The sequence below is a fragment of the Achromobacter sp. ACRQX genome, assembly GCF_022346505.1.
Lineage (GTDB): Bacteria > Pseudomonadota > Gammaproteobacteria > Burkholderiales > Burkholderiaceae_B > Achromobacter > Achromobacter animicus.
Genome location: NZ_JAKRML010000001.1, coordinates 57,672 through 115,342, shown reverse-complemented (window position 1 = coordinate 115,342; position 57,671 = coordinate 57,672). Strand labels below are relative to the sequence as shown.

Annotated in this window: 45 protein-coding genes (2 of these 45 cut by a window edge); 26 read left to right on the top strand and 19 right to left on the bottom strand. The window is 67.1% G+C overall.

All coding sequences use genetic code 11. The features are described from left to right. Positions 1-376, bottom strand: partial view of a LysR substrate-binding domain-containing protein gene (locus MHZ91_RS00490; RefSeq protein WP_175137857.1) — the start only. 527 nt of this gene lie to the left of the window's left edge; 376 of the gene's 903 nt are visible here — the first part of the coding sequence; its start codon is at positions 374-376; its stop codon lies off the left edge, out of view. A 161-nt stretch (positions 377-537) separates the two neighbouring features. Further along, a complete protein-coding gene (locus MHZ91_RS00485) occupies positions 538-4,074 on the bottom strand; it encodes an indolepyruvate ferredoxin oxidoreductase family protein (RefSeq protein ID WP_239211323.1) in 3,537 nt (1,178 codons plus the stop codon). 113 nt (positions 4,075-4,187) lie between these two features. On the opposite strand from MHZ91_RS00485, the gene MHZ91_RS00480 reads away from it, so the two are divergent. After that, positions 4,188-5,093 (top strand): LysR family transcriptional regulator, encoded by a 906-nt coding sequence (locus MHZ91_RS00480; protein ID WP_175122428.1) that lies wholly within the window; start codon positions 4,188-4,190, stop codon positions 5,091-5,093. Positions 5,094-5,126: 33 nt separating this feature from the next. Here MHZ91_RS00480 and MHZ91_RS00475 read toward each other — a convergent pair whose 3' ends face one another. Then, on the bottom strand, positions 5,127-6,035 hold the full coding sequence (locus tag MHZ91_RS00475) for a LysR family transcriptional regulator (protein ID WP_239211320.1): 909 nt from the start codon (positions 6,033-6,035) through the stop codon (positions 5,127-5,129). A gap of 123 nt (positions 6,036-6,158) precedes the next feature. On the opposite strand from MHZ91_RS00475, the gene MHZ91_RS00470 reads away from it, so the two are divergent. The 9 genes from MHZ91_RS00470 to MHZ91_RS00430 all read left to right on the top strand — a co-directional run bounded on the left by MHZ91_RS00470 (position 6,159) and on the right by MHZ91_RS00430 (position 19,755). Continuing rightward, positions 6,159-6,761, top strand: coding sequence for an amino acid synthesis family protein (locus MHZ91_RS00470; protein WP_175122426.1), 603 nt, complete (start codon positions 6,159-6,161; stop codon positions 6,759-6,761). Further along, entirely contained in the window at positions 6,758-7,642 is an 885-nt protein-coding gene (locus tag MHZ91_RS00465) for an alpha/beta fold hydrolase (RefSeq protein WP_239211319.1), read from the top strand. The genes MHZ91_RS00470 and MHZ91_RS00465 overlap by 4 nt, the downstream gene beginning before the upstream one ends. 104 nt (positions 7,643-7,746) lie before the next feature. After that, entirely contained in the window at positions 7,747-8,718 is a 972-nt protein-coding gene (locus MHZ91_RS00460) for a tripartite tricarboxylate transporter substrate binding protein (protein ID WP_239211317.1), read from the top strand. Between the two features lie 243 nt (positions 8,719-8,961). After that, positions 8,962-10,860 carry a sigma-54-dependent Fis family transcriptional regulator gene (locus MHZ91_RS00455; RefSeq protein WP_239211314.1) on the top strand — a complete coding sequence of 633 codons (1,899 nt, stop codon included), beginning with the start codon at positions 8,962-8,964 and terminating at the stop codon, positions 10,858-10,860. A 281-nt stretch (positions 10,861-11,141) separates the two neighbouring features. After that, entirely contained in the window at positions 11,142-12,947 is a 1,806-nt protein-coding gene (locus tag MHZ91_RS00450; protein WP_239211311.1) for an NAD(P)/FAD-dependent oxidoreductase, read from the top strand. A 140-nt stretch (positions 12,948-13,087) separates the two neighbouring features. Continuing rightward, positions 13,088-13,798, top strand: a complete 711-nt coding sequence (locus tag MHZ91_RS00445) for a GntR family transcriptional regulator (protein ID WP_175122421.1) — start codon at positions 13,088-13,090, stop codon at positions 13,796-13,798. Further along, entirely contained in the window at positions 13,798-16,413 is a 2,616-nt protein-coding gene (gene acnD / locus MHZ91_RS00440; RefSeq protein WP_239211946.1) for a Fe/S-dependent 2-methylisocitrate dehydratase AcnD, read from the top strand. Before MHZ91_RS00445 ends, acnD begins: the two co-directional genes overlap by 1 nt. 84 nt (positions 16,414-16,497) lie before the next feature. Beyond that, positions 16,498-17,682: a 2-methylaconitate cis-trans isomerase PrpF gene (gene prpF / locus MHZ91_RS00435; protein ID WP_175122419.1), complete on the top strand. Its 1,185-nt coding sequence runs from the start codon at positions 16,498-16,500 to the stop codon at positions 17,680-17,682. 225 nt (positions 17,683-17,907) lie between these two features. Further along, positions 17,908-19,755 carry a methyl-accepting chemotaxis protein gene (locus tag MHZ91_RS00430; protein ID WP_239211308.1) on the top strand — a complete coding sequence of 616 codons (1,848 nt, stop codon included), beginning with the start codon at positions 17,908-17,910 and terminating at the stop codon, positions 19,753-19,755. A 21-nt stretch (positions 19,756-19,776) separates the two neighbouring features. Here MHZ91_RS00430 and MHZ91_RS00425 read toward each other — a convergent pair whose 3' ends face one another. Next, positions 19,777-20,274 carry a PaaI family thioesterase gene (locus MHZ91_RS00425; RefSeq protein ID WP_239211305.1) on the bottom strand — a complete coding sequence of 166 codons (498 nt, stop codon included), beginning with the start codon at positions 20,272-20,274 and terminating at the stop codon, positions 19,777-19,779. A 4-nt stretch (positions 20,275-20,278) separates the two neighbouring features. Next, positions 20,279-21,079: an IclR family transcriptional regulator gene (locus MHZ91_RS00420; RefSeq protein ID WP_175137867.1), complete on the bottom strand. Its 801-nt coding sequence runs from the start codon at positions 21,077-21,079 to the stop codon at positions 20,279-20,281. A 169-nt stretch (positions 21,080-21,248) separates the two neighbouring features. Between MHZ91_RS00420 and MHZ91_RS00415 the strand changes: the two genes are divergently transcribed. The 4 genes from MHZ91_RS00415 to MHZ91_RS00400 are packed head-to-tail and all read left to right on the top strand — an operon-like array spanning position 21,249 to position 26,296. Continuing rightward, positions 21,249-22,826, top strand: a complete 1,578-nt coding sequence (locus tag MHZ91_RS00415) for an acyl-CoA synthetase (protein ID WP_239211303.1) — start codon at positions 21,249-21,251, stop codon at positions 22,824-22,826. Between the two features lie 41 nt (positions 22,827-22,867). Beyond that, entirely contained in the window at positions 22,868-24,013 is a 1,146-nt protein-coding gene (locus tag MHZ91_RS00410; RefSeq protein WP_175122412.1) for a MaoC family dehydratase N-terminal domain-containing protein, read from the top strand. A 30-nt stretch (positions 24,014-24,043) separates the two neighbouring features. Beyond that, a complete protein-coding gene (locus tag MHZ91_RS00405) occupies positions 24,044-25,288 on the top strand; it encodes a CaiB/BaiF CoA-transferase family protein (protein ID WP_239211299.1) in 1,245 nt (414 codons plus the stop codon). A 42-nt stretch (positions 25,289-25,330) separates the two neighbouring features. Further along, the gene (locus tag MHZ91_RS00400) at positions 25,331-26,296 is read left to right on the top strand and encodes a tripartite tricarboxylate transporter substrate binding protein (RefSeq protein WP_175184727.1); all 966 of its coding nucleotides are present in this window, start codon (positions 25,331-25,333) and stop codon (positions 26,294-26,296) included. Between the two features lie 94 nt (positions 26,297-26,390). Here MHZ91_RS00400 and MHZ91_RS00395 read toward each other — a convergent pair whose 3' ends face one another. After that, positions 26,391-27,809, bottom strand: coding sequence for an MFS transporter (locus MHZ91_RS00395; protein ID WP_239211298.1), 1,419 nt, complete (start codon positions 27,807-27,809; stop codon positions 26,391-26,393). Between the two features lie 144 nt (positions 27,810-27,953). Between MHZ91_RS00395 and MHZ91_RS00390 the strand changes: the two genes are divergently transcribed. After that, positions 27,954-28,856: a LysR family transcriptional regulator gene (locus MHZ91_RS00390; protein ID WP_239211297.1), complete on the top strand. Its 903-nt coding sequence runs from the start codon at positions 27,954-27,956 to the stop codon at positions 28,854-28,856. Positions 28,857-28,909: 53 nt separating this feature from the next. Here the strand turns inward: MHZ91_RS00390 and MHZ91_RS00385 are convergent, their stop codons facing one another. The 3 genes from MHZ91_RS00385 to MHZ91_RS00375 form a co-directional block, all read right to left on the bottom strand. After that, entirely contained in the window at positions 28,910-30,424 is a 1,515-nt protein-coding gene (locus MHZ91_RS00385) for an argininosuccinate lyase (RefSeq protein ID WP_239211296.1), read from the bottom strand. A gap of 176 nt (positions 30,425-30,600) precedes the next feature. Further along, positions 30,601-33,621 (bottom strand): autotransporter domain-containing protein, encoded by a 3,021-nt coding sequence (locus MHZ91_RS00380; RefSeq protein ID WP_239211295.1) that lies wholly within the window; start codon positions 33,619-33,621, stop codon positions 30,601-30,603. Positions 33,622-33,910: 289 nt separating this feature from the next. Then, positions 33,911-35,950, bottom strand: a complete 2,040-nt coding sequence (locus MHZ91_RS00375; protein WP_239211294.1) for a sensor histidine kinase — start codon at positions 35,948-35,950, stop codon at positions 33,911-33,913. Between the two features lie 78 nt (positions 35,951-36,028). Between MHZ91_RS00375 and MHZ91_RS00370 the strand changes: the two genes are divergently transcribed. Beyond that, the gene (locus MHZ91_RS00370) at positions 36,029-36,727 is read left to right on the top strand and encodes a response regulator transcription factor (RefSeq protein WP_239211293.1); all 699 of its coding nucleotides are present in this window, start codon (positions 36,029-36,031) and stop codon (positions 36,725-36,727) included. Positions 36,728-36,745: 18 nt separating this feature from the next. Here MHZ91_RS00370 and MHZ91_RS00365 read toward each other — a convergent pair whose 3' ends face one another. After that, positions 36,746-37,480, bottom strand: a complete 735-nt coding sequence (locus MHZ91_RS00365; RefSeq protein WP_239211290.1) for a DUF1971 domain-containing protein — start codon at positions 37,478-37,480, stop codon at positions 36,746-36,748. 118 nt (positions 37,481-37,598) lie between these two features. Beyond that, positions 37,599-38,312, bottom strand: coding sequence for a Crp/Fnr family transcriptional regulator (locus tag MHZ91_RS00360; RefSeq protein WP_239211287.1), 714 nt, complete (start codon positions 38,310-38,312; stop codon positions 37,599-37,601). Positions 38,313-38,369: 57 nt separating this feature from the next. Between MHZ91_RS00360 and MHZ91_RS00355 the strand changes: the two genes are divergently transcribed. The 5 genes from MHZ91_RS00355 to MHZ91_RS00335 are packed head-to-tail and all read left to right on the top strand — an operon-like array spanning position 38,370 to position 43,413. Continuing rightward, positions 38,370-39,374, top strand: coding sequence for an ABC transporter substrate-binding protein (locus MHZ91_RS00355; RefSeq protein ID WP_239211285.1), 1,005 nt, complete (start codon positions 38,370-38,372; stop codon positions 39,372-39,374). Beyond that, entirely contained in the window at positions 39,371-40,150 is a 780-nt protein-coding gene (locus MHZ91_RS00350; protein ID WP_105240696.1) for an ABC transporter permease, read from the top strand. The genes MHZ91_RS00355 and MHZ91_RS00350 overlap by 4 nt, the downstream gene beginning before the upstream one ends. Then, complete coding sequence (locus tag MHZ91_RS00345) at positions 40,143-40,841, top strand: ATP-binding cassette domain-containing protein (protein ID WP_239211282.1); 699 nt, start codon at positions 40,143-40,145, stop codon at positions 40,839-40,841. The genes MHZ91_RS00350 and MHZ91_RS00345 overlap by 8 nt, the downstream gene beginning before the upstream one ends. Continuing rightward, positions 40,838-41,278, top strand: coding sequence for a CopD family copper resistance protein (locus MHZ91_RS00340; RefSeq protein ID WP_239211279.1), 441 nt, complete (start codon positions 40,838-40,840; stop codon positions 41,276-41,278). Before MHZ91_RS00345 ends, MHZ91_RS00340 begins: the two co-directional genes overlap by 4 nt. Before the next feature lie 32 nt (positions 41,279-41,310). Beyond that, positions 41,311-43,413, top strand: a complete 2,103-nt coding sequence (locus tag MHZ91_RS00335; RefSeq protein WP_239211276.1) for a TonB-dependent receptor domain-containing protein — start codon at positions 41,311-41,313, stop codon at positions 43,411-43,413. A 16-nt stretch (positions 43,414-43,429) separates the two neighbouring features. Here the strand turns inward: MHZ91_RS00335 and MHZ91_RS00330 are convergent, their stop codons facing one another. The 3 genes from MHZ91_RS00330 to MHZ91_RS00320 all read right to left on the bottom strand — a co-directional run bounded on the left by MHZ91_RS00330 (position 43,430) and on the right by MHZ91_RS00320 (position 47,608). Further along, positions 43,430-45,898, bottom strand: a complete 2,469-nt coding sequence (locus tag MHZ91_RS00330) for a TonB-dependent siderophore receptor (RefSeq protein ID WP_370647762.1) — start codon at positions 45,896-45,898, stop codon at positions 43,430-43,432. A gap of 139 nt (positions 45,899-46,037) precedes the next feature. Beyond that, a complete protein-coding gene (locus tag MHZ91_RS00325) occupies positions 46,038-47,030 on the bottom strand; it encodes a FecR family protein (protein WP_175184740.1) in 993 nt (330 codons plus the stop codon). Beyond that, positions 47,027-47,608 (bottom strand): sigma-70 family RNA polymerase sigma factor, encoded by a 582-nt coding sequence (locus MHZ91_RS00320; protein ID WP_175122396.1) that lies wholly within the window; start codon positions 47,606-47,608, stop codon positions 47,027-47,029. The genes MHZ91_RS00325 and MHZ91_RS00320 overlap by 4 nt, the downstream gene beginning before the upstream one ends. A gap of 171 nt (positions 47,609-47,779) precedes the next feature. Between MHZ91_RS00320 and MHZ91_RS00315 the strand changes: the two genes are divergently transcribed. After that, on the top strand, positions 47,780-48,655 hold the full coding sequence (locus tag MHZ91_RS00315) for a LysR family transcriptional regulator (protein ID WP_175137885.1): 876 nt from the start codon (positions 47,780-47,782) through the stop codon (positions 48,653-48,655). A gap of 222 nt (positions 48,656-48,877) precedes the next feature. Continuing rightward, entirely contained in the window at positions 48,878-50,137 is a 1,260-nt protein-coding gene (locus MHZ91_RS00310) for a YbfB/YjiJ family MFS transporter (protein WP_239211273.1), read from the top strand. 38 nt (positions 50,138-50,175) lie between these two features. Here MHZ91_RS00310 and MHZ91_RS00305 read toward each other — a convergent pair whose 3' ends face one another. From MHZ91_RS00305 to MHZ91_RS00295, 3 genes are all read right to left on the bottom strand, one after another. Then, positions 50,176-50,952, bottom strand: coding sequence for an SDR family oxidoreductase (locus MHZ91_RS00305; protein WP_239211272.1), 777 nt, complete (start codon positions 50,950-50,952; stop codon positions 50,176-50,178). 63 nt (positions 50,953-51,015) lie between these two features. Next, complete coding sequence (locus MHZ91_RS00300; RefSeq protein WP_175137888.1) at positions 51,016-51,930, bottom strand: 3-keto-5-aminohexanoate cleavage protein; 915 nt, start codon at positions 51,928-51,930, stop codon at positions 51,016-51,018. A 10-nt stretch (positions 51,931-51,940) separates the two neighbouring features. Continuing rightward, positions 51,941-53,158: an ABC transporter substrate-binding protein gene (locus MHZ91_RS00295; RefSeq protein ID WP_239211942.1), complete on the bottom strand. Its 1,218-nt coding sequence runs from the start codon at positions 53,156-53,158 to the stop codon at positions 51,941-51,943. A gap of 147 nt (positions 53,159-53,305) precedes the next feature. Between MHZ91_RS00295 and MHZ91_RS00290 the strand changes: the two genes are divergently transcribed. Continuing rightward, positions 53,306-54,058: a Crp/Fnr family transcriptional regulator gene (locus tag MHZ91_RS00290; protein ID WP_239211271.1), complete on the top strand. Its 753-nt coding sequence runs from the start codon at positions 53,306-53,308 to the stop codon at positions 54,056-54,058. A 259-nt stretch (positions 54,059-54,317) separates the two neighbouring features. Then, positions 54,318-55,280 carry a tripartite tricarboxylate transporter substrate binding protein gene (locus tag MHZ91_RS00285; protein WP_239211270.1) on the top strand — a complete coding sequence of 321 codons (963 nt, stop codon included), beginning with the start codon at positions 54,318-54,320 and terminating at the stop codon, positions 55,278-55,280. Between the two features lie 72 nt (positions 55,281-55,352). Here the strand turns inward: MHZ91_RS00285 and MHZ91_RS00280 are convergent, their stop codons facing one another. Then, the gene (locus tag MHZ91_RS00280) at positions 55,353-56,150 is read right to left on the bottom strand and encodes a flavin reductase family protein (RefSeq protein ID WP_175137890.1); all 798 of its coding nucleotides are present in this window, start codon (positions 56,148-56,150) and stop codon (positions 55,353-55,355) included. An 11-nt stretch (positions 56,151-56,161) separates the two neighbouring features. Beyond that, positions 56,162-57,226 (bottom strand): LLM class flavin-dependent oxidoreductase, encoded by a 1,065-nt coding sequence (locus MHZ91_RS00275; protein WP_175122389.1) that lies wholly within the window; start codon positions 57,224-57,226, stop codon positions 56,162-56,164. A 108-nt stretch (positions 57,227-57,334) separates the two neighbouring features. On the opposite strand from MHZ91_RS00275, the gene MHZ91_RS00270 reads away from it, so the two are divergent. Further along, positions 57,335-57,671, top strand: partial view of a LysR family transcriptional regulator gene (locus MHZ91_RS00270; RefSeq protein ID WP_175184912.1) — the 5' portion only. The gene runs 605 nt beyond the window's last position; the window shows 337 of its 942 coding nt (coding positions 1-337); it begins with the start codon at positions 57,335-57,337; its stop codon lies off the right edge, out of view.

Here is a 57,671-nt window from a genome sequence, read left to right as displayed (position 1 = left end):
CGGGAAACAGGCGCTGAAACGCCGCCACGTCCTCGGGCAGGAACTGCACGATGGCCGACAGGTTGGCCACCACCCGCACGTGCCCTTTCACGCCCTCGTAGAAGCGCGACAGCTCCGCCCCCATCGCCTCGACGTCGCCGATGATCTGCCGCGCATGGCGCAGGACGGTCTGCCCGGCCGGCGTCACGGACACGCCGCGGGTGTGCCGGGCGATCAGCGGCAGGCCGATCAGCGCTTCCATGTCGGCGATGCGCCGGCTGACGGCGGAAGGCGCGATGAACTCGCGCTCGGCCGCCCGCGCGATGCTGTTCTCCTGGCAGACCGCCACAAAGAGGCGCAGCGAAGTCAGGTCGAGTTTGCGGAGGATGCTTTCCATGGCGGATCCAGCGGGCGGCGGGGACGGGCCCCCGCATTGACGGGGGATCGTACACCACGCTCCCGCAGCGCCAGCATGGCCGGGCGGCTCACGGCGCGGGGCCAGGTCGTCTCGCCAGCGCGGTCAGGCCGCAGCTGCGCGCGGTCGACCCGTCCGCCAGCTCAGGCCGCCAACCGCGCTTTGCCTGCGCGATACCGCTCCCACAGCGCCGCCTGTTTGCTGCGCGCCTGCTCCACGCTCTTTTCCTTCACATGCCCATACCCGCGGATCGCATCCGGCACGTTGGCCAGTTCCAGCGCCGCGTCGCGGTTGCCGTCGTCCAGCGTGCGGGCGAACTCCTCGGCCAGCGCCAGATAATCCGCCGCAAGTTGGCGCTCCATGCGGCGCTCGGCCGTCCTGCCGAATACGTCCAGCCACGTGCCGCGCACGCGCTTCATCGGCGCGAGCAATCGGAACGCCGTTTCCATCCACGCCCCATACGCGCGCTTCTGCGGACGGCCCCGCGCGTCGCGGCGCGCCAACGCCGGCGGCGCCAGGTAGTAGCGCAGCGTGTAGTCGCGGCCCGGCTCGCCTTCGAACTGCGCGCGCAGCCGGTCCTTGAACGCGGGGTCGGCATGCAGGCGCGCCACCTCGTACTCGTCCTTGTAGGTCATGAGCTTGGCCAGATTGCGGGCCACGGCGCGCGTGACCTCGTGACGCTTGTCGCCCAGCGCGGCTTCACGGGTGCGCACCGCCGCCACGGCCGCCAGATAGCGCTGCGCGTACGCGTCGTCCTGGTAATCGCGCACGTGCGCCGCCAGCCGGTTGACCAGCGCATCCAGGGTTTCAGGCAGCGCCACCACCCGCTCGGCCGCCGCCGGGCGCAGCGCGTCGGCGCCGCGATGCGCGGCCTGACGGCCCAGTTCGAAGGCGGCCAGGTTCTTGTCCACCGACACGCCGTTGATCTCGATCGCGCGGCGCAGGCTGTCCAGCGACAGCGGCAGGCCGCCCTTCTGCCACGCATAGCCCAACAGCAGCAGATTGGCGTAGATGCTGTCGCCCAGCAGGGCCTCGGCCAGCGGGCCGGCCTCCAGGAAGTCGACATGTCCGCCGGTGCTCTGCGTCAGCGCGGCCTGCGCCTGCGCCCCCGGAAAGCGCCAGGCCGGCTGCGACAGGAACGCGGCCGTCGGCGCGGCGCTGCTGTTGACCACCGCGCGGCCATGATCCGGCCGCAGGCGCGACAGCACCTCGGGCGACGCCGACACCAGCGCATCGCAGCCGATGACCAGATCCGCCTCGCCCAGCGCGACGCGCGTAGCGTGCAGATCCTCGGGCCGGTTGGCCAGCTGCACGTGGCTGAGCACCGCGCCGCCCTTCTGCGCCAGCCCGGCCATGTCCAGCACGGTCACGCCCTTGCCCTCGATGTGCGCGGCCGCGCCGATCAGCGCGCCAACCGTCACCACACCCGTGCCGCCCACGCCCGCGACCACCACGCGATACGCGGCGCCCGGCGCGATATCGGCGCGCTCGGGCAGCGGGGCCTCGGGCAGCGCGGGCGCGCCGCCCTGCTTGCCGGGCTTGCTCGGCACCGCGCCTTCGGCCGTCACGAAGCTGGGGCAAAAGCCCTCGACACACGAGAAGTCCTTGTTGCACGACGACTGGTTGATGCGCCGCTTCGTGCCCAGCGGCGTATCCAGCGGTTCGACCGACAGGCAGTTTGACTGCACCGAGCAATCGCCGCAGCCTTCGCAGACCGCTTCGTTGATGAAGGCGCGCTTGGCCGGGTCGGGATAATCCCCGCGCTTGCGGCGGCGGCGTTTCTCGGTGGCGCAGGTCTGGTCGTAGATCAGCACGGTGGCGCCGTCGATGTCGCGCAGCGCGCGCTGCACCTCGTCCAGCGCCTTGCGGTGGTGGACCTCGATGCCGGCCGGCAAGGTCAACGCGCCGGTGTATTTATCGGGCTCGTCCGTCACCACCACCGTCTTGACGATGCCTTCGGCCAGCATCTGCGCCGCAATCTGCGGCACGGTCAGCACGCCGTCCACGGGCTGCCCGCCCGTCATGGCGACGGCGTCGTTGTAGAGAATCTTGTAGGTGATGCGCGCACGCGCCGCGATAGCCGCGCGGATGGCGAGCAGGCCCGAATGAAAATACGTGCCGTCGCCCAGGTTGGCGAAGATGTGGCGCTCGGACGTGAAGTCCTTCTGACCCAGCCACGCCACGCCCTCCCCGCCCATCTGGCTGAAGGTGTCGGTATTGCGGTCCATCCACATCGCCATGTAGTGGCAGCCGATGCCGGCGACCGCGCGCGACCCTTCCGGCACGCGGGTCGAGGTGTTGTGCGGACAGCCGGAACAGAACCAGGGCTTGCGCTCTTCGACCAGCGTGGGGCGGCTGGCCTCGCGTTCTTTCGCGTCGATCACGGCCAGGCGCGCCGCGATGCGGGCGCGCAGTGCGTCGGACAGATCGGCTTTTTCGAGGCGCGCGGCGATGGCGCGGGCGATCAGCGCGGGCGACAGCTCGTAGCGCGCCGGCAGCAGCCATCCGCCGCGCGGCGTGGACCATTCGCCGCCGCCGTTCTCGCGTTCGTCGAACTTGCCGAACACGCGCGGGCGCACGTCGTCGCGCCAGTTGTAGAGTTCTTCCTTCAGCGCGTATTCCAGGATCTGGCGCTTTTCCTCGACAACCAGAATTTCCTTCAGCCCGGTGGCGAACTCGCGCGCGTCCTGCGCGTCCAGCGGCCAGATGCAGCCCACCTTCAGCACGCGGATGCCGGCCTGCGCACAGGCCGCCTCGTCCAGCCCCAGGTCGTTCAGCGCCTGCCGCACGTCCAGATACGCCTTGCCGGCCGTCATGATGCCGAAGTGGGCATTGGGCGAATCCAGCACCACGCGGTTCAGCTTGTTGGCGCGCACATAGGCCAGCGCCGCGTACCACTTGTGGTCCAGCAGGCGCGCTTCCTGCGCCAGCGGCGAATCGGGCCAGCGGATGTTCAAACCGCCCGGCGGCATGCCGTCTTCGGGCAGCACGATCTGCACGCGCGACGGGTCCACGTCGACCGAGGCGCTGGATTCCACCACATCCGTCACGCACTTCATTGCCACCCACAGACCGGTGTGCCGGCTCATGGCCCAGCCGTGCAGGCCGTAGTCCAGGTACTCCTGCACGTTGGAGGGGTACAGCACCGGAATGCCGCTGGCGATCAGCACGTGTTCCGACTGGTGTGCCACCGACGACGACTTGGCGGCGTGGTCGTCGCCCGCCAGCATCAGCACCCCGCCGTGCGCGGACGTGCCGGCCGAATTGGCGTGCTTGAGCACGTCCACCGACCTGTCCACACCCGGCCCCTTGCCGTACCACATGCCAAAGACGCCATCGCGCTGCGCGCCGGGAAAAAGATTGAGCTGCTGCGATCCCCAGACTGCAGTTGCCGCCAGGTCTTCGTTCAGGCCGGGCTGAAACACCACGTCGTTCGCCTTCAGATGGCGCTTGGCCTTCCACAGCGCCTGGTCCAGACCGCCCAGCGGCGAGCCCCGGTAACCGGACACATAGCCCGCCGTGTTCAGGCCGGCCTGCTGGTCGCGCTGCTTCTGCATCAGCGGCAGGCGCACCAGCGCCTGCGTGCCGCTCAGGTAGACGCGGCCGGTGGGCTGCGCGTATTTGTCGTCCAGCGACAGGCCATGGGTATCGGCCACGCCAGGGGGTAGAGGGGCGTTCATCGGGGTTGTCTCCTGCAATCTGCGGTGCGGGCATTTACGTGTTTTCCGCAGTGTAGGAAGGCGCGCTGCCATCGTATATTCATATATTCGACTAGCTGGTATGTGAAAAACACATGGCTAATGAAGTCACGCTCCGCCAACTCCGGTACTTCGCCGCCGCCGCCCGCACCGGGCGGTTTTCCATGGCGGCGGCCGACGAACATGTGTCCCAATCGGCGGTGACCAACGCCGTGCTGGCGCTGGAGGCGCAACTGGGCGTGCGCCTGTTCGACCGCCATGCGCACGGGGTGACGCTGACGCCCGAGGGCCACAACTTCCACCAGCGCGCGCGCGACGTGCTCGATTCGCTGGATGACGCACTGCGCGAGCCGGGGTTTCAGCGCTATGCGCTGCGCGGCTCGGTGCGCATCGCGGCCTCATATACGGTGCTGGGGTACTTTCTGCCCGATTTACTGGCGCGCTTTCGGCGGCGCTATCCCGACGTGGTGCTGGACCTGGTCGACCTGGACCGCCCCGAGATCGAACAGGCCGTGGCCAGCGGCGACGTGGAATTGGGCGTGGCGCTGCTGTCCAACGTCGACAAGCGCGAGCGCTTCGGCCATCACGTGCTGGTGCGATCGCGGCGTCAGTTGTGGACGGCGGCGGGCCATCCCCTAACGCAGGCGGCCGCGCCCGCGCTGGCCGACATTGCGCGCTATCCGTACATCCTGCTGGAAATGGACGAAGGCGAACGTTCCACGCTGGGCTATTGGCGCAGCCACGGCCTGCAGCCGGACATTGCCTTCAGGACGCGGTCGATGGAAGCGCTGCGGGGGCTGGTCGCGCATGGCTTTGGCATCACGATGCTGTCGGACATGGTCTACCGCCCCTGGTCGCTTGAAGGCCGCAAGATCGAAGCGGTGCCCATCACCGACGCCGTGCCGCCGATGGAAGCCGGTCTGTTGTGGCATCCGCGCGCGGCCATGGCCAAGCCGGCCGAGGCCTTCCGGCAATTCATGATCTATGCGTGCGGAGGGTGACGCCGGCCCGCAGCCTGGCTGACCGCTTTCCGCCTACACCAGCACCGCGCCCTTGCGGCGCGTGAACTGCGCCAGCGACCGCAGCGCCAGCGCGTGCATCGCAGCCACCGACGGCAGCAGCGTCTCTTCCTTGCGTGTCAGCACGCCGACGATGCGCTCGACCACGGGCTCCACCAGCGGCACGAAAGCCAGCCCGCTGCCCGCCGCGGGCCGCGCCAGCACCGGCAGCACCGTCACGCCCAGGCCGCCTACCACGCTGGCCAACAGCGACGCGCGGTTGGACACCACGATCGCCGGGTCGTCGATGCCGCTGCCGAGTTGACGGTTCTTCAGCGTTTCGAAGGTGGCGTTGCCGATCAGGCGTTCATCCGCCAGCGCCGCCCACGACACGGGTCCCCGCCGCCGCGCGAGCGGGTGGCTCTTCTTGCAGACCAGCCCAAAGGCGTCGCGCGCCACCGGGGTGAAGGCCACCTCGGCCGTGCGAGGGGATTGTCCAGCCACGCCCACCTGCACCTCTCCCGACAGCACCAGCCGGTGCACCTCGGGCGACGTTTCGTCCAGTGCGCGGATGCGGACATCGGGATGGCTGCGCGCATAGCGTTCCAGCAGACGGGGCAGCCATTCGTCGGCCAGCGACGGCATGACGGCCAGCGCCACGGGCCCCTGGCTGCCCATGCCGAACTGCCGCGCCGCATCCAGCACGCGGTCATGTGTGGCCAGCAGCTCGCGGAACAGCGGCGCCACCGCCTGGCCCAGCGCGGTCAGCTCGGCACGCTTGCCGGGTTCGAAGAGCGGCGCGCCCAGCTGTTGCTCCAAGTCCTGCATGGCGGCGGACACGGCCGCCTGCGACCGGAACGTACCCTGCGCGGCGACCCGAAAACTGCCGTGGTCGGCAGCCATCAGGAACTGGCGCAGGTGCTGGATTTTCAGGGGAGTGGGCATGACGGGCGCCGGGCCAAATTCGGATTTTCTGAAGTTAGCTCACGTTAATTTGGATTGTCAAAAACGCGCTTCGAGCCGAACAATGGACTCGTCATTCATCCCCCAGCTTTCGGAGCAGCGCGTATGTCACTGCAAGTGCGCAAGGTAGTCAGTTACGTCGAAAAAACCCTCATCGAAGGCGGCCGCGCAGCCGAACGCCCGCTGGTGATGATCGTGGCCGCCGCCGTGATCCGCAATCCGTGGGCCGGCCTGCCGTTCCAGGAAGACCTGCGGCCCGGCATCCTGGAAGCCGCGCCGCCGCTGGGCGAACTCTTGGTCAGCGAGATCCTGCGCCAGGCCGGATCGGCGGACAACATCGAGGCCTACGGCAAGGCCGCCGTGGTGGGCACTGCCGGCGAGGTCGAACACGCGTCCGCGCTGATTCACACGCTGCGTTTCGGCAACTTCTACCGCAACGCGGTGGGCGGCACCAGCTATCTCAGCTTCACCAACATGCGCGGCGGTCCCGGCTGCGTGATCTCGGTGCCGCTGATGCACAAGCTGGACGAAGGCCTGCGCTCGCACTACCTGACGGTGCAGACCACCATCAACGACGCACCGGCGCCGGACGAGATCGTGATCGCGTTGGGCGCGGCCACCTCGGGCCGTCCGCATCACCGCATCGGCAACCGCTATTCGGACCTGAAGGAACTGGAACAGGAAGCGCAGGAGGCGCGCGCAAAATGAATACCCAACGGCGGCGCGCCGGCCGCGGCGAACCTTTGGTCCTGCTGCACGGCGTCGGCCTGGACCACACGCTGTGGGACGATCTGGCGCCTTTGCTGGAGCCGGATTTCGACGTGCTGCGCTATGACCTGCTGGGCCACGGCGCCGCGCCCGCGTTGCGCGGCCAGGCGGACATTCAGGACTTCATTGCGCAACTGGACGCGGAACTGGACGCCGTGGGCTGGCAACAGGCGACCGTGCTGGGTTATTCCATGGGCGGCCTCATCGCGGGCGCCTATGCGGCGGCCCGCCCCGATCGCGTCAGCCGGCTGGTGCTGCTGAGCACCGTGTTTCGCCGCACGCAAGAAGAAGCCGCAGCGGTGCGCGCCCGGCTGGCGTCTGCCGCCACGCAGGACCCGCAGGAGGCCGCCAAGGTGTCCTTGACGCGCTGGTTCACCCCGGCATTTCAGGCGGCGCGGCCCGCGCGCGTGGCGCAGATCGAACAGCGCCTGCTGGACAACGACCGCGAGAGCTTCCTGTCCGCGTACGCGCTCTTCGCGCTGGGCGATCCGCTGCTGGCGCAGGCCGCGCCGGACATCGAATGTCCTGTGCTGGTCATGACGGGCGAGAACGATGTCGGCTCCAACCCGCGCATGACGCGGGAGCTGGCGCGCGCGCTGCCTCGGGCGTGCGCTCGCGTGGCGCCCGAACAGCGTCATATGCTGCCGGTAGAGGAACCCGGCACGGTGGCGGCCGCGCTGCGCAGCTTTGTGTCGGCGCATCCGGCGCAGACGCAATCCACGCAGACGCAAACCACGCTGACGAATTCAACGCAGGCGGATTCAACGCAGGCGAACTCGGCGCAACCGGGTTCAGCGCCGACGCATTCCGCAAAGGCGTAGCTGACGACACCGCATCAACCGCAATCCCCAGAACCCGAAATCGTCCGCCCTGACAGAGACGATGCGCGACACCTCGCCACGATGCGGGGACGGAGACAAAACACATGGACCGCAGAACCCTCATCAAGACCCTCGCGGCAATGTCGCTGGCCCCGCTGGGCGCCACCGCCACCCGCCTGGCCGTCGCGCGCGAACAGCCCCTGCGCGTGATCGTGCCCTTCCCGCCGGGCGGCGGCACCGACGTGCTGGGCCGCGTCATCGCGGCGTCGCTGGAAGGCGCGCTGGAGCGCTCGGTCATCGTCGAGAACAAACCCGGCGCAAGCGGCATGCTGGGCGCGGACTACACGGCCAATGGCGCCAAGGACGGCAGCATGCTGCTGTTTGCCGGCCTGGTCCCGTCGGTGCGCTACTACGCCCGGCCGCCCGAAGATGTGCTGAAACAGTTGGCCCCCGTCTGCCCCATCGCGCGGTCGCCTTACATGGTGGCGGTCAACAGCGACCTGCCGGCCAGGACGATCGCCGAACTGGTGGCGCAGGCGCGGCGCGAGCCCAAGGGGCTGACCTTCGGCACCCCGGGCAACGCGACGCCTCAGCACCTGGCCACCGAACTGCTGCAGGCCGCGTGCGGCATCGAGATGCTGCACGTGCCGTATCGCGGCACCGGCCCGATGATGACCGACCTGCTGGGCGGCCAGATCCAGGTGGTGGTGGCCACCGTCGCCGCGGTCGAGCCTTACCTGAAGAGCGGCCGCCTGCGCGTGCTGGCCGTGACCAGCCCGCAGCGCCTGCCCAAATACCCGGACATTCCCACTGTTGCCGAAAGCGGCTTTGCGGGATTCTCGGCGCAGATCCAGTTCGGCACTTACTGCGCGGCGGGAACGCCCGAGGCGACGGTTGCGGCCTTGAACCAGGGCATCAACCGCGCCCTGAAGACCGAGTCCGTGCACGCCAAGCTGGCTGAGCAAGGTTTCGAGCCTACCGGTGGCACGCCCGCGCAGTTGCAGGACGCGCTGCTGGCAGAGATCCGGGATGTCGCCGGGCTGGTGCAGTCGGGCAAGGTGCGGGTGGATCTGTAGGCCGTAGCAAGCCGACTTAAGGGGGATTCGGGACCGGAACGCGGGGCCAGATTGCTGGGCCAGATTGCTGGGCCGGATTGCTGGGCCGGATTGCTGGGCCGGATTGCTGGGCCGGATTTGGAACCCCGGGATGCCGGCTGCCAGGGCCGCGCGACTGCTGGATAACCAGCATTTACAGCGGCGTCTCCGCTTGGGCATGCTGACCGTTGATCCGGCGCAGATCGGGCGAACCCTGGAGACGACATGCCCAGTCAGGAATCCCTGCACTCCGCCCATATCCGCGAAATCGAACAGGTCGGCCAGGGCCTGCCCACGCAGCGAGACGCGCATGTCGTGCGCAGCTGGTTGCGCTGCCTGGATCAGTACCGCCTCGACCCGGCCCACGCCTGCGAGGCCTACATCGTCCCGGACGGCCGCCTGCGGGAACACCGCCAGCAATCCGAAGCCCTGATCGCCATCGCCCGCAGCGGGCTGGATCACCTGTTCCGGCAGGTGGCCGGCCAGAACTACGTGCTGCTGCTGGCCGACCGGCAAGGCGTCACCGTGGAATTCCTGGGCGATGCCCAGCAGACCGCCCAACTGCGCAAGGCCGGGCTGTATCTGGGGTCGGAATGGTCCGAGCAGCGCGCCGGCACCTGCGCCGTCGGCGCCTGCCTGGAAACGGGCGAAGCGCTCACCATTCACCAGACCGATCACTTCGACAACACGCACACGCCGCTGTCCTGCACCGCCGCGCCCATTTACAGCGCCGACGGCGAGCTGGCCGCCGTGCTGGACATCTCGCTACTCAGTTCGCCCAGCCTGAAGGCCAGCCAGAATCTGGCGCTGCATCTGGTCAACAGCACCACGCGGCGCATCGAGCTGGCCAACCTGATGGCGCGCACGCGCAACGAATGGGTGCTGCGCTTTGCCCGCTCGCCAGAATTCCTGGATGTGGATCCGGAAGCCGCGATTTCGCTGGACGGGGCCGGCCGCGTGCTCGGCATGACGCATAGCGGCGCCAAGCTGCTGGCGCGCGCCGCGGGGCTGGACTGGCGCAATCCGCATGACCTGATCGGCCTGCCGGTGACGCGCTTTTTCGACGTGCAGCTGGACGATCTGCCGCAGTACACGCGCGGCCGCGCGCCGCAGGACCGGCTGATCGTCGCGCGTGACGGCGACGCCCTCTTTGCCCACGCCATCGAACCCAACCGCCGCCCGCGCGGCGCCACCGTGGCGGTGCGCGAGGCGCCCTCGGCGCTGCGCGGCCTGGACGGCGGCGACGAGCGCATGGCCGCGCTGCTGGTGCGCGCCGCCAAGCTGGCGCGGCAGGGCCTGCCCATGCTGCTGCAGGGCGAAACCGGCGTCGGCAAGGAGTACCTTGCGCGCGCCATCCACGATGAAAGCCGCCGCGCTGGCCGCTTCGTCGCCGTCAATTGCGCCGCCATCCCCGAATCGCTGATCGAAAGCGAGTTGTTCGGTTACCTGCCGGGCGCCTACACCGGCGCCGCCCCCAAGGGCCGCAAGGGTCTCATCGAGGAGGCCGACGGCGGCACCCTCTTTCTGGACGAGATCGGCGACATGCCGCTGGCGCTGCAAAGCCGCCTGCTGCGCGTGCTGGCGGAATCCGAGGTCACGCCGATCGGCGCCAATGCGCCGCGCGCGCTGCGCCTGTCGCTGGTGTCGGCGTCGCACCGCGACCTGGGCGCGCTGGTGCGCGAGGGGCGCTTTCGCGAAGACCTGTACTACCGCATCAACGCCGCCGCGCTCACCGTGCCGCCGCTGCGCGAACGCCAGGACCTGGACTGGCTGATCGCGCGCATGCTGGCGCGGCACCAGGACGAATCCGGCGCGCCCGCGCTGTCGCCTGCCGCGTTGATTGCGCTGAAAGCCCACGCGTGGCCAGGCAACATCCGTGAACTGGCCAACGTCATTGCGGTGGCTGCCGCGCTATGCGAACACGGCGTCATCCAGCCGCACGACCTGCCCGACACACTGGCGGTGGCGGCAGCGCCAGCGGCTGGCAGCCCCGAGGAAGCCGCGCTGCGCGCCACGCTGGCCAGCTGCGCGGGCAACGTATCGGAAGCGGCGCGTCGCATGGGCGTGGACCGTTCCACCGTGCATCGCCAGATGCGGCGCTACGGATTGGCCTCGCGCCGCTGACGCCGCAGCGTTGCAAGGTTCGCGAGGGGTTGCGCCACGGGGTTGCTCCATGGGATTGCGCGACAGCGTTGCGCCACAGCGTCGCGCCACAGGTGTGGCATCGCGCCACACCCCCACTCCCGCCTCGACCCGCGCGCGCCGGGGCTTCCCCCGTCCGACTCACCTGGCATGGCATTTGCATGTTCCTGATCGGCGACCACCTTCCGACACAGGACGGGGCCGCCGCCGGACCGTGCGTCCGCCACGACAACGACCGCCCGCCCCGGGCAAGGAGACATGACATGCCGATCGACCACGCCGCCGACGCCGCCTTGGACGCGTTGCTCACGCAGCTGAACACTGCGCTGGGCAACAAGGACATCGACGCCGTTGCCCGGATGTTCCAGGACGAATGCTATTGGCGCGACCTGGTGCTGTTTTCCTGGAACCTGCGCACGCTCGAAGGCCAGGACCAGATCCGCGACATGCTGGAACACCAGTTGCAACACGTCGAGCCGGTGCGCTTCACCCGCGACGAGGCCGAGGCGACCACCGAAGAAGGCGGCCTGCTGCAGGGCTGGTTCCGGGTCGATACGAATCTCGCGCGCGGCTACGGCCACATCCGGGTCAAGGACGGCAAGATCTGGACGCTGCTCACCACCATGTCGGAACTGAAGGGCCACGAAGAACCGAGCGGCGTGCGCCGGCCCATGGGCGCCCAGCACGGCCACAGCCGCGAACGCCAGACCTGGCTGGAAAAACGCGAGCGCGAAGCCGCCGAGCTGGGCTACGAGACGCAGCCCTACGTGCTGATCATCGGCGGCGGCCAGGGCGGCATCGCGCTGGGCGCGCGTCTGCGCCAACTCGACGTGCCCACGCTCATCCTCGAAAAGAACGAGCGCGCCGGCGACAGCTGGAGGAAGCGCTACAAGTCGCTGTGCCTGCACGACCCGGTCTGGTACGACCACCTGCCCTACATCCCCTTCCCCGAAAACTGGCCCGTCTTCGCGCCCAAGGACAAGATCGGCGACTGGCTGGAGATGTACACGAAGGTGATGGAGCTGAACTACTGGACCTCCACCGTCTGCGAGTCGGCACGCTACGACGAGGACAAAGAGGAATGGGAGGTCCACGTCGTGCGCGAGGGCAAGCCCGTGGTGCTGCGGCCCAAGCAGCTCGTGCTGGCCACCGGCATGTCGGGCAAGCCCAACGTGCCCAGCTTTCCGGGGCAGGATGAATTCCAGGGCGAGCAGCAGCATTCCTCGCGCCACCCCGGCCCGGACGCCTACCGCGGCAAGAACGTCGTCGTCATCGGCGCCAACAATTCGGCCCACGACATCTGCGCGGCGTTGTGGGAAGGCGGCGCCAACGTCACGATGGTGCAGCGATCGTCCACACACATCGTGCGCTCCGAGACGCTGATGGACATCGGGCTGGGCGGGCTGTATTCCGAGCAGGCGCTGGCCAATGGCATGACCACGCGCAAGGCCGACCTGACCTTCGCGTCGGTGCCGTACAAGATCCTGGCGCAATTCCAGATCCCGCTCTACGAGCAGATGCGCGAGCGCGACGCCGAGTTCTACCAGAAGCTGGAAGCCGCGGGCTTCATGCTCGATTGGGGCGACGACGGCTCGGGCCTCTTCATGAAATACCTGCGGCGCGGCTCGGGCTATTACATCGACGTGGGCGCATGCGATCTCATCATCGACGGCAGCATCAAGCTGCAATCGCGCACCGACGTCAGCCGCCTCACGCGCGACGCCGTCGTGCTGACCAACGGCGTCACCCTGCCCGCCGACCTGGTGGTCTACGCCACCGGGTACGGCTCGATGAACGGCTGGGCGGCGGACCTGATCAGTCCCGAGGTCGCGGACAAAGTTGGCAAGTGCTGGGGATTGGGGTCGGCCACCACCAAGGACCCGGGACCGTGGGAAGGCGAACAGCGCAACATGTGGAAGCCCACGCAGCAGGAGGCGCTGTGGTTTCACGGCGGCAACCTGCACCAGTCGCGCCATTACTCGCAGTATCTGTCCCTGCAATTGAAGGCCCGCCACGCCGGCCTCCCCGTGCAGGTATACGGAATGCAGGAGGTGCACCACAAGCGGTAGGCGCAGGGGCAACGGAGCGCGCAGGGGGCCGACGGCCCTTGCGCCCGCCCCCGCCCGGGGAGTAAATTGTTGACACTTTGACGCGTTACCCACGCGTTTTTCCACGTATCACCCCAAAAACGCAACGAATTGTCGACACCATGAGCAAAGTGCTCACCCTGCCGGGCACGCCGCCCCCCGATGGCGAAACCCTGTCGGACCACATCTTCCGCAAGATCCAGTCCGCCATTGTCAAGGGCGAGATCGCCCCGGGCAGCAAGATCTCCGAACCCGAACTGGCGCGCATACACGGGGTCAGCCGCGGTCCGCTGCGCGAGGCCCTGCACCGGCTGGAAGGCCAGAAGCTGCTGGTGCGCGTGCCGCACGCCGGCGCGCGCGTCGTGTCCCTGTCGATCCAGGAACTGGTCGAACTCTACGAAATCCGCGAATCGCTGGAAGGCACCGCCTGCCGCCTGGCCGCCGACCGCATGCCGCCGTCGGAAATCGACGAGCTGCGCGGCGTGCTGGAAGCGCACGAACGCGACGAAGCCTTCCAGGCCGGGCTGGGCTATTACCAGCAGGAAGGGGATTACGATTTCCACTACCGCATCGTCAAAGGCAGCGGCAATCAGATGCTGTTCCGCATGCTGTGCGACGAGCTCTATCAATTGGCGCGCATGTACCGCATCCAGTACTCGACGACGCCCAACCGCCCGAGGCAGGCCTATGCCGAGCACCACCGCATTCTGGACGCCATCGCCGACGGCGACGGCGAATTGGCTGAACTTCTGATGCGCCGGCACATCCGCGCATCCCGCATCAACATCGAACAACAGATCGCGCAAAGCACCCAACAGCGCACGGAGGCATGATGAACAAGTCGTACCGCAAGAACCTGCCCGGCACCCGCCTGGACTACTTCGACGCCCGCGCGGCCGTCGAGGCCATCGCGCCCGGCGCGTATGACGGCCTGCCCTACACGTCCCGCGTCCTGGCCGAAAACCTGGTGCGCCGGTGCGACCCCGCGCTGCTGACCGACGCGCTCAAGCAGTTGATCGAACGCCGCCGCGACCTGGACTTTCCGTGGTTTCCCGCGCGCGTGGTCTGTCATGACATCCTGGGTCAGACCGCGCTGGTCGACCTGGCGGGCCTGCGCGACGCCATCGCCGACAAGGGCGGCGACCCAGCCAAGGTCAACCCCGTGGTGCCGGTGCAGTTGATCGTGGACCACTCGCTGGCGGTGGAATACGACGGCAACGACCCGGACGCCTTCGCCAAGAACCGCGCGGTGGAAGACCGCCGCAACGAAGACCGCTTCCATTTCATCGACTGGACCAAGCAGGCCTTCGAGAACATCGAGGTCGTGCCGCCGGGCAACGGCATCATGCACCAGATCAACCTGGAGCGGATGTCGCCGGTGATCTACACGCAGGACGGCGTGGCCTTCCCCGACACGCTGGTCGGCACCGACAGCCACACGCCGCACGTGGACGCGCTGGGCGTCATCGCCATCGGCGTGGGCGGCCTGGAAGCCGAGAACGTCATGCTGGGCCGCGCATCCTGGATGCGCCTGCCCGACATCGTCGGCGTCGAACTGTCCGGCCGCGCGCAACCCGGCATCACCGCCACCGACATCGTGCTGACCCTGACCGAATTCCTGCGCAAGGAAAAGGTGGTGGGCGCGTACCTGGAGTTCTACGGCGAAGGCGCGTCCAGCCTGACGCTGGGCGATCGCGCCACCATCTCGAACATGGCGCCGGAATATGGCGCCACCGCGGCGATGTTCTCCATCGACCAGCAGACCATCGACTACCTGCGCCTGACCGGCCGCGAGGATGACCAGATCGCGCTGGTGGAAAACTACGCCAAGACCGCGGGCCTGTGGTCCGACAGCCTGAAGACGGCGCAGTACGAGCGCGTGCTGCGCTTTGACCTGTCCACCGTCGTGCGCACGCTGGCCGGCCCGTCCAACCCGCATCGCCGCCTGCCGGTGTCCGACCTGGCCGAACGCGGCATCGCTGGCGTGGTCGAGAACCAGCCGGGTCTGATGCCCGACGGCGCCGTCATCATTGCCGCCATCACCAGCTGCACCAACACCAGCAACCCGCGCAACGTGATCGCCGCGGGCCTGTTGGCGCGCAACGCCAACCGCGCGGGCCTCGTGCGCAAGCCGTGGGTCAAGAGCTCGCTGGCGCCCGGCTCCAAGGCCGTGCAGCTCTATCTGGAAGAAGCCGGCCTCACGCACGAACTGGAACAACTGGGCTTTGGCGTCGTGGCGTTTGCCTGTACCACGTGCAACGGCATGTCCGGCGCGCTGGACCCGAAGATCCAGCAGGAAATCATCGACCGCGATCTGTACGCGACCGCCGTGCTGTCCGGCAACCGCAACTTCGACGGCCGCATCCACCCGTACGCGAAGCAGGCCTTCCTGGCCTCGCCGCCGCTGGTCGTGGCCTACGCCATTGCCGGCACCATCCGCTTCGACATCGAGCGCGACGTCCTGGGCATGGCCGCCGATGGCCGCGAGATCCGCCTGAAGGACATCTGGCCCAGCGACGAAGAGATCGACGCCATGGTCAAGTCGGCGGTCAAGCCCGAGCAGTTCCGCAAGGTCTACGCCCCCATGTTCGGCATCAAGGACGACCGCCAAACGGCCGTCAGCCCGCTGTACGACTGGCGCCCGCAAAGCACGTACATCCGCCGTCCGCCGTACTGGGAAGGCGCGCTGGCCGGCGAGCGCACGCTGCGCGGCATGCTGCCGCTGGCCGTGCTGGGCGACAACATCACCACCGACCACCTGTCGCCGTCCAACGCCATTTTGATGGACAGCGCCGCGGGCGAATACCTGCACAAGATGGGCCTGCCCGAAGAAGACTTCAACTCGTACGCCACGCACCGCGGCGACCACCTGACCGCGCAGCGCGCCACGTTCGCCAACCCCAAGCTCTTCAACGAGATGGTCAAGAACGCCGACGGCTCGGTGCAGCAAGGTTCGCTGGCGCGCGTGGAACCGGAAGGCCAGGTCATGCGCATGTGGGAGGCCATCGAGACCTACATGGACCGCAAGCAGCCGCTTATCATCGTGGCCGGCGCCGATTACGGCCAGGGTTCGTCGCGCGACTGGGCCGCCAAGGGCGTGCGCCTGGCCGGCGTGGAAGCCATCGTGGCCGAAGGCTTCGAGCGCATCCACCGCACCAACCTGATCGGCATGGGCGTGCTGCCGCTGGAATTCAAGCCGGGCGTCGACCGCAAGACGCTGGCTCTTGACGGCACCGAAAGCTACGACGTCATCGGCGAACGCAAGCCGCGCGCGGACCTGACGCTGGTCATCCACCGCCGCAACGGCAGCACCGAACAGGTGCCGGTGACCTGCCGCCTGGACACCGCCGAAGAAGTGTCGATCTACGAAGCCGGCGGCGTGCTGCAGCGCTTTGCCCAGGATTTCCTGGAAGCCGCCTCGGCGACGGACGCCGGCAAGCTGGCCTGACCGGCCGTTGTACCGAACGGCGGGCGTTTGCAGCGCCCGCCGCCCTACTCCGATATCTCAGGACCGATATTTCAGGATCGACACATGGCACATGCTCCCCAAACCAAGATCGCCGCCACCTACATGCGCGGCGGCACCAGCAAAGGCGTGTTCTTCAAGTTGGACGACCTGCCGGAATCCGCCCGCGTGCCGGGCGCCGCACGCGACGCGCTGCTCCTGCGCGTGATCGGCAGCCCCGATCCCTACGGCAAGCAGATCGACGGCATGGGCGCCGCCACGTCCAGCACCAGCAAGACCGTCATCGTCGCCAAAAGCACGCGACCCGACCATGACGTGGACTACCTCTTCGGCCAGGTCTCCATCGACCAGCCTTTCGTGGACTGGAGCGGCAACTGCGGCAACCTGTCCGCCGCGGTCGGCCCCTTTGCCATCACCAACGGCCTGGTCGACCCCGCCCGCGTTCCGCAGGACGGCGTTGCGGTCGTGCGCATCTGGCAGGCCAACATCCAGAAGACCATCGTGGCTCACGTGCCCATCACCGGCGGCGCGGTGCAGGAAACCGGCGATTTTGAACTGGACGGCGTGACCTTCCCCGCCGCCGAACTGCGTTTGGAATTCATGGACCCCGCCGAGGAAGGCGACGGCGGCTCCATGTTCCCCACCGGCAACCTGGTCGACAACCTGGAAGTGCCCGGCGTGGGCACGTTCAAGGCCACGATGATCAATTCCGGCATCCCGACGATCTTCCTGGAAGCGGACGCCCTGGGCTACAGCGGCACGGAACTGCAGGATGCTATCAACGGCGACACCGCCGCGCTGTCGCGCTTTGAGACCATCCGCGCCCACGGCGCGCTGCGCATGGGCCTCATCAAGGACCTCGCCGAGGCCGCCAGCCGCCAGCACACCCCCAAGATCGCCTTCGTCGCCCCGCCCAAGGAATACATTTCCTCCAGCGGCAAGAAGATCGGCACGAGCGACATTGATGTGCTGGTGCGCGCGTTGTCCATGGGCAAGCTGCATCACGCCATGATGGGCACGGCGTCGGTCGCCATCGCCACCGCGGCTGCGGTGCCGGGCACGCTGGTGAACCTGGCGGCCGGCGGCGGCGAACGCGACAACGTGTGCTTTGGTCACCCGTCGGGCACCCTGCGTGTCGGCGCGCAGGCGCAGCTGGTGGATGGCGACTGGAAAGTGACCAAAGCCATCATGAGCCGCAGCGCGCGCGTGCTGATGGAAGGCCGCGTGCACGTGCCGCGTGAGGGGTTCTGACCCCGCTATTCGCACATTCCAGAACCGCAAACGGGGCAGATTCTGCCCCGTTCACATTTCTGCAATGAAAGCGGTCCGACAGCGCCGCGTTTGATCTTGCTCGATGTTCTGATTCGGCCCCCTAAAGTCGCCGCATCCGCCTGCCGTTAGCGGATTGCGGCCGGGGATTTCCCGGCCGACTAGCAACCCGCCGACTTTCCACGTCGGCGTATCCAGTACACGAGCATGAAGATAACGTCGCTGCGCAACCGCATTTTGCTTATTACCTGCTTTACGGTGGTGGGAGCGCTCACGCTCTCGGGCCTCATCACCTACCAGATCGTGCGCGACAACATGATGTCCACCATCGCCGCGACCCTGAACGCCGTGGCCTCCGGCAACGCCAGCGCCATCGAGCGCTGGTCGGCCGACAAGGCGCAGGCTGTCGACGCCACGGCGAAGGTGGTCGAGAAAGGCGATCCCCGGGGCCTGACCAAGCTCATGGGCGAGACCAACGGCTTTCCCATCACCACCATCGGCTGGTCCGACAAGACCTTCTTTTCCACCACCAAGACCGCGGCGGATTACGATCCGACCGCCCGGCCCTGGTACAAGAGCGCCGTGGCCGCCGGCAAGCTGACGATCACCAAGCCCTACGGTGATTCCAGCAGCGGCGTGCTGTACGTGGCGTTCACCGCGCCGATGATCCGCAACGGCCAGACGACCGGCGTGCTGAGCGGCGCCGTGCCGCTCGATGGCGTGAAGGACATCATCAAGGCCATCCACCCCACCCCGTCGAGCAGCGCATTTGTGCTGGGCACGGACGGCCAGGTGATCTCGCACTTGAACGACAAGCTGGCGCTCAAGCCGTCGACCGACATCTCGCCGGCCCTGACCGCCGAGGCGATTGCCGCCATGGCCCGCGACGGCGCAGCGCCCGTCGAGATTGCGCTGGACGGCGCGCAGAAGCTGCTGAAGGCGCGCCGCATTCCCGGCACCGACTGGTATCTGGTCGTGGCGCTGGACAAGACCGAGGCCACCGTCGGCCTGACGCAGGTGTTGAATGCCACCCTGATCTCGCTGGTGGTCCTGACGCTGGTGGCCGTGGGCATCGCCAGCGTGATCACGTCGCGCGCCTTCAAGCGTCTGTCCGCCGTGCGCGACGCCATGGACACCATCGGTTCCGGCGACGGCGACATGACGCACCGTCTGGCCGTGGTCGGTCATGACGAGGTCGCGCAGATTTCGGCCTCGTTCAACGCGTTCGTGGAGAAGATCACCCACGTCATGCGCGAAGTGCGCAGCGGCGTGCATTCGATGAGCGCCGCCACGCGCGAGATCGACATGGGCAACCGCGATCTGTCGCAGCGCACGGAAACGTCGGCCGCCTCGCTTGAGGAAACGTCGTCGGCGCTGACCGAGCTTGCGTCCAGCGTGCGTCAGACCGAGGAAACCGCCGAGCACGCGACGCGCCTGGCCGACGAAGCCAGCGCGGTCGCCGCACGCGGCGGGCAGGTGGTCAAGGACGCTGTCACCACCATGGACGAGATTTCGCAATCGTCGCGGCGCATCACCGAGATCATCCGCGTGATCGACGGCATCGCTTTCCAGACAAACATACTGGCGCTGAACGCGGCGGTCGAGGCTGCGCGTGCCGGCGAACAGGGCCGCGGTTTCGCGGTGGTGGCGGGTGAAGTGCGCACGCTCGCGCAACGCAGCGCGGCTTCCGCGCAGGAGATTAAGACGCTGATCGAGGCGTCGGTGCAGAACGTGAAGAGCGGCACGGAACGCGTGCAGGCCGCCGGTTCGACCATGACCGAGATCGTCGACGGCATCAACCGCGTGCAGCGGATGGTGAGCGAGATCCACGGCGCCATGGCCGAGCAGAGCACAGGGTTGGGGCAGATCGATCGCTCGGTCGCCGACATGGACCAGGCCACGCAGCAGAACGCGGCGCTCGTCGAGCAATCGACGGCGGCGTCGGGGATGTTGAGCGATCAGGCGCGCGTGTTGGCAGATGCCGTCGCGCGGTTCAAGCTGCGCGAGGAAGAAGCGGCCGGCACGGGCCGGTTGATCGCGCTGCCGCAGGGCTGATACGGAACCGCCGGCGGGGAGTTACTCCGCCGGCGTGCCTGCGGCTGGTTCGCCTGCCGCAGGCGAACCAGCCGCAGATTCTCCCCCCGTTTTCCGGGGCGGGCCGACCTGCTTGAGCACGGCAACTGCCGTCGCGACGACCTCCCCGTCCGCGCTCACTTCCCCCTGCATGAACACCAGCGACGACGTGGCCCGCGCCACGCGGCCGCGCACTTGCAGAAACTGTCCTTCGCGCGCCGCCGCCAGAAAATGCGTGTCCAGTTGCACGGTCACGCAGGCGCGCCGGCCCAGCGCTTCCCACGCAATCGCGCTGATGCCGTGGTCCAGCAGCGCGGTCAGCAATCCGCCGTGCACCACGCCTGCGGGATTCAGATGGTCGGCGGTGGTCAACAGGCCATAAGCCCAACCATCGTCCTCCTTGCGCACCCACAACGGACCGATCAGGCCCGCAAACCCGGGCAGCGCGCGTTTGCGCCAACCGGGCGGAACGGCGGGATCGTCGGCGGAATGCGTGTCCATAGGTCTAGCTCCTGGCCGCCATCAGTTGCGACAACGCGCGCGCCTCGCCCTGCAGTTCCGCCGCCAGCGATTCCACGCGCGCCGCATCGAGTTGTTCGGCCAACCCCGCAGCCACCAATGCATGCGTCAGCCGCTGATGACTGTCGAACACCGGCACCGCGATCACGACGACGCCGTTGATGTAGTTGTTGCGGTCCACGCTGTAGCCCTGCCGCCGCACGGCGTCCACGTCGGCCTTCCACGCCGCGAACTCGGGCGCCTGATCCCAGCGCAGGGCCTTGAAGCGCCGCTCCAGTTCCTTCTCGGACAGATCCGCAAACGCGGCGACCAACCGGCCCGTTGCGCTGATCAGCGCCGGAAAGCGGCTTCCCACGTCCACATGCAGGCGGAACGGCGCGTTGGACCGTGACAGCGCCAGCACCACCATGTGATCGCTGCCGGACACCTCGACGCCGATCGCGGTGACGCTGGCCGCGTTGGCGATGCGATCCAGCACGGGCTGCGCCAGCGCGGGGAACGGGTTGCTTTCGATCACGCTGCGCGCCAGCGTCAGCATGCCCACGCCCAGGCTGTAACGCTTGGCGCCGGGGTCGACCTTCACCAGGCCTTCCTCCACCAGGACGCGAAGAATGTGCAGGCACGTGCTGGTCACCATGCCCAATTCCTGCGAGATGGCCTTCAGCGTCATGGGCTCGCCGCCCCGGCCCAGAAGGCGCAGGATCGCGATCGATCGCGTCACGGCCGGCACAGGCCGCACGCGCGGGCCGCCGGCGCTGGCAATTTCCGGGGTACCGGTTTCACTCATCGGGTTCTCCATTTTTATTGCGGCAAGCATACCGTGCGGCGCCCCCCTCGCGGGGCCGCCTCCATGCTGCTCTAATTGTCTATATACAATCAATAAACGTCATTGACAATTTATTTGCCGGCGCGCATAGTGGGTTCCACAGGTTGCCGACCCACACAGGTACGACGAAATGACGAAGCTGACCGATACCCTTTCCTACGCGGACGCCCAGGCGCTCTGCTCCTCGGACAAGCTCTGGGAGCTGTTCGATGGCAACCGCGAACACATGAACATCGCGCACGAATGCATCGACCGGCATGCGGACAAGGCCGAGCCGGCGATCATCCTGGTGCGCGCCGCCGGCGGGGACGAGACCTACTCGTTCCGCCAGATCGCCGAGGAATCCTCGCGTTTCGCGCACTACCTGGTTGAGCAGGGCATCCGCGCCGGCGACCGCGTCGCCGTCATGCTGGAACCGTCGCTGCCGTTCTACGTGGCCATGTTCGGCGCAATGAAAATGGGCGCCATCGCCGTGCCGCTCTTCACGCTGTTCGGCCCCGACGGCATCCGGTTGCGTGTTCAGGACTGCCAGCCGCGCATGCTGGTGACCAACGCCGAAAAGGCCCCGCTTGCTGCCGGCGGCGAGGACATGCGCGTGGTCATCGCCGACGACGCCTTTCTCGGCACACTGGCCGCCTACCCGCCCCATTACGAATGCCGCACGCGCGCCGACGATCTGGCCATCTTCCAGTACACGTCGGGCACGACGCGCGAGCTGCCCGACGCCGTCAAGCACACGCACCGCGCCCTGGTCACGCTGATGCTGGCCGCGCTGTACGGCACCGGCATCCGGCCCGGCGACCGCTACATGTGCCCGTCGTCGCCCGCCTGGGGACACGGCCTGTGGCACGGCACGCTGGCGCCGCTGGCGCTGGGCGTCACCATCGGCGCGTATGCCGGCAAGTTCAACGCCGAACGCCTGCTGCAGGCCTTGCAGGACCACCGTTTCACCAACATCTCCGCCGCCGCCACCCACTACCGGATGATGCGCAACAGCGGCGCGGCGGCACGCTACCGCTATCACCTGGACAAGGTGTCCTTTACCGGCGAACCCATCGACAGCGAAACCGCCGCCTTCGTCGAAGCCACCTTCGGCCGGCCCGTCTGCAGCATGTACGGCACGACGGAAATCGGCGTCTGCCTGGTCAACTATCCCGGCGCGCCGGACTTCACGGTCAAGGCCGGCTCGCTGGGCAAACCCGTACCGGGCTTGCGCGTCGAAGTGCAGGACGCCAACGGCCAGCCCTGCGCGCCCGGCGAAACCGGCGAGCTCAAGCTGTGGCGCCGCGACGCGTGGGTCGCCACCAAGGATCTCGGGCGCGTGGACGAAGACGGCTACTTCTGGCATGGGGGCCGCGCCGACGACGTCATCATCTCGGCCGGCTGGACCATGAGCGCCGTCGAGATCGAAGACGCCATCCTCAAGCACCGCGACGTAGCGGAGGCCGCCGCCATCGGCGTGCCCGACCCGCTGCGCGGCCAGGTCGTCAAGGCCTTCGTGGTGTCGGCGCGCCCCGGCGACGACGCCTTCGTGCAGGAAATCCAGGACGCGGTGCGCAGCCGCCTGGCGCAGCACGAGTATCCGCGGCAGGTCGTGTTTGTGGCTGAATTGCCCAAGACGCCCGCCGGAAAGATCCATCGCAGGAAATTGCGGGAGCAAGAGCTTGCGACCGCCGACACCACGCCCGCCGGCGCCGCCCACGCCTAGGGCTACCCAGCACAGGCCACCTCTCAAACCCAGGAGACATCATGCTGACCCAGACCAAGACCGAACGCAGCTTTCCCAAGATCACCGAACGCGGGCTGGACGAGCTGCGCGAACGCATCGGCGTGAAGATCGGCGCGACCGCCGAGCCGTGGTGCTACGAAGCAACGCGCGACAACATCCGCCATTACGCCCACGGCATCGGCGACGACAACCCGCTGTGGTCGGACCCGGAGTACGCAGCCAAGACCCAGCACGGCGGCATCATCGCGCTGCCCAGCTTCCTGTTTGCCACCAGCCGCATCGTGTCCGGCTACGTGGGCGGGCTGCCCGGCGTACACGCCATGTGGTCGGGCGCGGACTGGACCTGGCACAAGACGGTCAAGCGCAACGACATCATTTCCACCGAAGCGCACCTGAAGAACCTGATCGAACACCAGACCCGCTTTGCGGGCCGCGCCGTGCAGCAGATCTATCACGTGGACTTCTTCAACCAGGACGGCGACAAGGTCGCCGAGGCCGACAGCTGGTGCTTCCGCACCGAACGCGACCATGCGCGCGAACAGGGCAGCAAATACGCGGAAGTCCGCGCCCGCGAACCGCGCCGCTACAGCCCCGAGGAAATCAAGGAAGCCTACAAGCTCTACGCACAAGAAGAAGTGCGCGGCGCCACGCCCCGCTACTGGGAAGACGTGAAGGAAGGCGAAGAACTGCCCGTGATGTTCAAGGGGCCGATGACGGTCACCGGCTTCATTGCCTTCGCGCAGGGCTGGGGCGGCCTGTACATCCGGGCCAACAAGCTGGCGTGGCAGCTCATCGACGCGCATCCGGGCGTGGGCATCACCAACCGCTTCGGCATTCCCGATGTGCCCGAGCGCGTCCACTGGGAAGAAGACTTCGCGCTGGAAGTCGGCGCGCCCGGCGCCTACGACTACGGTCCCGAGCGCAACTCGTGGCTGACCCATCACCTTACCAACTGGATGGGCGACGCCGGGTTCCTGCGCAAGTCCACGTGCAAGATCCGCCGCCACAACCCCGAGGGCGACATGCTGTTCTTCAAGGGCAAGGTGGTGCGCAAGTACGTGGAAGACGGCCGTCACCTGGTCGAGATCGAACAGGAAGCGCGCAACCAGGACGACGAGCTTTCCGTCCTGGGCACCGGTGTGGTCGAATTGCCTACCCGCGCCTGACCGGCGGCAACCCCCAAGACGAGGTGGGCGATGTCTGATTCATCGGAACATGCTGCACCAAGCCCCGAGGCCCGTCCGCGGGGCGCGCTGGACGGCCTGCGCGTCATCGACCTGTCGCGCGTCCTGGCCGGCCCGCTGTGCACGCAGATGCTGGCGGACCAGGGCGCGGATGTCATCAAGGTCGAGCCGCCCGGCGGCGACGAAACGCGCACGCTGGGCCCGCCGGTCAACGCCGACGGCGACGCCGCCTACTTCACCGCCGTCAACCGCGGCAAGCGCGCCATCGGGCTGGATCTGTCCAAGCCCGCCGGCCGCGACGTGCTGCTGGCGTTGCTGGCCGACGCCGACGTCCTGATCGAGAACTTCATCCCCGGCACGATGGCCAAGTGGGGCCTGGACTACGAGGCGGACCTGAAGCCCCGCTTTCCCCAGCTCATCCACTGCGCCATCACGGGCTTCGGCGAAGACGGGCCGCTGGGCGGCCTGCCCGGCTACGACGCGGTGCTGCAGGCCATGTGCGGCTTGATGAGCATCAACGGCGAGCCCGCCGGCGGACCAACCCGCGTCGGCGTGCCCATCGTCGACCACCTGACCGGTTACACCGCGCAGTCCGGCATCCTGCTGGCGCTTTACCACCGGGCGCGCACGGGTCTTGGCCAGCGGGTCGAGGTCACCCTGTTCGACACCGCGCTCAGCCTGCTGGTGCCGCATGCCGCCAACTGGATGCACACCGCCCAGACGCCGGGCCTCCTGGGCAGCGCGCATCCCAACATCGCGCCGTATGACCGCTACGCCTGCCGCGATGGCGAGATCTTCCTGGGCGTCGTCAACGACCGCCAGTTCCGCCGCTTCTGCGACTACGCGGGCCTGCCATCGTTGCCGGACGATCCGCGCTTTGCCACCAACCGGGCGCGGCTGTCGCACCGCGACGCGTTGCGGGACGCCATCGAAAGCGCCCTGGCGACGCGTGCGCGCGATGCGCTGTGCGCGGAACTGATGAAGCTTGGCGTACCGGCTGGGCCGGTCAACAGCGTGCCCGAAGCCTTTGCGCAGGCGCACACCGCGCATCGCGGCATGCGCGTCGAGCGCGATGGCTATCACGGCATCGGTCCCGCAGTCCGGCTGTCGCAAGCGCCCGCGCGCGTGGACCGGCTGCCGCCCGCCTATGCACAGCACACCGTCGAAGTCCTCCGGGAGGCCGGCTTCGGCGATTCACAGATCGCGGCGTTGCAGGAACAGGGCATCCTGCCGCGATGGCCGCCTCCCAAGCCCTAGCCGCAATCCCATGCAGCCATACATAAAAACGAGGAGACCACCATGAAGACCTTACGCCTGATCGCCGCGCTAGCGGCGCCGCTGCTGTTCGCGCAGCCCGCCGCGGCCGCCGACAGCTACCCCTCCAAACCCGTCAAGATCATCGTCCCCTACCAGGCCGGCCAGGGCACCGACGTCGCCGCCCGCTATCTGGCCGAATACCTGGCCCGCGACCTGGGCCAACCCTTCATCGTGGAGAACCGCCCCGGCGCGGGCGGCAACATCGGCGCGTCCGAAGCCGCGCGCGCCGCGCCCGACGGCTACACGCTGCTGATGGGCACCAACGGCACGCACGTGCTGAACCAGTACATGTACGCGTCCACCAACTTCGACCCGGAGAAGGACTTCGCGCCCGTCATGCTGGTCAGTTCGTTTCCCATGGTGCTGCTGACGACGCCGTCCTCGCCCTACGCCAGTCTGGCCGACCTGCGCAACAGCGCCAAGGCCAAGCCCGACAGCGTCAACGTCGGCATGCCCAGCACCACCGCGCGCCTCGTGTACGAACTGCTCAAGCAGCAAGGCGTCAACAGCGTTCGCGGCATCCCCTACAAGGGCTCGGCCACCGCCACGACGGACCTCTTGGGCGGCCAGGTGCAGGTCGGCATCGACACCGTCAGCGCCGCGCGCTCGTTCATCACCAGCGGCAAGCTGCGCCCGTTGGCGGTGACGTCGTTGAAGGAGTCGGCCCTGCTGCCCGGCGTGCCGTCGGTGGCGGGACAGGGGCTGGATGGGTTCCAGGTGATCGCGTGGAACGGCCTGTATGCACCGAAGGGCACGCCGCCGGCGGCGATCAAGCGATTGAACGAGGACCTGGCCAAGATCCTGGCGCGGCCGGAAGTGAAGCAGAAGCTGCTGGATCTGGGGCATGAACCGGGCGGCGGCACGCCCGAGGAACTGGCCGCGTTTGCACGCAGCGAACGGCAGAAGTGGCAGCCGCTGATCGTGCAGGCGGGGTTGAAGGCGGAGTGACTTCGGCGTAACCGTCAGCGTTGAGCGGCAACGCGGCGCAGGTCGTTCCACTGCGCCGCGGTTGCGACCGGCAACCTCATTAGCCAAAGCCGCCTTACGACCGGCCCGCAGCAAGCCTCAACCCGCCAACCGCCACCGCGGCCATCGCCAGCGCGCACAACACGGCGGCCATCACAAACGTCGTGTGCAACCCGGCCGACAGTTGAGCGGGCGCGGCATCAACCAGCGCCGTCGCCCCGGCGCCCACGGCAAACACCGCGCCCATCGCCGACGCACCGGTAATCAACCCCAAGTTGCGAGACAGGTTCAACATGCCAGACACGGCGCCGCGATCGTTGCTGCCCGCCCCGGCCATGACCGCGGTGTTGTTGGCTGCCTGAAACAGCGCATACCCGGCCGTCAGCACGCCCAACGCGACAACATATCCCGTCACGCCGAACGCTTCCGATCCCACGGGCAGCATCGCCGATGCGCCTGTCATTGTCATCAGCGCGGCGAGCGTCATGGGCCGGGCGCCATACCGGTCCACGCAGCGGCCGGCAGGTACGCCCGCCAGGGCAGCAACGAGCGGGCCGCAAGACATCGCCATTCCGACGCGCATCGCGTCCAGCCCCAAAGCCCCTGCCAGAAAGAACGGCCCAACTACCAAGGTGGCCATCATCACCGTCGCGACCAGCGCGTTGGCCACGAAGCCGCCCGCCAGCACGGGACTGGCCATCATCGCCGGCCGCACCAGCGGGTTTGCCGTCCGCGACTGCACCCACGCAAACAGGCCCGCGCCGCCCGCCGCCGCCGCAAGCAGAACACCGTTGAAAGTACCGAAGCTACCGCGTCCGAGCGTCATGGACAGCGCGTAGACCGCCAGCGTCAGCGACAGCAGCACGCTGCCCAGCCAATCAAAGCGCATCCTCTGCGCCGCAGCGCGTTGCGACTCGCGGGGCAGATGCCGCCACGCCAGCCAGAACGCCAGCAGGCCCAGCGGCAGATTGACGAGAAAGATCGCCCGCCATCCCGGACCCGCGATCAGCGCGCCGCCCAGCGTCGGCCCGAGTGCGGTGCCGGCCGCCGACATCGTGCCCAACAGGCCCATGGCGCTACCCGCCCTTCCCTTCTGCGCTGCCTCGCCGGCAAAGGCCATGGCCAGCGTCATCAGCACGGCCGCGCCCAGGCCCTGCGCGGCGCGCGCGGCCACCAGGGCCCACAGTCCGGGCGCGGCTGCGCACGTCACGGAGGCGACCGTAAACCAGGCGATCCCGGCCAGCATCAGGCGCCGCCGGCCAATCAGGTCGCCCAGCCGTCCGGCGCTGACCACAGCGGTCGTGATGGCCAGCAGGTAGGCCAGCACCACCCATTGCACCGACTGAAACGACGCGCCGAATGCGTGGGTGAACGCGGGCAGGCCCACGTTGGCGATGCTGGTGCCCAGGGACGCCAGCAGCATCGACAGGGACAGGCAGGCCAATAGCGAGAGGCGGGAGGGGGATGACGATACGGGCGAAGCGGCGAGCGACATGATGGCGACGTGCAAAGGGGAAATGGAATCCCAGCGTATGCCTCTCCCATGCCTGGCGGAAGACGCACCATTTGCAGCAAATACCTGCATGTGACGCCATGCCAGATCCCGGCGCGTTTTTCGCCGGCGTGCTACGTTTGCCGCATGTCCGCGCCCGACCTCAACCTTCTCATCACCCTGGATGCGCTGCTCTCCGAGGGCAGCGTGGCCGGCGCCGCCCGGCGTCTGCGCCTGAGTCCTTCCGCCATGAGCCGCGCGTTGGCGCGGCTGCGCGACACCACGGGCGATCCGCTGCTGGTGCGCGCCGGACGTGGTCTGGTTCCGACGCCCCGGGCGCTGGTGCTGCGCGAGCAGGTCGGCGGGCTGGTCAGGGATGCGCAAGCCGTGCTGCGTCCCTCGCAAGACCTTGATCTCGCATCGGTCGTTCGCACCTTCACGCTGCGCGTCACTGATGGCTTCGTGGAGAACTTTGGCGCGCGTCTGCTCGCGCTGATTGACGACCAAGCGCCGGGGGTGCGGTTGCGCTTCATGCAGAAACTGGACAAGGACAGCGCGCCGCTGCGCGAAGGCGCTGTGGACCTGGAAACCGGGGTGGTGGGCGAGTCGGCCAGTCCTGAACTGCGCACGCGCGCGCTGTTTCAGGATCGGTACATCGGCGTCATGCGCGCCGCCCATCCGCTGGCGCGCGGCAACGTCACGCTGACGCGTTATTTGGCGGCGCGCCACATTCTGATATCGCGCCGCGGACGGGATTCAGGCCCCATGGATGAAACTCTGGCACACGCCGGCCGCGTGCGCCAGATCGCCACGATTGCGGGCAGCTATTCAACGGCGCTGGCGCTGGCCCGCGAAACCGACATGATCGCCACGGTGCCCGATCGGCACACCGCCGTGATGCGCGAGGGCATGCGCAGCTTTGCGCTGCCGTTCGCGATGGCGCCCTTTACGGTGTCGATGCTGTGGCATCCGCGAATGGACGGCGATGCCGCCCATCGCTGGCTGCGCGGCATCGTGCTTCAGGCTTGCGGGACGAGCGTTCCCCGATAGGTCCGCTCAGAAAGGAGCGCGCCGGCGGCGCGCACAAATTCCGCCGGCGGGCGTTATTGCTTGGGCGCGCTGGCCACCAGTGCGTCGAACTGCTTGTCCAGTTCCGCCAGCGAATCGTGGATATGCGCGCGGCGCGCCTTGATCCACTTGTCCTGCGCGGCCAGCTGTTCGCGCGCGGCCTGGATCATGCGGTCCATTTCCTTGGGCTGCGGACCGCCGATGGTGGCGCGGTTCTTCACGATGGCCACAGGATCCAGCGTCGAGCGGAACTCGGCTTCGCTCATCGGCAGGTCGGTGCCGTACTTCGAGTCCTTCATTGCGTCGGCATAGATGCGGCGCGCCTGTTCATACGGAAAATCCAGCGGCTTGATGTTGTTCGCCTTGGCGTACGACACGACCTCGGACGCAAAGTGATGGCCCGCACGGAACGGCAGCTTGTACTTGTGCATCAGCACGTCCGCCAGCTCCTGCGAGGCCGTCCAGTCGCTGTTCAGCTCTTCCAGCGCACGGTCGGGGCTGATGACCATGGCCTTGAGCACGCGATCCCAGCGCTTGAGCGCCGAAATGCCGCTATCGACCATCGCGGAATTCTGCTTCACGTCCTTGGGATCGCTCATGCCCGGCGTGATGTTGTGCGTCTGCAGGACCGGCCCCATCGCCAAGGTCACTGCGGTGGATGCGTCGCTGCGCGTGTCGTTGAGCAGGCCCGGATTGCGCTTTTGCGGCATGGCGCTGGACACGTACGTGTTGCCGCCCCCTTCTTCCAGCAGGATCCACGGGCGCGACTGGGCGTATTGGGTCATGACGTCCTCGACGAAATTACCCGTGCGCAGCGCAATGCTGGTGACGATGGAGGCGACCTCGACGGGCTGGTCCATGGACGAGATCTGCGAGGCATCGTAGGCATTGTCGACCAGTGCCTCGAAGCCCAGGTATTGCGCCATGCGCTTGCGGTCCAGCGGCCAGCTCGTGCCGTTCAGCACGGTCGTGCCCATGGGCGACCGGTCGATGCGGACGTAGGCTTCGCGGATGCGCTGCGCGTCCCGCGCCAGACCTGCGGCCTGACCCAGCAGATAGTGTCCGTAACTGTTGGGCTGCGCGGCCACGCCGTTGGTGTAGTTGGGCACGATGGTGCCCGCGTGCTTGGCCGCCAGCTCCACCAGCGTGGTGGATGTGGCGTTCAACTGATCCGCCAGATCCAGCAGCTTGTCGCGCAGGATGGCGCTGCGATAGGTGGCGTGCATGTCCTGGCTGGAACGGCCGGCGTGCAGCAGGGTGATGTCTTCGCCCGCGGCCTTGATCAGCAGCGGTTCAAAGGTGATGACGGTGGCCGGCCGTTTGGCGCCGGGCTGGTTGCCGTCGTGGATGACTTTTGCGACGCCAGCCGCCAGGCGTGGCGCCATGGACTTGTCGAGCAGGCCTTCGTCGGCGTTGATCACCGTGGTGGCCTTGTTGATTTCTCCCAACCAGAAGAAGGGGTCACGCGGCGGAGATTGCTGCGCGGTGGCCGCATTGCCGGCCAGCGTTAGCACCAGGGCGGCGCCCAGGGTGGGAAGAAACTGTCTCATGGCGTTCTCGTTATAGGGGTGACCGGACAGTGTATCGGAGCGCGTTTTCGCCGGACACCCGGTATTGCACGGAGGCGCGGGAGCCTGACAACGGGCTGAGCGAAGATAGACCGCCGACGCAAAAAAAGCCGGCCTCCGAAGAGGCCGGCCTTTCGCATCCGCCGAGACGGAATGCCTTAGAAGCGCCAGCTCACGTTGACGGTGCCGGTGTTCTGACGGTTGCCGTCGCCGAACTGACCCGAGTACGCCAGGCCCAGCGTGGCGTTCTTGCTCATCGCCAGGTCCACGCCGACTTCCATCACAGCCGCGTCACGCGCCAACGGGTTGCCCGCCACCGTGAACGGCTGGCTGCCGTCGAACGACATCGTGGCTTCCGGATTGACGTCGCCGTAGGCATGGCGCCAGCCCAGCATGCCGCGCAGACGGCCCGCGGTGTCCTTCACGTCAAACGTGGTTTGCGCGCGCAGGCCCAGCGTGGTGGTGCCCACGTTGTTGGTGCTGCTGCGACCGCTCAGCGCGGCGTCACCGCCCGACTCCGAGAAGCCGCGGGTGCGCAGGTCACTGAAGTCGGCGCCGAAGAACGGTTCCAGCGTGACACGGTCGTTCAGCGGGATCGCGTAGCCGACGTCGGTGAAGACCTGGCCGGTGCTGGCGCTGTAGTCAGCCTTCAGTTCCTGGTACTGGCCTGCCGCGTTGATGTTGCGCTTGCTGTCGATGTCATGCCACGTGTAGGCCAGGCCAGCGGTGAAGTTGATTTTGCCCGAGCCGGCTTCGAACGACTTTCCGCCGTACAGGATCGCGCTGTAGCTGTTCACGTCGGACTTGGCCGAACGGTCGTCCACGGTGATGCGGCTGTCGGTGTAACCGAACGCGCCACCCAGGCGCCAACCGTTGCCCACGCCGTGGTCGCCGCCGACGAAGATGCCGACATCACGTTCACGGGACTTGGCGACGTTGCCGTTGCCGTCCATCGAGCGCCAGTTGCCGAAGGCCTGCGCCCACAGCGGCTGCGCGTTCGAACGCGGCAGCATGGAGGCGTCGCCGCGGCCGACTTGCGCCGTGGGCGGGCCGGGGATGAAGCCGGCGTTCATGTTGGCGCGCAGTTGTGCCGTGGGCAGGCTGGCGACGTTGTTGCTGACGTTCTGCATCGCGGTCACGCTGCTGCCGAACGATTCGCCCGACAGATCGGCGAACACGCCGGCCGGCGCGCCGTTGGGCAGGTTCAGGACACGCGTGTACAGCGAGCTGGTCTTGGGCAGGGTTTGCACCGCGTTCGCCGCCGAACGCTGGTTGCCGGTCACGGCCAGGTCGGCGAACTCGATCGGACGGGTACCGCTGTCCGTGTTGCCGCCGCCGTTGTCGACGGGCTTACCCGGGCTGGGCTTGGTGTCCGGCTCGGTCGGCTTGGGGTCCGGGTTGGTCGGCTTCGGGTCCGGGTCCACGGGCACCTGCTTCATGTCCAGCTTCAGCACCACGTCGTTGCCTTCCTGGTTCAACGTCGGTTGCAGATAAGCCAGATCGCTGGACACGCCGCCAAACTTGCCGTTCACGCTGTTGGCCGACAGGATCGTGTAGGCGGTCGATGCGGCGTACGTGCCGCCCGAACCGATATGCACGACGTTACCGGCCAGGTTGGCCGTGCCCGTGACGTTCACGCGGTCGCTCTTGCCATCGTCGGTTGCATCGACGCGGTAGGTCGAGCCGGGCATGAAGGTCAGGTCGCCGTTCACCGTCACGGTGCCGATTTCGGAATTGGTCGGGATGATGCCGATCGACCCAATCGGCGCGAGCGTCATGGCCGACATCATCACGTGGCCCGTTTTCGCGGCGGTGCCCGGCGACAGCGTTGCGCCCGACGCCAGCGTCGTGTTGCCCACATCGCCGGAACCGGCCAGGGTGCCGTTCACGGTCAGCAGGCCATTGACCTTCGTGCCGGACAGCGTGAGCGTCTTGCCCGCTGCGACGTTCACGGCGCCGACGGTGATGTTGCCTTGGGGCGCATAGTTGGTGTTGATGTTCACCGTGCTGGTGCCGCCGCCGCTGGCAAACAGGAAGCTGTGCTGGTTGTCCTCGCCGGTGATGGCGCCATAGATGTTGCCGCCGTCGATATTCAACGTGGAGGCGCCAAGGCGCACGTCGCCGATGATGGTGCCGGTGTTCGTGATCACCATCGGCTGGCCGGCGCCCTCGACGTCGACCGCGACACTGCTGGAGGCGAACATGTAGGTGTTGGCGAGGATCGAGCCGCTGTTGACGATGCCGCCCGTCACTTCGGCGCCGCCGCTCACCATGATGCCGCCGTTGATGGTCTGCGAGTTTTCGATGCGTCCGTCGACGGTGCTGCCATTGCGCACTTCCACCGCCAGATTGCTGCTCGGGAAGATCGGGGAGGGAGAGCTCGCGTAGATGACGCCGGCATTGACGATGTTGCCCTTCACCTGCGAATTGTCGCCGATCAGGATGCCGCCGTTCAGGGTGCCTTTGTTGTCGATGTTGCCGGCGACAGTGCTGCCATTCCTGAGTTCCAGGGCCAGATTGTTCACCGGCATGGACGAGGAGGTGATGTTGTTCGCGTTGACGGTGCCGATGTTGACGATGTCGCTATTCACGGCAGAGGCGTCCCTGACCAGAATGCCGCCGTTGATCGTGCCGTTGTTTTCGATGCCGCCGGTGACCACGCTGTTGTTCGAGATATCAATCGCCAGACCGCTCGTCGGGAAAACGACGGAATTGCTGTCGGAATGGATGATTCCGTTGTTGATGATCTTGCCGCCGACGGTGCTGAAGCTGGTGATCGTCACGCTGGAACTCGACGGCTGAGCCATGGGCGAGACGCCTGCAAAACCGAAGATGATGTATCGGCCGTAGAGATCGCCGTTGTTGACGATGTCGCCGCTCACTTTGCCTTGGGCGAGACCCACGCCGTAAGCCGTGCTGTTGGCTTCGTTGCGGATGTTTCCGTTCAGCGTCGACGCTTCCACCGAGAAGGAGCCGTCGTAGTACCCGCCCTGCAGGCGCGCGCTGTTGATGAGGTCGCCATTCCGCACCGCACCGCTCTGCAGGCGAATGTAGGGATAGTTGGAGGACGCCGTGTTTTCGATGTTGCCAAACACGAGGGGATCCGCGTATCCATCCTGCAGATACTCCGGGCTGATCTGCGCCAGCGCGTACGGGGTGGCAATAGGCGAAAGGCTCAAGCTAAGCAATACAGCAATACGAGTAAGCGGGAAGCGGCGAGACATTTTGTAGTGACCATGTAAATTTCGTGTCTGAAATGTACCGATCATTGCAAAACGGAATCTGAGCAAATCTGAGCGATTTGTAAGATCCGAGAATCCGCCACCTCAAATCGCGCAAATTAGGCAGAGAATCGCGCGCTTTTCCCGATTTTGAATGCAGCTACCCAAGGCGTCGCCTGAAACAAATAGATGCGTTCACGCAACAATCGCGCGCCGCGACGCGCCGATTCATGTGCCGACCACGCGGTCAGGCTGCTGCGGCGTGGGGCAAATTCAGGCAGAAAGACACCGGTTCGTCCCCGCCGGCCGACGACAGCGCGACGGATCCGCCAAGCCGCTCTGCAATCGAACTCACCAGATACAGGCCCAAGCCCGCCCCGGGATGCCGCATGGCGTTGTGGCCGCGGTAGTACTTCTGGAACAGCCGTTCCTGCTCGGCAGGCGGAATGCGGCTGCCAGGATTGGAGACGGCGATGCGCAGCATGTCCCCCTCTTCGCTTACCAAGACGCTCACCCTTCCACCTGCCTCGCAATGCCGGTCAGCATTGGCCAGCAGATTGCGCAGGGCAATCCGCAACATGCCCGCGTCGCAATCGAGCGCGCGTATGGGCGTCTCGTAGGTGCTTTGCACCCGCCCCGGCGGATACTCGCTCGCCAGGTCCTGCAGCAGCGCCGGCAGATCGCACCGGGTCATGCGCAGCTCGGCGCGCGGTTCACGCATGCGGTCATCGGTCAGGTATTCGTCCACCAGCGCCAGCAGGCGCGTGGCCGCATTGCGGATGTTGGCGCACCGCGCCAGGCTTTTTTCCAGCGGCGCAGCCAGGTTGCGGCCAAGCTGCTGCGCCGACGTCGTGATGATCGCCAGCGGCGTGCGGAATTCGTGCGACACCATCGCCACGAATTCGCGCTGCTCCGTGAACATCTGCCGTTCCTTTTCCAGCGACGTGCGCAGCTCGCCCTCCAGCGCCACGCGGCGTTCGATCTCGCCTTGCATTTCGGCCGTGCGCAGCGCAACTTCGCGTTCCAGCCAGTGGCTGTGCTGGCGTGCCAGATCGGCCGCCAGGTTGGCCTGCTGCAGTTCGCGGACGCGGCGGCGGCGTTCGTAACGGCCAACAATGAACAGACTCAGCAGCAGCATGTGCAGCATCGTGCCCAGCGTGGAGACGTATTCGGTGAAGGCGTTGACCGGAAACACCCCGAGGTTGCGCAGGAAGGCGATCAGCACGCCCAGGTAGAACACCCCGAACGCCAACGCGAAAAAGCGCGCCGGCCGCCAGCCGCGCTTGAGCAGATAAGCCGCCAGCGTGGTGAAGCCCACGATCACCAGCAGCGCCAGCGCCTGAATCGGCTGCATGCCGGCGCCGTAGTGCCCCGTCACGATCAGCGCGGCGCAGATCGCGGCGATGCCCCAGAACAGCCAGTCCAGCCAGCGCACGGCGCGCGGATAGAGGGCTTCCAGGTTCAACTGGCGGAACGCGACACGCAGCGCCACCGGCAGGCTGACGGCGATGCCAACGCCCAGCAGCCGATCGCTCCAGGCCACCGGCAGGCCGGTCAACTGCTGCACCAGCCCCAGCGACAGGACTTCGTTGAAGACGCAATTGCCGATGTAGGCCAGGAACAATCCGCTCATCGGCGCGCGCGTGACCAGCCAGAACGCCGCGTGCGCGCAGATCAGCAGCAGATAGAAGCCGAAATACAGCCCGAACAGCAGGCCCTCGCGGCGCGACTGGTTGTCGAACGCCAGCCGCTGCCAGACTTCCAGCCGCGTCGCCATGGCGTTCTTGCTTTGCAACCGCACCAGGATGACGTATTCGCCTGGCTTGGACGGATTGAACTGGATCACGGGGCTGCGATAGTCCACCGGCCATTTGCGCCGCGCCAGGTCCTCGCCGCTGCGTCCCAGCATCGTCCAGCCGCCGCCATGGCCCACGTAGATGCGCGCGTCGTCCAGCAGTGCGTTGGTCAGCCGCAGCATCCAGCCGCCGTGCATGACCTTATCGACCTGCACGGGCAGGCGCAGCCAGATCGTCGCGGGCGTGAAGCCGGCGCTAAGGCTGCCCGGCAGCGGCGTCCAGCCGTTCGCGCTGGCGGCATTTCCCACGTCGAGCTCGCCATCGGGATCGATCAGGCGCTCAAGATGCCCGGCCGCGTCCTGGACGCTATGGAAGCCATCCAGGCGCAGCGGCTCGGCGCGCGCCGGTGCGGCCGCGGCCAGCAGGCCCGCGAACAGGCAGGCCAGCAGCGTCAGCCACAGCGTGGCCCTGGAGTAACATTCCCGTTTCATCAATCGCAATCTACGCAGCATTTCCGTGCAACCCGGCAGATTACACCAGCCCCTCACGCTGCATTCCTCAGGCGCTTCATGCCTGAAGTGATCCTGCTCGAAGATGAACCCGTGCTGCGTCAGGAGCTGGGCGAATTCCTCGAAGAGCTGGGATACGCCCCCTCGTGCGTGTCCAGCCTGCAGGAATTCGACCAGCGTTTCGACCCCGCCCGCCATCATCTGGCCGTCATCGACATCGGTCTCCCGGATGGCTGCGGCCTGGACCTGATTCAGCGTCTGCGCCACGAAGGCCAGCAAGTGGGCATCGTGGTGTTCAGCGCGCGGCAGACCGGTCCTGACCGGATTTCGGGCCTGGGCATGGGCGCCGACCACTATCTGGGCAAGGGTTGCGACCTGGACGAACTGGCTGCAACGCTGGCCGCGCTGGTGCGCCGGCTGGGGCTGCCTCAGCCGGGCCGGGATCAGGCGCCTTTGAGCTGGCTGCTTGAAATCGGCCCCCGCCGCCTGCACATTCCTGGCGCGGCGGCCATGCCGCTGTCGCAGCAGGACCTGACCGTGCTGCATTGCCTGATGAGCCAGCCCGGCGAAAACATCAGCCGCCGGCAGATCGTCGAAGCCCTCGGCGCCGATTACCTGGACTACGACCAACGCCGGCTCGATACGCAGATGCGCCGGCTGCGCCGCCGCGTCGAAGCCCTGAGCGGCCAGACGCTGCCCGTCAAGACACTGCGCAGCAGCGGCTACTGCTTCTATCAGGCTGCAAAGGTCAAGGACTGATCGCGGCCGCGCCGCGCATCAGGCTTCGGCCGCCCGGCAGAACGTGATCTGGAAACGACCCGGCAGTTCAAACGCCACGTGATGCCGCACGCCGGGTTCGATCACCACCTGCTGGCCCGCGGTCAGCACGGCTTCGGTATGCGGGGCATCGTCCAGCACAAAACGCAGCACGCCCGCGTGCACCTTCAACAGTCCCCACGTGCCGGCCTTGGTGGAATGCGCGGCCTTCAGCGCGTCCGGCAGGTTGTCCGGCGTGAACACGGGACTGTCCTTATAGGGCTGCACGCCGGGCGGCAAGCGGTCGGGCAGGCTGACGATGTCCGCCCGCGCCTGCCAGACGGCCCACAGCTTGGCCGCGATGCGATCGGCCATTGCGTCCGCCGTCGTCTGCAGCTGCACGTGTCCCAGCGCCGCCGTCGTGGCGTGAAAGAGCGCCAGCCAACGTTCAAAGAGCGGCCACGACAGATCTGGAATGCGCGCATGCGCCGGGATCGGCGCTCCCTTGAAGCGGCGCGTGCCCAACACCAGCGACGACCAGAAATCGCAGAGCAGCGACAGATGATGGTCCCAGTCCTTCACGCGCGCATTGAAGATCGGACCCAGCACCTCGTCTTCGCGCACCTTGGCGTAGAAGGTGTGGACCAGCCTGCGGATGTCGTCTTCGGTGGGGGCTGGCGTCGGGCTAGCGGGTTCGGATTGCGGCGTGAAAGGCATGAAAGGCGGGAAGCGCTTGGACGTGAGAACGCCTGCCATTCTCCGCACGCCGCGCGTCCGGTCACATGACGAAGGTCATTGGCGCGCGCGCCTTTTCACGTCACGCGACCGCATAAAAAGCGCGCCCGATCCCGGCGCACGCGTGCGTTTGAGCGTGTCAGAACGGCCGTTTGGCCGTCATCGACAGGCTGGCCAGATGGGCCGGATCAGTCACCACCCACTGGCTACGCTTGCCGCTGATATAGCCCTGCGCCTGCCAGTCGTTCAGCAGCCGGCTCAGCGTTTCAGCGCGTATGCCCAAATGCGCCGCAAGCTGGCGCTGGTTCAGCGGCAGCGTCAGCGTGGCGCCCTGCCGTTCCTGCAGCCCCATCAGGTAGTTCGCCAGCCGTTCCGCTGCAGAACTGGACGTCATCCAGTCGACCTTGTTCACCTGGTCATAAACCGCCTGGCTCATACCGGCGAGCAGCTTGAGCGCCAGATCGGGCCAGCGCCGGCACGCGTCGTGCAGCTTCGTGCGGGCCAGCCGCCAGCACTGCACATCCGTCCGCGCGCGCGCCTGCATCGGATAGCGGCCGTGCGGCATGAACATCGCGGCCTCGGCCATCAGCTGCCCTGGCTCGAAAACCCGGAACACGCGCTCGTCGCCGTTGTAGCTGTAGCGCATGACCTCGGCTTGCCCGGTTTCAACCAGCAGGTAGTGGCGCGCCTCGTCGCCTTCGCCGAACAGGATCTGCCCGGCCGGCGCCCGCAGCACGCTCGCCTCGAGCAGAAGATCGTCGGCCACGCCCGCCGGTAATCCGGCCAGCAGCGGATGCTGTGCAAGCAGGCGGACGGCCGCCGCGCGCGGCTCGAGCACATTGATATTTGTCATTCTGCGTCTTTCGGCTTGAGTGTGAGAATAAAACGATAATAGTTCCTATTTAGAATAATGACCTCACCTCAGCAAACCCGCCGCCGCTTCTGCGCCGCGGCGTTGGGCGCCGCCCTCCTGCCGCGCCTTGCAACTGTCCGGGCCGCCACGCTCGAACGCCGGGCCCAACTGACCCTCGCGGGACCGGGCGCCGTGGTCAGCTATCCGCTGATGCACATGGCGGCCACCGGCGCGCTGGCCGATCACACCGACAAGCTGCGCTTCCGCTTGTGGCAGACGCCGGACCAATTGCGCACGCTGCTGGTGAACCGCGACGTCGAGTTCAGCGCGGCGCCCAGCACCCTGCCCGCCCTGCTGCACAACCGCGGCATGCCGGTGCGCCTGTTGAACATCTCGGTCTGGGGCATTCTGTGGCTCGTCAGCCGCAACCCCGACGTCAAGACCTTCGCCGACCTGGCGGGACGCGAGCTGGTCGCGCCCTTCCAGCGCGATCTGCCCGCCGTGCTGCTGGACACCTTGCTGCAGGCCCAGGCCGACAAAGGCCTGGCGCCGGTTACGCTGCGCCGCACCCGCGACGGCCAGGACGCCATCGCCCTCATGCTGAGCGGTCAGGCGGAAAGCGTGCTGCTCGTCGAACCCATGGCCTCGCTGCTGCTGTGGCGCGCGCAACAGGCCGGCGGCATGGCGCTGCACCGCGGCCAGAGCCTGGAAGCCGCGTGGCGCGGCAGCTTTCCCGAACAGCCTTCATTGCCGCAAGCCGGCGTCATGGCCGGCGCAGGCGTCGCGGACGATACCGCGCTGTGCCGCGCGGTGGACGCCGCCTACGCCGCGTCGGCGCGCTGGTGCGCGGCCAACCCCGAGGCCTGCGCCGACCTCGTGCGCGAACACCTTCCGCACCTGCCCGCGCCGGCTGTCGTGACTGCGATTCGCGGCACGCGGCTGGACAGCCGCAGCGCCCGCGACGCCCGTCCCGAGCTGGAAGCGCTGTACCGCCTGCTGGCCGGCCGCTTTCCGCAGGCCATCGGCGGCGAGCTGCCCCCTGTCGGCTTCTACGGACCATGAGCGCCCCCGCCGCAAGTCCCGCGCGCACGTCGCGCGGCTGGAGCGTGGCCGGCGTCCTGCTGTTGCTGCTGGCATGGCACCTGACCGCCCGCCATCTTGGCCCGCTGCTCATGGCCACGCCCTGGGACGCGCTGCGCGCCATCGGCCCCCTCGTGCGCAGCGAACAGTTCTTCGCCAACGCAGGCGTCAGCCTGATGCGCATCGGCGTGGGCGTGCTGGCCGGCGCCTCCATCGGCTTCACGCTCGGCGTGCTGGCCGGGCACAGCGCGCGCCTGCGTGGCCTCATCGAACCTGTGCGCTGGCTGCTGATGGCCGTGCCGCCCGTGGTGATGGTGGTGCTGGCCATGCTGTGGTTCGGCATGGGATCGCCCATGGTCATCTTCATCACGACGCTGATGATGGCGCCCGGCATGTACGTCAACACCGTCAAGGGCATGCTGCACGTGGACCGGCGGCTGATGGAGATGACGCACGTCTATCGCTACGGCCCGTGGCTGCGCCTGCGCCACCTCTACCTGCCCGCGCTCAGCGCGCCGCTCCTGGCTGCGTTGCTCATCGCCCTGTGCGGCGGCGTGCGGCTGGTGGTGATGGCCGAAGTGCTCGGCGCGGAAAACGGCATCGGCTATGCGCTCGCCAATGCCCGCAGCACGTTCGACACCGCCGAACTCTTTGCGTGGGTGCTGCTGATCTTCGGCCTGGTCGCGCTGCTTGAATTTGCACTGCTGCAGCCGTTGCAGCGCCGCCTGGGACGCTGGATGGAGCCGAGCCATGCTTGAAATGCAAAACCTCGTGCTGCGCTTTGGCGCCCAGCCGGTGCTGGCCCGCATCGACCTGCAACTGGCTGCCGGAGAGCGGCTGGGCCTTGCCGGCCCCAGCGGCGCGGGCAAGAGCTCGCTGCTGCGTCTGGCGGCGGGACTGCTCGCGCCCACGGCAGGCACGCTGCGCAACACGTTCCGGCATCCGGTGCTGATGTTCCAGGAGCCGCGCCTCTTGCCCTGGCGCAATGCGCGCGACAACGTGGCGCTGCCGCTGCGCGCCACCGGCCTGCGCATGGCCGACGCCCGCGCGAAAGCGGATGAATGGCTGGCCCGGGTCGGGCTGGTGGGTGCGGGCAATGCCTGGCCGGGAGAGCTGTCGGGCGGCATGGCGCAGCGGGTCTCGCTGGCCCGCGCGCTGGCGCTGGAGCCCGACCTGCTGCTGCTCGACGAACCCTTCAGCGCGCTCGACCCCGCGCTGCGCCGCCAGCTCTCCGCGTGCTGCCACGAAGAAATCGCGCGTCTGGGCGCGGCCCTTATCTGCATCAGCCACGACCCGCAGGAACTGCTGGGCCTGGTCGACCGCTGCGTCATGGTCGGCAACGGCCGCCTCGAACCCGTCTCGATCAGCGGGTCTATTGGCAGCCCGCAGCGCGCCGCCGACGCCGAACGCCTGCACGCCCTGCTGCTCGACTCAAGGAAGCAACCATGACCTACCTCGTCCTGCACATCGTGCATCTGTTCGCCGCATTCATCTTCATCGGCACCGTGATCTTCGAAGTGCTGTTCCTCGAACCCGTCGCCAGACGCCTGCCCGCCGACGTGCGCCGCGCGCTGTCGCAGCAACTGGCGCCGCGCGTGCGCGGCGTAATGCCCTGGGTTCTGGTCGTGCTCTACGCCTGCGGACTGGGCATGGCCTGGCACTACCGCGCCGTGCTCGCCAGCCCTGGCAGTTCGGCCTTCGCCGCCTTGCTGCTCTTGAAGATGGCGCTGGCCGGCAGCGTGCTGCTGCACGTCATCACGGCCATGACGCTGGCGCGCAGCCAACGCCTGCACGCCGCGCTCCGTTCACGCGTACATCTGAGCGTGTTCTGTCACATGGCCGGCATCGTATTGCTGGCCAAGACCATGTTTCACATTTCCTGGTAACGCCCAGGCCCGTCCTTCGTGGAATCCATCTGATGTCTACCCCTGTCCTGCGCCAGCTCGCATCCACCCTCACCCTGAGCGCCCTCGGGCTGTCCGTCGCCGCGGCGCAGGATGCGCCGTCGCTGGCCCCCGTCGTCGTTTCCGGGACCACCATCCCCAATGCACTGGAACCCAGCGTGCAACGCACGCAAGCCGAACTGCAGGCCGTGCCCGGCGGCACCAACCTGATCCAGCCGCAGCAGGCGGTGCGCCTGATCACGCTGCGCGACGCGCTGGAATACCAGCCCGGCGTCATCGTGCAGGAATTCTTTGGCGGCCTGGACCAGCCGCGTTTGAACATCCGCGGCTCCGGCATCCAGAGCAACCCGCTGTCGCGTGGCATCCTGCTGATGCAGGACGGCCTGCCGCTCAACGACGCGGACGGCTCCTTCATCATCAGCCTGCTCGAACCACGCAACGCCGGCATCATCGCCGTGCGGCGCGGCGCCAACGCGCTGGCCCCCGGCGCCAGCACGCTGGGCGGCGAGGTCGACTTCCAGTCGCTCACCGGCACGCAGGCCGACTTCATCCGGCTGGGCGGCGGCAGCTTCGGCACCCGCAACGTCACGCTGGCCAAGGGCTTTCAGGACGAGCGCTTCGACGGCCGCTTCGCCTTCGGCTACGACAAGTCGGACGGCTACCGCCACCACTCGTCGTCCGAACGCACCAGCTTTCAAGGCAACGTCGGCTTCCGGCGAGGCCTTTTTGAAAACCGCACCTATCTTTCGTACACGGACCTGAAGTTCGACATCCCCCAGCCGATCCCGAAGGCGCGCATGTACGAGGACCCGCGCAGCGTGCTGGGCGACGGCAATTCGCCGCAGGATATTTCCAACAACGTCTACAACCGCGACCCGCACCGCGACACCAACCAGTTCCGCCTGGCCAACCGCAGCTTCTGGGGCACCGAGGCCTTCAACCAGACCGCCGGCGTCTACTGGCAGCACACGAACGACGACTTCACCAATCCCCAGGTCGCCAACGTGACCGACAGCGACACCTATGGCATTGCCTGGCAACTGAACGGCAAGATCGGCACGGTGGACTACCGCGCCGGACTGGACTGGCAGCGCAGCAACATGGACCGCGACCTGTACGCCATCCGCCCGTCCGACGGCCAGCGCCTGCAACGCTTTGGCAACTACGACCTGCGCGCCGAGAACCGCAGCGCGATGGTGGGCGTGGACTGGCACCTTACGCCGCAGTTCAGCGTGGTGGGTGACGTCAAATACACCGTCGCGGTGCGTGACGCGCACGAGCGCAACAGCGGCAAGACGCTGGATCAGGATTGGCGCTACGCCACGCCGAAGCTGGGCGTGATCTGGCAACCGGCCGCATCGCAGCGCTGGTACGCCAATGTCAGCCGCAGCAACGAAGTGCCGACCTTCTGGGAAATCGTCAACGGTGAAGTCGCCGCGCCGATGAACCCGGCCACGGCCAGCACCTCCATGAGCAAGCTGGACCTGCAACGCGCGCTCACGTATGAAGTCGGCGGCGACGGCACGTTCACCGTCGCCGGCCGCGACCAGCACTGGAGCGTGTCCCTGTACCGCAGCAAGGTCGACGACGAGCTGATGTCGGTCACCAACGAAAACGGCACGCCCGCCGGCACCTACAACTACAACGGCCGCACGCGGCACCAGGGCATCGAAGCCGGCCTCTACGGCACGCTACCCTCGCCCGGCGAAGGCATGTTCGACTACCGCATCGCCTACACGCTCAGCGACTTCCGCTTCCGCAACGGCCAATATGAAGGCAACCGCATCGCCGGCGTGCCGCGCCATCTGCTGAGCGCCGAAGTCATGTACCGCATCGGCGGCTGGCGTTTCGGCCCCAACGTGCGCTGGCTGATGAGCGACACGGAGACCAACCACGCCAACGCGCCCGGCACGCAGCAGGAAGCCTATGCGCTCCTTGGCTTCAAGATCGCCTACGAGCACGACGCGCACTGGAGCGGCTACGTCACGGCCGACAACCTCACCGACAAGCCCTACGCCAGCAGCTACGCCATCCGCAACACGGCCACGCCCGCCATGCCCATCTTCCTGCCGGGCAACGGCCGCGCGTTCAGCGCGGGGGTGGCGTACAAGTTCTGATGGCGGACCGTTTGCCTTAGAACTCCGTGCTCACGGACAACAGCACCGTCAGCGGCGCGCCGACCGTCAGACCTTCGCGCGCCGCGGACTGCCAGTAGTTCTTGTTCAGCACGTTCTCGACCATCGCACGGATGACCACGGGCTTGCCGTTGGCGTTGAAGGCATAGCGCGCGCCCACGTCGAAGCGCGTCCAGCCCGGAATCTCCTGCGTGTTGGCGACGTCGACGATCTGCGAGCTGGTGCGCAGCATCCGCGCGGTCAGCGTCAGGCCCGGCACGAATGGCGTGTCCCATTCGGCTGCCGCGTTGAATTGCAGACGCGGCACGGCCGGCGCGCGATTGCCGTCGTTGACGCCGCCCTCGGTACGCGTCAGGCGCGCATCGGTATAGGCCACGCCGCCCAAAAGGCGCACGCCATGCGTCGGCTCGCCCTGCACCAGAAATTCCAGCCCGCGGTTGCGCTGCTTGCCATTGGACACGTAGCGCAGGCTGGCAGGATCCAGATAGCTGCTGGGACGCTCGATCTGGAACGCGCTGAGCGTCGTTTCAAACTGGCCGAAATCGTACTTGGCGCCCACTTCGAACTGCTTGGAGATTTCAGGCGCGAACACTTCGCCCGCGTTGACGGCGCCTTCGGGCGCCGTCCCGCCCTGGCTCAGGCCCTCGATGTAATTGCCATACAGCGCCAGCCGCTCCGTGGGTTTGACGGTCAATGCAAACGCCGGCGTGACGGCGGACTCGTTGTAGTTCGACGTCTGGCGACCGCTCATCGCGTCGAAGTTGGTCGACTCCACGCGCTGGTGCCGCACGCCCGCGATGAATTGCACGCGATCGTCGGCCATCGAAATCGTGTCGGCCAGCGCAATGCTGACCAGCCGGGAATCGCTGGCCCGCGGCAGATCCGACGGCCGCGCGATGTTCGGCTTGGGCAGGTCCGCGGGGTTGTAGATGTTGGAGAACACCGTGCTGGACCGGATCCGCGCCGCCGAATAGTCGATGTCCAGCACGCTGGCGCTCAGCGCCGGCTCATGCTTGAGCGGGCCGGTCTGCAGGCGCCCCCGCACGCCGATTTCGCCCGTCTTGCTCAGCAGCGACTCGTTCAGGCGGGCCGGCACCGCGCCGATATCGCCCGCTTCGTTCAGCATCAGCCAGCTCGTCTGCATGCTTTCAAAGTCGTGCTTGCGCGCGCCCACTGCGCCGTAGACGGTCCAGTCCGGCGACACGTCGTACTCGGCGCGCAGCGCGCCCGACCATTCCTTGGTCTTCCAGTAGGTCCACGACGGAAAGAAATTGCGGCGCGCGTCCGGCGCCCGGCCGATGTCCACGCCCGACGGCGGCGGAAACAGCAGGCCGCTGCGCGCATCGGTAGTGCGGTTCTGATAATTGATATCGCCTTCCACGCGCAGGCGCTCGCCCTGATAGTCCAGGCCCAGCGCCACGGCGCCCAGGTCTTCCTTCGCGCCGTCCATCGGCAGGTCGCCGCTGCTGCCGGCCACGTTCAGGCGCACGCCCCACTCCTGGCTCTCGCCATAGCGGCGCGACAGGTCGGCGTGCGCGCCGAACTGGCTGTCGCCGATGTAAGACACGGTAAAGCGGTTCAGCGGATCGGCGCCCGCGCGCTTGGGCACCAGGTTGATTGAGCCGCCCACGGAACCGTAGGGCGCCATCCCGTTCAGCAAGGCATTGGGACCGCGCAGCACTTCGACGCGCTCCACCCCGATCAGCGAACTCGAATTGCGCGGCGACACGCCGTACAGGCCATTGAACGACACGTCGTAATTGAACAGCGTGAACCCGCGGATGTTGAACTCGTCGCGCCCCGCACCGCGCGAGTACGTATTGCGCACGGTCGGGTCATTGACCAGCACGTCGCCGATGTTCTGCGCCTGCTGATCCTCGATCAGCTTGGCGGTGTACTGCGTCGCGCTGAATGGCGTGCTCATGTCGTCGCGGTCGCCCAACAGGCCCAGACGTCCGCCGCGCGCCACCTGGCCGCCTGGGTAAACCGGCGGCAAGCCGCTCGCCAGCCCGGAGGCCGTCACCGTCACGGGTTCCAGCGTGGTGGTCTGGCCGGCGGGCAAAACGCTCAGCCGGTACTCGTTCGGCGCCTCGCGCGTGGCGCGCAGTCCCGTTCCGGCCAGGGCCTGCTCCAGCGCCTGATGGGGGGTGTAGCGGCCGCGCACGCCATTGCTCTGGCGGTCGGCCACCAGCGACGGCTGCGCGGCCAGCAGGATGCCGGACGCGTTCGCCAGCCGCGTCAGCACCTGGTTCAGCGGCGCGGGGGCAATGTCGAAGGTCATCAGATCCGCCACGCCGGTCGTCGCGGGCGCGGCCTGCGCGTGGGCCGTCGGCCCCCAGACGGCGGAAACGGCCATCGCCAGGGCCAACGGCAGGCCCCAGGACGGGATGCGCCGGCGACGGCGGGCCAAGGCGCGTGCGCGGGTCACGGGAAAGGCCGCGGCGGCGGAAGAAGGACGGTGGGACATGACGGGACCTGTGCTCTCGTGCGTAAGTTCTGGAAGGGAGAGCGGCGCGCCAGCCATGCGGATTGCAGGGCGCGAGCGGCTCTTACTGTCCTTATTCGAACGAGCGGGCAAAACCCGGAACCGTTTCGCGGAATTTTTTTCAGGCGCGCGCTTCGAGGCTGATCCACCAGGGCATCGTGCGGCGCACGCGCACCGGCAATACCGAGGCCAACATGTCCAGCGCGCGGTCGGTCTCGCGGATGGGATAGCTGCCGAAGACGTGCAGCCGCGCGATCTCCGGCGCCACGGCCAGGTGGCCGAAGTGATAGCGGCGCAATTCGGCCACTACGTCCGCCAGCGGCGTGTTGTCGGCCACCAGCACGCCGCGCGTCCAGGCCTCGCGGGCGGGGTCCACCGGCAGGAAGCCGTCCAACGTGTCCGCCGTGAACCGCGCCTGTCGCCCCGCCGGCACGATGCCGCTGGCGCGGCTGGCGGCCGTGTCGACCCGGACGGCCCCTTCGTGCACGGCCACCACCACGCCGTCGTCCTCCCCACGCACGGTGAAACGCGTACCCAGCGCCTGCAGCCGGCCCTGCGCGGTGTCGACCACAAAGGGACGGATCGGGTCCGCGGCGGTCTGGATCAGCAGCTCACCGGCGACAAGCTGCAGGCGGCGCAACGTGGCGCCATAGTCGACATCGAACGCGCTCAGCGCCTTCAGCCAGACCTGGGTGCCATCGGCCAGCGCGACGTGGCGCGTTTCGCCCAGCCCCGCGCGATGGTCCGCGCCCCAGGTCGAGGCCGCCAGGGGCAAGGGCGTCTGCCGCCACGCCGTCCACCCCAGGCTGGCGATGCCCAGGGCCCCCGCCATCCCCAGCAGCAGTTGCCGGCGAGCGCGCGGCCGGGCCGACGCGGCCTGCCCGAACGCCGTCACGGCGGCGTCCCGGTCAGGACTGGATTGCAGCGGGGAAAAGCGGCGGCCAATGCGTTCGACGTAACCCCAGGCCTCGCGGTGTTCCGCCGCGCGGTCGATCCATTGCTGCCATTGCTGGCGCTCGGCGGCCGACGCATCGCCGGATCGCAGCAACGCATACCACTCGGCGGCCTGCTCCATCGCGCGATGAGAGGGCTCGCGCGCCTGCGCGGCGCTCATGAGGCGGCCGCCTGCAATGCCGCGGGCATCTGCGGCGGGCCGGCCGGCTCGTCCGCATGTCCTGCCGCCAGGCGCGCCTCAAGCTGCATGCAGCACAGCATGGCCTGGGCGACGTACTTGCGGACCATGCGCGACGACACGCCCAGCACGTCCGCCACTTCCTGGTCGGTCATCTCGCACGCCACCGCCATGACGAAGGCGTGGGCGGTCTTGGGCGGCAAACCGCGCAGCATCGCGTCGATCTCGCCCAGGGCCTGCAGCACCATGGCCTGATCCTCGGCCGAGGACACCGTAGGCTCGGGCTGCGCCGCCAGGGCGTCCAGCCACGCCTGCTCCAGGTCGCGGCGGCGCCACAGGTCGATGCACATGCCGTTGGCCATCCGGCGCAGATAGGTCCGGGCATGACGGGCGTTGTCGAACTTGCACGGGCGCGTCAAGAGGCGCACGAACGCGTCGTGCGCCAGGTCGGCGGCGTCCGCCGCGTTGCCCAGGCGCCAGTTCACCCAGGCCAGCAGCCAGCCGTGGTGATTGCCGTATAGGCTTTCGAAGTCCTGGGATGCCCCTTCCGATCCGCTCACGATCCCGCCCGCACGCGATACCGCTCACATTGCTTATTAATGCGAACGGTTATCAATTAACAAAGCGCAGATTATGGACCGGGGTGGCGAGGTTTGGCAACGGGGGTTTAGGCGATAATCCCGCTGCCCCGACGGGCCTGGCGAAGCCGGCACACAGCCGCGAAGGAAGCGATGAACTGGGACGATGCAAGGATCTTTCTGGCGCTGCAACGGGAAGGCACCCTGCGGCGCGCCGCGCGCGTGGCCGGCGTCGATCAGGCCACGATCGGGCGGCGCATCGCCACGCTGGAACACACCCTGGGCGCGACGCTGTTCCTGCGCAGTTCCACCGGATACACGCTCACGCCCACGGGCGAAAGCGTGCTGCGCGCCGCCGAACGCATGGAGCAATTTGCCCACGACCTGGTGCGGCAGGCCCAAGGCACGGACGGGCGGCTGGAAGGCGAGGTCAAGGTTGCGACGACCGACTCGCTGGCCATGGAATTCGTCATACCAGCCATCGCGGCGCTGCACGTGCAGCACCCCGCCGTGCGTGTCCGCTTGAACGTGTCGACCCAGATGGCCAATCTTGCCCGGCGCGAGGCGGACATCGCCATCCGTAACATCAAGCCCGAGAACCCGGATCTCGTCGCGCGCCAACTGGCCCGCTGGCCTGTGGGCCTGTACGCCAGCGAGCAGTATCTGGAACTGCGCGGCACGCCGTCGGAAGGCGAGGGCCTGCAAGGGCATGACCTGGTGTACTACCAGCCCTACCTCGAAGGCGGCCGCGCGCCCACCATCGTCGGCGAACCGGCCCAGGCGGGCTGCATCGTGGCCACGGCCAATTCCAGCCTGATGCTGCGCGCCATGATCGCCGACGGCATCGGCATCGGCGAACTGCCTGTGCCCATGGCCGAACGCGGCGGACTCGTCCGCCTGTGGCCGGCGCGCGAACGCGCAGGCGGCTTTCCCGTGTGGCTGGTGACGCACCAGGACCTGCGGCACACGGCCCGGGTGCGGGCATTCATCGACGCCGTCGCAAAGCAGTTCGACCCGCCGCCGCAATAGACGGCGATAGTCAACGACGACTGTCAGCGGTTATTGCCACCGGTTATTGCCCAGGTTTACTGCCGCAATTTTGCATTGGTCTAATTGCAAAATGCTGCGTGATTGCAGCACACGGGTTACCTATACTTTTTCGCAGGCCGGTCGGTTTCGCCCGGCATTCGAAGCGTGAGGTTCCCCATGTCGCATTCATCCGCCGTCGCACCCTCCGCGACGCCAACCCCCGTGGCAACACCGCCCGTAGCAGGCACCGCTGCATGGCGGTACGTCCTTGCCGGGTTCGCCGCCAGCCTGGCCAGCATCGGCCTGGCCCGTTTCGCCTACGCGCCGCTGGTCCCCGCGCTGATCCAGGCGCACTGGTTCTCCTCGTCCAGCGTCGTGTTCCTGAGCGCTGCCAACCTGACCGGCTATCTCATCGGCGCGCTCATCGGCCAGCCGCTGGCGCGGCGCCTTTCCAGCACACAGGTGCTGCGCGTCATGATGGCGCTGGTCACGCTGGCCTTTGCGGCGTGCAGCCTGCCGCTGTCGATCGGCTGGTTCTTCGGCTGGCGTCTTGCCTCGGGCATCGCGGGCGGCGCCATCATGGTGCTGGCCGCCGCGACGATCCTGCCGCATGTGCCGCGCGCACGGCGCGGACTGGCGGGCGGCGCCATCTTCCTGGGCATCGGCGTCGGCATTGCAGGCTCCGGCACAGTCGTGCCGTGGCTGCTGGGCATGGGGCTGCAGGCGGCATGGCTGGGTCTTGCCGCCATCTCGGCCGCGCTGACCCTGCTGACCTGGCGTGCGTGGCCGGCGCATGGCGCCGCATCGCGCCGGTTGGCGGACCCGGTGACGGGCACGCCTTCCCCTGCCCGCCAGCCCTCCGATCACCGCGCCGGCGTGATCCTGCTGTTCGGCCAGTATGGGCTGATGGCCGTAGCGCTGGTCCCGGCGATGGTCTTCCTGGTGGACTTCGTCGAGCGCGGCCTGGGCGCGGGCGCCGCGGCCGGCGCCCGCTTCTGGATTCTCTACGGCGTCGGCGCAATGGTGGGCCCCCCGCTTTACGGCTGGCTGGGCGATCGGCTTGGCCCGCGCCAGGCCCTGCGCGTCGTGCTGGCTGTTCAGGCGATGGCGATGGGCGCCTTGAGCTTCAGCCACCACCATGCATGGCTGGGCGCCGCCGCGCTGGTGGCGGGCACCTTCCCGCCGGGCATCGTGCCGCTGGCGCTGGCGCGCATCCACGACCTGATTCCGCACGATGCCTTTGCGCAAAACCAGGCCTGGAGCCGCGCAACGGTCAGCTTTGCGACCTTTCAGGCGTTGGCCGGTTACGGTTACTCGGCCGTGTTCAGCGCCAGCGGCGGCCAGCACCGGACGATGTTCGTCATCGGCACGGCGGCGCTGATCATCGCGGTCCTGGCCGAGGCCGGCGCGGTGGAAAAGTCGATCGGCCGGCTGCTGCAAGGCAGTCCCCAGCCCTGCGGCCCTGCGCCCGATTGCCGATGACACGCACGCCCGGGCGCCTGCCGGGCGTACACGAAGGCTCATCCCAGATACTCCACATTCCCGCACACCGAGATGCTCTGCCCGCTGATCATCGCCCCTTGCTCCGAGCACAGGAACACCACCTGATTCGCCACGTCTTCCGGACGCGTCATGCGGCGCAGCGACACCTTTTCCACAAGCTGCTCTCGCATCGCATCGTTGCTGACCCCGCCGGCCTCGGCGCGGGCTGCGATGATGCGCTCGACCCGGTCGCCCGACACCACGCCCGGCAGCACCGAATTGACGCGGATGTTCGACGGCCCCAGTTCCATCGCCCAGGTCTGGGTCAGCCCGGCCAGCCCGAACTTGCTGGCGCTGTAAGGCGAACGCAAAGAAAAGCCCAGGCGCCCCGCGACGGACGAGATATTGACGATGGCGCCGCCGCCCGCGGCCCGCAGCAGCGGCACCGCGCTGCGCGCGCACAGGAACGTGCCGGTCAGGTTGACGTCCAGCGTGTTGCGCCAGGCGTCCAGCGTCGTGTCCTCGAGCCGGCTGGTCGGCCCGGACACGCCTGCATTGTTGACCAGCACATCCAATGCGCCCCACCGCGCGCCCAGCGCCTCGAACATCGCCAGCACCTGCGTCTCATCAGACACGTCCGTCCGGCTGACGCTCAACGCGGGCAGGCTTTCTTGCGCCGCCTTGAGCGCCTCTTCGTCCACGTCGCAGATATGCACGTCGGCGCCCGCATCCACAAACCTGCGCGCGATCGCCAGTCCGATGCCCTGCGCGCCCGCGGTGACCAGCACGCGGGCGCCTTTCAATGATTCGGTCATGTCATGTCCCGATGTACAAGTGGCGGCGGCGCGGCTCGTGCGCCGCGCCGCCAGACGGTTACGTCACAGTGCGAACTCGGGACGGATGCCGCTTTTCAGCGGCAGGCCCATGATCTCGCGCGCCTCGGCGGGCGTGGCCGGCTCCATGTCCATTTCGCGGATGATGCGCACGATGCGCTCGGTCAACTGCACGTTGGTGGCCAGTTCGCCATGCCGGTAATACAGGTTGTCCTCCAGCCCGACCCGCGCGTGGCCGCCCAGCAGCAGCGCGCTGATGTTGGCTTCCAGCTGCGACGGCCCGATGCCGCTGACGCAGAAGACGCTGTTCTTGGGCAGCAGGTCCACCATCATCTGCAGATGCCGCGGCGAAAACGGCATGGCGTTCTGGAAGTTGCGATGCACGTTCATGACCAGGTTGATGAAGTGCGGGCCTTCGTCCAGGTCCTCGTTGATCAGCGTCGTCACGTCCTGCAGGATGTGCGTCGGACTGAACACCTCCCACTCGGGCTTGATGCCGCGCGCCTTCATGCCGACGGCCAGCTCGCGCCCTTTGCTGAGCGGCGTGTTCATCAGGTATTCGCGGTCGCCGAACGCCAGATTCAGCGTGGTGGCGTCCAGCGTGCACATCTCCGCGCCCGCGTCCATGCCCTTCAGACGCTCCTCCCACAGAATCTCCCACGTGCCGGGCGAGGTCTCGGCGACCATGTCGCCATGCACCCCACCGCCCGTGGAGTTGTTCAGCACGATGTCGCAGCGCTCGCGAATCAGCTGGTTCATCTTCCGGTAGACGGCGGCGTCGCACGTCGCCAGATCATCCGCACGCCGCGCATGCAGCGCCACCACGCTGGCGCCCGCGTTATAGCAGCGGTAGACATCCTCCGCGATCTCCGCGGGCTGCGTCGGCAGGTGCGGATTCTGGCTTTTCAGGGCCATGCCCCCGGTCGGGGCAATGGTCACGATGACTTTGCGTTTGGCCATGCGAGTTCTCCTAGGATTTCCACAGCGCGCAGCGGCTTTCGGACTGCTTCGTGAAGGCCTCGTTGCCGTCGATGGCCTGCACCACCGTGAAGTAATCCCACGGCTCCTTCGACTGGTCCGGGCTCTTGACCTGCAGCAGGTACATGTCATGCACGACGCGGCCATCGGGACGCACCACGCCGTCCTTGATGTACATGTCGTTCAGCTTGTTCTCGCGCAAGTACGCCAGCACCTTGTCGGCGTCGTCCGTGCCGGTTGCCTTGACCGCGCGCAGGTATTGCAATGCCGCCGAATAATCGGCCGCCTGCAGCGACGACGGCATGGCCTGCCGGCGGTCGAAGAACTTGCGGCTCCACGCGCGCGTCTCGTCCGACGCATTCCAGTACCAGCTGTCGGTCAGGTACATGCCCTGCGCGGCCGGCAGGCCCATCGCGTGGATGTCGTTGATGAACATGATCATGCCCGCCAGCTTCATCGACTTGGTGATGCCGAACTCGTTCGCCGCCTTGATTGAATTGGTCGCGTCCGCACCCGCATTGGCCAGCGCCAGGATCTCGGCCTTGCTGCTTTGCGCCTGCAACAGGAATGACGAGAAATCGCTGGCGGCCAGCGGATGCTTCACGCTGCCCACGACCTTGCCGCCGCCGGACTCAACCACCTTGGTGGTGTCGGCCTGCAGCGCATGCCCGAAAGCGTAGTCGGCCGTCAGGAAATACCAGCTCTTGCCGCCCGCCTTGACCACCGCCGCGCCCGTGCCGCGCGCCTGCGCCACGGTGTCGTAGGCATAGTTCAGCGTGTAGGGCGTGCATTGCTCGTTGGTCAGCGCGGGCGCGCCGGCGCCGACCACGATGATCGGCTTCTTCTTGTCCGCGGCTACCTTCGACATGGCCAGCGCCGTGCTGGAATTGGTGCCGCCGATCAGCATGTCCAGGCCGCGCTGGTCAAACCATTCGCGCGCCTTGGCCGAGGCCACGTCGGCCTTGTTCTGGTGGTCCGCGGTCAAAAGCTCGATCTTCTTGCCGTTGATCTGGCCGCCCATTTCCTCGATCGCCATCTTGATGGCTTCGGCGCCGCCAGGACCATCCGGCCCCGAGTAGACGCCGGACATGTCGGTGATGAATCCGATGCGGATCACGTCGTCGGACACTTGCGCCTGTGCGGCCGTAGCGGGCAGCAGCGTGGCGGAAATGGCGCCGGCAATGGCGGTGGCGGACAGCAGGCGTGGCATTGACAACATACCGGTCTCCTCTTATGGTTTTTGGCCCGTGGGCGTCAAACATTCTGCGGTCCGGCTGCCCCTGCGGACAGTCATCACGTTGACAAAGAACCCTAGGGTTTACCTGGGCCGCATTCCACCTCCAGACAGGGAATGAACATGCGCGAACCGCCTGCCCTGGCGGGCAACGACGCGTCCGCCGTGAATCGCAGGCCGGCGCGCAGTGCCGTGGACAAGATGCTCGACGTGGTGCCCTGGTACAAGGGTCTGCCCGAACTCGAGCGCGATGTGGTGCGCGCCGAACTGCGCACGGTGTCGCTGGCGACGGGCGAATACCTGTTTCGCGCGGGGTCCCGCTCGCCTGGCTGGTATGGCGTGGTCGAAGGCCTGGTGAAGTGGTCGTCGCCCGGCACCGATGGCCGCACGTTGTCGCTGGCCGGATTCAGCACGGGAAGCTGGTTCGGCGAAGCCACCATGATCCGCCGCGAACGCTTCGAATACGAAGTCGTCGCCCTGCGCCCCAGCCGAATCGTGATCCTGCCGCGCGACACCTGCGAACGCCTCTGGAACAACAACATCGAATTCACCAAGGCGTTGATGACGCATCTGGCGCAGCGGGTGAACTGGCTGATGGGCTGCTACACGGGCAACGTGCTGCTCGACGTCGACACCACGGTGGCGCGGGCCGTTGCGGCGCAACTGGACGCCGAGGTCCATTCGGGCACGAAGGGCCGGTTGCGGATCTCGCAGGAAGAGATCGCGGGCTTATGCGGCGTCTCGCGCCAGCGCTGCAACACCGCGCTGACCCGCCTGGCGCGCGAGGGCGTACTGCAAACGCATTACGGCGGGTTGACGGTGCTGGACAAGGAGGCGTTGTACCGGTGCGCAAAGATCAGCCGCAATCCGGCATAATGCCCGGGCTGCCGCCGCTCACGCGGCGCTGACACGAACGGCAACGCCGCGGCACAGCGCAATCTTGCTTGCTTCGCAGAACTGTTCTGCAGATCGATGGGGTAATCGGCCGGTCGGATAAAAATTATCATCGGCATGTAAGACAACCCCTGGCCGGGAGCCTGATTCCGGCCTACCCAGCCGCCAGCGTCAAAGCATAAGAATCCGGCCCGCGGAAGGCACGGTCCCCGCATGGCGGCGGGAACCTGGAGAGAGACAGATGCGCAAGCTCACGCGCCGCGGCTTCATCGCGGCCGGAACCCTCATGATGTTTGCCCGGCCGGTGCTGGCCGCGGCCAAGCCCGTGACCCTGATCGTGCCCTATGCTGCGGGCGGCCCCAACGACAATTTCGCGCGCCTCCTGGCCGAAGGCATGGGCGCCGAGCTGGGCATGAACTTCATCGTCGAGAACAAGCCTGGCGCCAACGGCATCATCGGCACATCGCAGGTCGCACGCGCGCCCGCCGACGGCAGCATGCTGCTGATGGGCGGCTCCGGACCTCTGTCGCTGAACATCCTGCTGCGCCCCAGCCTGAACTACGGCTTCGACAGCTTCAAGTCCGTCGCCATGATGTTCGACGGCCCGCTCACGATCACCGTGCCCGCGAAGATGGGTGTCAATTCCCTCGCGGAGCTGGTGGCCTATGCAAAAAAAGAGAATCGCGCGCTCACCTACGGATCGCTAGGCCCCGGCAGCGTCACCGATCTATACGGGCTGATCATGTCCAAGACGCTGGGCATCCCGCTGACCGCCGTGCCCTACAAGAGCACGCCCACCAGCCTGATCGACCTCATCACCGGGCGCAACGATCTCTCCTACATGACGCCCATCGCCCTGGCCGACCACCAGAAGGCGGGCGCGGTGAAGATCCTGGCGCTGACAACCGACCAGCGCGATCCGGCCCTGCCAGAAGTGCCCTGCGTTACGGAATTGGGTTATCCCCAGCTCAAGGCCAGCTATTGGACGGCGTTGCACGCGCCCAAGGGAACGCCCGACGCGATCGTAGAGGCCTATTCCGCGGCCGCCATCAAAACCGTCCAATCCGAGAGCTTCCGAAAGCTGCTCGTGGCCAACGGCCAGACCGAGAAGGCCGGCGGCCCGCAGGCACTGGAAGCGCAACTGGACGCCGACCGGCAATATTGGGGCAAGGTCATCCAGGAAAACCACATCGTTCTCGATTGAGCCAGCCCTTCTCCCAATGACAAGCCCGCCAATTTGGCGGGCTTGTCTGTTCAGGCCGATGCGGTCATTCGTTCATTGGATCTGCGCCGGCGCGATGCCGTGCGTGGCGGACTGGAAGTTGATCACCGGACGCGCTTCCCGGCAAGCGGTCCTGCGGATCTTGCCCACGATGAGATCATGCGTGCCCAGTTTCTCGGTGCAGACGATGTCGCACTCGATGCTGGCCAGCGCATCGGGCAACACGGGCGCGCCATGTTCGTTCATCACCCAACCGCCTTGAGCGAACCGCGCCCTGCCCTGAGGATTCTTCATGAAGGCCTCGATCACTTCGGCATGACCTTCTCCCAGGATGTTGGCGACGAACCGGCCGTTTCGCAGCAGCGGCGCATGCGCCGACGCGGTCTGCTGCACAAAGAATCCGACCATGGGCGGATCGGCAGAGATCGACGTGAGGCTGGAAACGATCATCCCCGCCATGTCGGCGCCGTCGCCCGTGCTGACGGCGCTGATGCCCGCCGGCAGCGAGCGCATAGCCGCCTTGAAGTCATCGACCGACACCACCTCGTCGCAATCGTTGACCACCATGTGCGCGCGGATGTCGCCGCGTTCATCGACCCATCCATGCCGCGCAGCGTAATCCACCATCTTCGTGAAACTGGCCTCCCAAGCTGGATCGCCCGCGTGCTGCGACAGAAAGCGCAGCACCGACGGCGACAGCCGCACGTGCCTTTCGTCCTCGCGCCGGCCAATGCGGGCGATCGCACGTTCGAGCCTATCCGCGGGCTGCGGATCCGCCATGACATCCAGGCGGCCGAAATCAGCCGCATCGCGCAGCGCAATCGCGCCGGCATTGCTCAAGTAGATACGCATGTTGCCCTCCTTCAGGCAAGGACGGTCGTACTGCCGACTTCCTTGCGGATCGCGGGAATGATCTTGTCGCCCCAGAGTTCGATCTGCTTGAGCATCGTCTTCTGGTCGAAATCGCCAAGCTGCGTTTGCAGCGCGATGTGCTTGGGCCGCAGGATGCTGATCTCTTCCAGCATCTTGTCGATGACTTCATTGACCGACCCCACCGGCAGGTTCTTGCGAAGCTGCTCGAAGGTAGGATCCGTGTCCGACGGCACTTCCTTGACCATGTAGCCGTCGTCGCTCTGCGCGCGGCGGAACTTCAAGCTTTCGGAAATGCGGCGCTGGAAGCGCGCGCAATCCAGATAGGCGTCGATCTCGGCTTTGTTGTCCGACGCGTAGCCGCAGCGCAGGAAGCCGAACTTCACATCGCGATCCAGGTCCTTGCCATTGTCGTCCGCCACCTTTTCCAGCCGGCCTCGCAGCTCGGCGATGGCATCGTTGCCCTTGAGCAGCGCCGTCACGAACAGGTTGTGGTTCTCGCGCACGCCGCGGCCCAGCGTCACCGGATTGCCCGACGTGATCCACAGCGGCGGCATCGGATCCTGGATGCAGCGCACCGCGATCGAGCTGGGCGGAATCTTCAGGAACTTGCCGTCATGCTCGAAGATCTTCTGCGTCAGCCCCTTGGGGATGACGTCCAGGAACTCATTGAAGATCGCGCCCGACTCTTCCAGCTGCACGCCGAAGCGCTCGAACTCGAACTGCTGATACCCGGATCCCACACCCAGTTCCAGGCGGCCGTTGGACACCGTATCCACGAAGCCGACCTCGGCCAGGAAGCGCGCTGGGTGATACAGCGGCAAAATGCACACCGCCGTGCCCAGACGGATGCGGCTGGTCTTCGCGGCCGCATGCGCCACCGTCATCAACGGCGACGGCGACAGCGAGTAGTTGTTGAAGTGGTGCTCGGCGTACCAGGCCGTGTTGAACCCGGCTTGCTCGGCCGCCACCGTCTGCTCGATGGAGTTGTTGATGACTTGCGCGGAGGACTGGTGGTAACCTCGTTGCTGCGCCAGAATGAATACGCCGAATTCCATTGTGTCTCCTCATTGATGCTTGAATCCTTGAGGAAATTCTAGAGGCCGGTAGTCATGGGCTGGAATACAAGAAAAGCGGCGTTCTGTGCTGCATAAAGTGGAGGAATGATGGACAGACTGCGCGCAATGGAGCTCTTTCTGTCGATCTCGAAGACCGAGAGCTTCTCGGAAACCGCGCGCCAGTTCGGCATCTCCGCCACCTCGGTGTCGCGCATGATCACCGACTTCGAAAACGAGCTCAACGTGAAGCTCCTGCTGCGTTCCACACGGCAGGTCGTGCTGACAGAAGCGGGCCAGGAATACGCGCGCCAGCTCGAAACCATCCTCTGGAACATCAACGAGGCGCACCGCAACATCACCGAAATCCGCGCCGCGCCCAAGGGCATCCTGCGTGTGCATTCGCGCATGATGTTCGGCCTGGGCGTGTTGCCGCAGCTGGTCGCCG

Bases quoted from the DNA above. Each gene is read 5' to 3' on its own strand.
- MHZ91_RS00485 (WP_239211323.1), bottom strand. From the start codon at position 4,074: ATGAACGCCCCTCTACCCCCTGGCGTGGCCGATACCCATGGCCTGTCG.
- MHZ91_RS00480 (WP_175122428.1), top strand. From the start codon at position 4,188: ATGGCTAATGAAGTCACGCTCCGCCAACTCCGGTACTTCGCCGCCGCC.
- MHZ91_RS00475 (WP_239211320.1), bottom strand. From the start codon at position 6,035: ATGCCCACTCCCCTGAAAATCCAGCACCTGCGCCAGTTCCTGATGGCT.
- MHZ91_RS00470 (WP_175122426.1), top strand. From the start codon at position 6,159: ATGTCACTGCAAGTGCGCAAGGTAGTCAGTTACGTCGAAAAAACCCTC.
- MHZ91_RS00465 (WP_239211319.1), top strand. From the start codon at position 6,758: ATGAATACCCAACGGCGGCGCGCCGGCCGCGGCGAACCTTTGGTCCTG.
- MHZ91_RS00460 (WP_239211317.1), top strand. From the start codon at position 7,747: ATGGACCGCAGAACCCTCATCAAGACCCTCGCGGCAATGTCGCTGGCC.
- MHZ91_RS00455 (WP_239211314.1), top strand. From the start codon at position 8,962: ATGCCCAGTCAGGAATCCCTGCACTCCGCCCATATCCGCGAAATCGAA.
- MHZ91_RS00450 (WP_239211311.1), top strand. From the start codon at position 11,142: ATGCCGATCGACCACGCCGCCGACGCCGCCTTGGACGCGTTGCTCACG.
- MHZ91_RS00445 (WP_175122421.1), top strand. From the start codon at position 13,088: ATGAGCAAAGTGCTCACCCTGCCGGGCACGCCGCCCCCCGATGGCGAA.
- acnD (WP_239211946.1), top strand. From the start codon at position 13,798: ATGAACAAGTCGTACCGCAAGAACCTGCCCGGCACCCGCCTGGACTAC.
- prpF (WP_175122419.1), top strand. From the start codon at position 16,498: ATGGCACATGCTCCCCAAACCAAGATCGCCGCCACCTACATGCGCGGC.
- MHZ91_RS00430 (WP_239211308.1), top strand. From the start codon at position 17,908: ATGAAGATAACGTCGCTGCGCAACCGCATTTTGCTTATTACCTGCTTT.
- MHZ91_RS00425 (WP_239211305.1), bottom strand. From the start codon at position 20,274: ATGGACACGCATTCCGCCGACGATCCCGCCGTTCCGCCCGGTTGGCGC.
- MHZ91_RS00420 (WP_175137867.1), bottom strand. From the start codon at position 21,079: ATGAGTGAAACCGGTACCCCGGAAATTGCCAGCGCCGGCGGCCCGCGC.
- MHZ91_RS00415 (WP_239211303.1), top strand. From the start codon at position 21,249: ATGACGAAGCTGACCGATACCCTTTCCTACGCGGACGCCCAGGCGCTC.
- MHZ91_RS00410 (WP_175122412.1), top strand. From the start codon at position 22,868: ATGCTGACCCAGACCAAGACCGAACGCAGCTTTCCCAAGATCACCGAA.
- MHZ91_RS00405 (WP_239211299.1), top strand. From the start codon at position 24,044: ATGTCTGATTCATCGGAACATGCTGCACCAAGCCCCGAGGCCCGTCCG.
- MHZ91_RS00400 (WP_175184727.1), top strand. From the start codon at position 25,331: ATGAAGACCTTACGCCTGATCGCCGCGCTAGCGGCGCCGCTGCTGTTC.
- MHZ91_RS00395 (WP_239211298.1), bottom strand. From the start codon at position 27,809: ATGTCGCTCGCCGCTTCGCCCGTATCGTCATCCCCCTCCCGCCTCTCG.
- MHZ91_RS00390 (WP_239211297.1), top strand. From the start codon at position 27,954: ATGTCCGCGCCCGACCTCAACCTTCTCATCACCCTGGATGCGCTGCTC.
- MHZ91_RS00385 (WP_239211296.1), bottom strand. From the start codon at position 30,424: ATGAGACAGTTTCTTCCCACCCTGGGCGCCGCCCTGGTGCTAACGCTG.
- MHZ91_RS00375 (WP_239211294.1), bottom strand. From the start codon at position 35,950: ATGAAACGGGAATGTTACTCCAGGGCCACGCTGTGGCTGACGCTGCTG.
- MHZ91_RS00370 (WP_239211293.1), top strand. From the start codon at position 36,029: ATGCCTGAAGTGATCCTGCTCGAAGATGAACCCGTGCTGCGTCAGGAG.
- MHZ91_RS00365 (WP_239211290.1), bottom strand. From the start codon at position 37,480: ATGGCAGGCGTTCTCACGTCCAAGCGCTTCCCGCCTTTCATGCCTTTC.
- MHZ91_RS00360 (WP_239211287.1), bottom strand. From the start codon at position 38,312: ATGACAAATATCAATGTGCTCGAGCCGCGCGCGGCGGCCGTCCGCCTG.
- MHZ91_RS00355 (WP_239211285.1), top strand. From the start codon at position 38,370: ATGACCTCACCTCAGCAAACCCGCCGCCGCTTCTGCGCCGCGGCGTTG.
- MHZ91_RS00350 (WP_105240696.1), top strand. From the start codon at position 39,371: ATGAGCGCCCCCGCCGCAAGTCCCGCGCGCACGTCGCGCGGCTGGAGC.
- MHZ91_RS00345 (WP_239211282.1), top strand. From the start codon at position 40,143: ATGCTTGAAATGCAAAACCTCGTGCTGCGCTTTGGCGCCCAGCCGGTG.
- MHZ91_RS00340 (WP_239211279.1), top strand. From the start codon at position 40,838: ATGACCTACCTCGTCCTGCACATCGTGCATCTGTTCGCCGCATTCATC.
- MHZ91_RS00335 (WP_239211276.1), top strand. From the start codon at position 41,311: ATGTCTACCCCTGTCCTGCGCCAGCTCGCATCCACCCTCACCCTGAGC.
- MHZ91_RS00330 (WP_370647762.1), bottom strand. From the start codon at position 45,898: ATGTCCCACCGTCCTTCTTCCGCCGCCGCGGCCTTTCCCGTGACCCGC.
- MHZ91_RS00325 (WP_175184740.1), bottom strand. From the start codon at position 47,030: ATGAGCGCCGCGCAGGCGCGCGAGCCCTCTCATCGCGCGATGGAGCAG.
- MHZ91_RS00315 (WP_175137885.1), top strand. From the start codon at position 47,780: ATGAACTGGGACGATGCAAGGATCTTTCTGGCGCTGCAACGGGAAGGC.
- MHZ91_RS00305 (WP_239211272.1), bottom strand. From the start codon at position 50,952: ATGACCGAATCATTGAAAGGCGCCCGCGTGCTGGTCACCGCGGGCGCG.
- MHZ91_RS00300 (WP_175137888.1), bottom strand. From the start codon at position 51,930: ATGGCCAAACGCAAAGTCATCGTGACCATTGCCCCGACCGGGGGCATG.
- MHZ91_RS00295 (WP_239211942.1), bottom strand. From the start codon at position 53,158: ATGCCACGCCTGCTGTCCGCCACCGCCATTGCCGGCGCCATTTCCGCC.
- MHZ91_RS00290 (WP_239211271.1), top strand. From the start codon at position 53,306: ATGCGCGAACCGCCTGCCCTGGCGGGCAACGACGCGTCCGCCGTGAAT.
- MHZ91_RS00285 (WP_239211270.1), top strand. From the start codon at position 54,318: ATGCGCAAGCTCACGCGCCGCGGCTTCATCGCGGCCGGAACCCTCATG.
- MHZ91_RS00280 (WP_175137890.1), bottom strand. From the start codon at position 56,150: ATGCGTATCTACTTGAGCAATGCCGGCGCGATTGCGCTGCGCGATGCG.
- MHZ91_RS00275 (WP_175122389.1), bottom strand. From the start codon at position 57,226: ATGGAATTCGGCGTATTCATTCTGGCGCAGCAACGAGGTTACCACCAG.